The sequence below is a fragment of the Pseudoalteromonas sp. SM9913 genome (assembly GCF_000184065.1).
Classification (GTDB): Bacteria; Pseudomonadota; Gammaproteobacteria; order Enterobacterales; family Alteromonadaceae; genus Pseudoalteromonas; species Pseudoalteromonas tetraodonis.
Genome location: NC_014803.1, coordinates 3172029 through 3229699, shown reverse-complemented (window position 1 = coordinate 3229699; position 57671 = coordinate 3172029). Strand labels below are relative to the sequence as shown.

Here is a 57671-nt window from a genome sequence, read left to right as displayed (position 1 = left end):
CGCCACTTACCTTCTTTAGGGTTGGTAAATGAACAGCTTTCACTATTACCGAAGCTTATTGAGGCGCAATCTTTTCTGAAAAGAGTCGGGTTTCTTTTATGGCGTACAAATAAGTTTGCATCACCCCAGCCACCGTCAAGGCTAACCGTTAGCTCGTCATAACCTTGTGGGATTTCAAAGCTGTAGCTTTTCCACCAAAACCACCCGCCAATATTATTAATTTCGCCAATAATTACTTCAGGTTCTGGCTCAGGTGGCGCGATAATGGTCGAGCGAATATCGACAATAACAGGGTCATGATCTGACGCTCTGTAAGGACCTTGAGCATATAAGGTTGATTGTTGTGCGTCAGATTTAAACTCAACGTTATAATCAAGCGAGATAGGCTCATCGGCATTAATGTGCCAATCGGTTGCACTGACTACTTTATTTAATAAGCTTGGACTGACTAGGGCGTGATCTAAACTACCCGCTCGGCCAGAAAAGCTATAAGAGTAACCTAAAGTGTTGCCATCTAGCTCAGCAACCACATTTTTAAGGCCTTTATCAGCAAATGCACGGATAGGATCTTCCATTGCATAGGCGTTCATGTCGCCAACAAGAATGATATCTTCATCATCAACCCCTGTTGGTTTGCTATTTAACCAATCAGCAAATGCATTGGCGCCAGCAGTTCGAATTTCGTTCCAACATGCTTGGCCGTCATTTTGATCAGCGTTTCCACCAGTTGCACTTCCACAACCACCTTTAGATTTTAAGTGAGCAACGGCAACAGTAAAGACTTCTTCTGTCTCTAAAGACTTAAAGCTTTGCGCAATAGGTGCGCGATTGCTGTAGTCAAAAGGCGCGTCAGTTGTAATCGCTGCTGTTCCTACTTGCTGTACTTTATCAGCACGATAAATAAGCGCGGTAGTAATAGCGTCGGTGCCGATTTTATCAACGCCAAAGTCCACAAATGCATATTGATTTTGACTGTCGGCATCATTAAGTGCATTTACTAAGCTTGCAACTGCGCTAAATTCGCCAAAGCCGTCATTTTCAATTTCCATTAAGCCAATCACATCAGCTTGCATAGCACTGATAGCACTAACTAGTTTGGCCTGTTGACGAATTAATTCTACTTCTGAGTCAGCGCCTCGGCTAGTTGGGAAACCGCTGCCTTGGCCGTCGCCATTAAAGTAGTTAAGTACGTTAAAGCTGGCAACACGTAAATCAGCGTCAGGGTTTAACTCTGGTGCATCGGTACGCGGATTCGTTGCTATAAACTGAGGTGTGACCGTTGGGTGAATACGGTAAGTGCTAAAACTGTACGCTAGGGCGCCAGTAACGGTATTTACTGTATCGCCAGTACGCAGCGTATTCTCTGCTGATAATCCAGGTACAGGGTAAGCAATAGGGTCGCGATTTTGACGAGTTGAGCCATCATCTACGAGTATTTTTTTAGTTAGATTTTGCGCTTCAACCGCATTTGCTGCCGCACCAGGAAGTGCAACTTGTGTCCCTTGATATAAACGTTCGGTGGCAAGCTCTAATTCACCGTAACGACCTAAACCATAGTTATTCGTGACAACTAATGGCTGCTCTAGGGTCACCAACATACCTTCAAATGCTTCTAACTCACTTTGATCGATAACGGGTAAAGTGATTTTAGTCGGATAAGCTGAAAGGCCGGTATCACAAATAGCAACTTGGCTAACATTACCAATTTGGGTGGCATCAAAGTACTCTTCAACAGTACCTTGTACGCGAACATGGTCGCCAACATTAACATCAGTATTGGTAAAGTAAACAAATACACCTTCAGAAGTAAGGGGATTTGCATCTTCATCACTATTAAGTGAATTTACAAAAAAGCCTTTGAGCTGATCATCTGCTTGGAAATCAGCTGTCACAACGCCTTCAAATTCAACCACAGTGTTAACCAGTGGACTGCTTGCGCCTTCACCTTGAATACTGCTAATTAATGTTTTATCAGCGCCACATAGTAAAGGATTTTCAGGTTCTGGCTCAGGATCTGGATTAGGTGAAGAATTCCCTGCAAAGATACCTAGATCACTAAAATCATCTTGATCAAATTGCAGCCATAGCTCACTTGGATTAAAAGCGCCATCGGCATCAGTGCGTCCGTTTAATTGAGTTTCTTTACGACGCAGTGTTTTATTTTGTGTTTGTACGCCACCTTCAGACCAAAATGAACCTGGATCTACGCCGCGTTGACCAAAGCTATCAATAACGGTTGAGCCTTGCGTAAGTACCAGTGCGTCATCACCATTAAAGTTAGTGACGGCGCTGAGTTGATCCGCTTTTTCTTTTAATTCAACTGAAGCATTACCATTAACAATGACATAAGTGCTATTAGCAGCAAGTTCACCGGTTAAATCGAGCGTATTGTTTGCCTCTGTATTGCCATTTGAATAGAGACTTAGGGTGTAGCCATCCAATGACAGTGGGGTTGTCGAATTATTAAATAGTTCTACTGCTTTATTATAGCTACTGCCCTCTACGTATTCTGATATAACGAGGTTAGCGGTAGCGGGTGCACTGAGGCTTGCTAACACAAGCGCCAATGGCGTTATTTTTGTTTTCAACATTATTATTTTTTCCCGTGTTTTTGTTTCCCCAAATGGGACGCTTAGTGTAATGAAAAATGATTACAAATAGAATACAGAATGTTAACAATATTAGGTTTTGTTATTTTTTGAGGTAGAACGTACAGTTGTGTGTTTAGTTTTAGGTAAGACAGAGCCTGTGTAGTGTGATTACTATCTATAAAAATAGGGGGTAACGCTGCATAAATGCCAACTATGTGTTGTTCTTAAACATAAAAAAGGGCAATAAAGCCCTTTTATATCAATATGCTTTTATTACTTATTTAAATAGCGGGCTGCCTGCTTTGCAAAGTAAGTCAGAATGCCATCAGCACCTGCACGTTTAAATGCTAATAAAGATTCCATAATAGTGGCTTCCTCACTCAGCCAGCCGTTATCAATAGCGGCTTTATGCATCGCGTACTCACCACTTACCTGATAAGCAAATGTTGGTACACCAAATTCATCTTTAACGCGGCGTACAATGTCTAAATAAGGCATACCTGGCTTAACCATTACCATATCGGCGCCTTCTTGCAAATCAAGAGCCACTTCGCGAATAGCTTCATCAGAGTTGGCAGGATCCATTTGGTAAGTTTTTTTATCAGCGCCTTTTAAGTTTCCTGCTGAACCGACAGCATCTCTAAATGGGCCATAGTAGCTTGATGCATACTTTGCTGAATAGGCCATAATGCGAGTGTGAATAAAGCCATCGGCTTCAAGGGCTTCACGAATTGCACCAATACGCCCGTCCATCATGTCTGATGGGGCAACAACATCAGCACCTGCATGTGCGTGTGATAGCGCCTGCTTAACTAAAATTTCGGTAGTGACGTCATTAATTACATAACCTGCATCATCAATAATGCCGTCTTGACCATGCACAGTAAATGGGTCAAGTGCAACATCGGTGATCACGCCAAGCTCTGGAAAGGTTTCTTTTAATGCGCGTACAGTTCTTTGTGCTAAGCCATCATCGTTATACGCTTCTTCAGCGAGTAGAGACTTTTTATCTGCAGGGGTAACAGGGAAAATAGCAAGCGCAGGGACGCCTAAATCAACTAATTCTTTAGCTTCTTCTAGCAGTAAATCAATTGATAAACGTTCAATGCCGGGCATCGATTCAATGCTTTCACGACGGTTTTTACCTTCAAGCACAAAAACAGGATAAATAAGATCATTAACACTCAGCTGGTTTTCAGCCATAAGGCGACGAGAGAAATCATTACGGCGCATTCTACGCATGCGAGTATATGGGAAAAGGTCTAGTCCAGATTGGGCCATAAGTTATACGCTCCTACTGTGAGATTGGAAAATTAACCACTTGATTGCGGCCATGTTGTTTTGCTAGATAGAGTGCCTTATCGGCACACTCAGTAAATGTTTCAGGGTTATGAACATCATCGGCAATATGAGTATAAACACCGGCACTAATGGTGTATTTAATCGTAGTACCTGCAACACTGACAGTGTTTTTTTCTATTGCGCAGCGTATTTGCTCGGCAATAGCTAACGCACCTTGATTATTAGTATTGGGTAGCAGGACGACAAATTCTTCACCACCATAACGCGCCACTTCATCAAGAGGACGTTTTAATTGTTGTTTAATAACATCACAGACTGCTCGAATTACCTGATCGCCGGTTAAGTGGCCATACGTATCGTTGATTGCTTTAAACTTATCTATATCAAGCATAATGATGCTCAAGGGTGTTTGCTCACGGCGTGAACGGCGAATTTCCATGATTATTTTTTTATCAAAAAAGCGTCTATTTTTTACCCCTGTTAGAGCATCTTCCATATTGAGTTGTTCAAGCTCACGGTTTTTATCTTCAAGTTCCCTAAGTGTGACTTGTAACTCAAAGGTGCGCTCATCAACTTGGTTTTCAAGTTCATGACGAGTGCGCTCTTGTAATTCAATCCGCTCATTTAAGAGCGCGTCTTGCGCTGCACTTTTTGCAATCAATGCCTGTTGTGTTGTGACTTGCTCATCGCGTTGTAATATAAATAATTTTATGACGGTGTAGCTTAAACAAAATGAGCAGCTTAATGAGGCTGCGAAGGTGAGTATTAAGCTGGATCTAGTGACGGTATACAGGCCTGTTAACGCAACGGAAAAATGAATGACTACAATTAAAAAGAACCCGAGTGCCATTAATAGAGATTTATTGGGGCTCGTGGGGTTTTTTCGTAGATAAAATAATGTTGTGACAACATGATAACTTAAAATGACAGGAATGCTTAAAATAGAAAACAAAGCCACGCTTGGAGTAGGCAGCAACCCTATAAGTACAATAACCAATGCATATAAGGTGGTAATTATTGTTTGCCCTTTAACTAAGTTGGATTTAATGGGTATGCAAACATGGCGCTGTAAAGGAAGAAACAATACCGTGATCAGCATTAGCAAAATAGGCAGCATTAACTGCTGTAAGGCTGCTATGCTTGGAGGGGCATAACGAAACCCAAATCCGCCTAAATATGCTAAAAATAGGCTAAGCATCAGTGTAATCACACCGGCATAGGCAAAATAATGTTTACGTGAAAAAGCAAATAAAACCAAGCTACTGATAGCCAAAGAAAAAATAAATCCAATCAGTAATCCATAGTGCAAGTTAAGCATACTTTTATGGGCTAATAATTCATCTTGTTGCCATAAGGTGAGGGGGACGCGAAGCCCGATTCCCGCATTATTATTAACGTTAAGATAAACGGTGGTTTCGCTGTTAGCGGGAAGTGTTAATTTAACCAGCAAAGACTCACTTTTAATCGCTCTATTAGATAAAGGAAGAGCATCACCAAGATGTTCCGATTTTAGTTGCTTCTCACCCATAAAGTGGTACAGGTATACATTGTTTAGAAGTGGGTTATCTAACGATAAAATTGGCTCTGTTGGCTTATTAAGATAATTATTTAGTTGAAATTGAATCCACACAGGGCGAGTTTCAAGACCTAAATTAAGCGGTTTGTTATTAAGTAACTGCCATTGTTGTAAGTTGCTTTGTTGTGCATCTTCTAATGAATTTGGGGTAAATGAATAATGAATAGACTCTATTTTTTTTGAACTAAATTCGCTATTTATATCGATTGCACTTGCAGGGAAACAGGATGTAAAAAACACCATGATGAATGCCAGCAAGGTGCTAAAGATGCGCATTATTTTTTCTCTAATCCAAATAAGCGATTAAAGTTTTCACGAGTATGCTTTGCCACTTCAGATGCCGGAATGCCATAAAGCTGAGCAAGCGTGTCACACACATAATGCAGCAGTGCTGGCTCGTTTCGTCTTGATTTTGGCTTTGGTTTAACTGTACGAGGAATTAAAAAAGGCGAATCGGTTTCTATTAATAAACGTTCAATAGGAATACTCGGTATAAGTTGTTGTAACTCCTCGCCACGTCTTTCGTCACATACCCAGCCGGTAATACCAATATAAAGTCCTAAGTTTAAGTAACCTGAGAGTGCTTGTGCATTACCTGTAAAGCAGTGCAGTACACCGCGAACAGTAAATTCTTTTAAAATAGTGAGCATATCCTCACTGGCATCACGTTCATGCAAATAAACAGGCAAGTTGAGTTTTTCAGCTAATGCGAGCTGACGACGCAAAACAGCACGTTGTATATCTCTAGGGGAAAAGTCGCGATTGTAATCTAGTCCGCATTCACCTATGGCAATAACCTGCTCATTTTGAGCGAGCTGAGTAAGTTGTTGCTCAAGCTCAGGGGTTGCTGTTTTAGCGTCATGAGGGTGAATACCAGCGGTAGCATATTGATTATAGTGCGCAGCAAGTGCTAATGATTCTTCACTGGAGCTGATATCACAGCCAATAATCAGCATTTGGTTTACGCCCGCATCTTTTGCTCTGGCGAGCACCTCTTGATGCTGACCATCAAATTGATGATTAGTTAAATTTACGCCAGCATCAATTAACGTGTATTGCATTACTGAGTACGTTTTACACGAATTGAACGGTTTTGATCTGCTTTTTTGAGTAAAAAAGAGTTGAATACGCCACGGCTAATAATAACAGTATCGCCTTCGTCTAATCTTAAGCTATCTGAACCAATTTGACGCCATTGCTGGTTATTTTCTAAGGTAATGATTAGCTCACCATAAGGTGCTTTTTTAACAGATGAAATCATTGACGTAATAGACTCTTCACCATTTTCCGCAATTTCTTTATGCTCTAAACCAAACTCTTTTGCTTTAATGGCCACAGGCGCTGTTGCAGCGGGAGTTTCAGCTTTTACATTTGTTTGTGCCGATTTGCTTAGCTGGCTTTGTGCTGGTTGTGTTAATGACTTTCCGGCAATGGTGTTGTCGTAGCAGAGTAAACGATTAAAGTCGTTTTCAATAAAACTACAGGCTTGCAAAGCTTGCTCATTAATAGGAGTAGCGGCTACAACCGGTACGCTGACTAAAGCGAGTAAAGAAAGTAAATACTTGTTCATATTATTCCTTAGATTCTTGTTGTGGTTTTGCGGTATAAAATTTAGCTAAAATTAAACCAAGCTCAAATAAAAGCAGCATAGGTAGTGCCAATAGGGTTTGTGAAAGCACATCAGGAGGCGTTAAAAACATTGCCACTACAAATACGCCAACCACTATATAGGGACGCTTTTCTTTTAGACTTTGTGTGGTTGTTGCACCGCTCCAGCAGAGCAACATAATTGCAACTGGGATTTCAAATGCGATCCCAAAAGCAAAAAACAGCTTGAGCACAAAGCCTAAATAACTACTTATATCGGGCGCAAGCGTCATCATTTGCGGCCCTACACTGGTGAAAAACCCTAAAATTATAGGTAGCACCACAAAGTAACAAAAAGCAATGCCACTATAAAATAAGATAATACTGGAAGCCAATATGGGCATCAGCATTTTCTTTTCATGTTGATATAAACCCGGGGCTATAAACCCCCAAATTTGATGCAAAATCCAAGGAATGGCAGCAAATAAAGCAACAAACAACGTCAGCTTAAAAGGGGCAAAAAACGGTGCAGTAACATCCGTTGCAATCATAGTGGCTGTACTAGGTAAATGAGCAACTAACGGAGCAGCTACAAAGGTATAAATATCGTTTGCAAAGTAAATTAAGCCAATAAAAATCACTAAAATACTTAATAACGATTTAATTAGCCGGTCACGTAATTCAATTAAATGAGCGACAAACCCTGATTTTACTTCCTCAGTCATTGTGTTTTATACCGTGTATTAAGTGCATGAAAAAAAGAGAGTGCTATGTTCACTTTGAGTCATCTGTTTGTTGGCTATTTGATGCTGGCGTTTGACTTTTTTTATAGCTATGGGTGACTGATTGCGCCGCTTGTTGTAGCTCAGAAACAGAGTTTTGTAGGTCAGGACTTAAATCTTTAAGACCTTGTTGCTCTGCTTTTTTTAGATTTTCGTGTAGTTCATGCACACGAAGCTCCTCGCTCACCTCCGCTTTTACGGAATTGGCCATTGCTTTTGCTGTTTTAACCCAACGGCTCACAGTTCTAATAGCGACAGGTAAGCGCTCAGGACCAAGCACCACCAAACCGACAATAAATACAACAACAAGCTCCCACATTCCCATGCTGGTTAAACCTTGTCGTTGTCTTTAGTTTTGCTAGTTGTACTTGAATCGATAGGTGTTGATTCTGCTGATTTTTCAATGTGTTCTGTTTTATTTTCGCTGGCTTGTTTTTCAGCGCTTTGTTCATCCGACATCGCTTTTTTAAAACCTTTAACTGCGCCGCCTAAATCACCACCGATACCGCGTAGCTTTTTGGTACCAAATAAAAGTACAATGATTGCAAGTACAATTAATAGCTGCCAAATACTAATACCACCAAACCCCATGGTTTTCTCCTGCTTTTAAAGCCGTTAATATTAAGATTAAATGCTGATTATACGCCCACAGCGGTAAATAGCACTTAGTTTATGCGCGGCGCCAAGCCGCTATAAAGCCAACTACAGCACAGCCTAAGACAACGCCAGCGGCCATTAAGTTATGTTGTAAATAAAATAATGCTGAAACAATCATCGCTGCACTACTAAAAAGTCCTAAAACCAAGGGTTTATGTGAAACCGTTGATGTTGGAGGTTGTGCGTGCGGTGCTCGTTTTAAATTTTGATAAATTAAATCAGGCAACTCAGGCATTTTTTCTGCCCAAAACGGTAAGTTTGCATACATTTGCTTTAGTACAGAAAGCGGGCCAACCTGTTGTTTTACCCAGTCTTCTAAAAACGGTTTTGCGGTTTTCCACAAATCTAGTTGTGGATAAAGCTGGCGACCTAAGCCTTCAACATACAACAAGGTTTTTTGTAATAATACGAGTTGTGGTTGAACCTGCATATTAAAACGACGTGCAGTATTAAATAAATTAACCAGTACATGGCCAAATGATATTTCAGCAAGTGGTTTATTAAAAATGGGCTCGCAAACGGTACGAATGGCAAATTCAAACTCTTCAATGCTGGTATCGGGCGGCACCCATCCTGAATCAACATGTAGCTGAGCTACTTGGCGGTAGTCACGATTAAAAAAGGCAATAAAGTTTTCAGCTAAATAACGTTTATCTTCTTTGTTAAGTGTTCCCACAATGCCGCAATCTATGCCAATATATTTAGGATTGTGCGGGTTTTCGCGCGACACAAAAATATTGCCAGGGTGCATATCTGCATGAAAAAAACTATCGCGGAATACTTGGGTAAAAAACACTTCCACTCCGCGCTCAGCTAGTAATTTCATATTGGTATTTTGTGCCATCAGTGCTTCAGTATCTGACACCGGAATTCCGTAAATTCGCTCCATAACCAGCACATTATTGCGGCTGTAGTCACTGTATACTGTTGGAATATATAGCGATTCTGAGTCTTCAAAATTACGCTTTAATTGAATGCCGTTAGCACCCTCACGCATTAAGTCTAGTTCATCGAGTAATGTTTTTTTATACTCTTTAACCACTTCTACAGGGCGTAAGCGTTTCGCTTCATTAATTAACTTACCAACAACTTTAGCTAATTTTTCCATTAAGGCTAAATCGGCATTAATTTGCTGCTCAATGTTAGGGCGAATAACTTTAATAACAACATCTTGCGATTCGCCCTGCGCGTCAACGAGGGTGGCAGTATGCACTTGAGCAATTGAGGCCGATGCCAAGGGGGTTTGTGAAAACTCGCTAAATAGCTGGCTAATATCATCTATTTCTAATGCTTTTTCGATGATCTTTTGCGCTAATTCACCTTCAAAAGGTTCTACCTGATCTTGTAAAAATGCTAACTCTAGCGCGATATCGTGGGGTAACAAGTCACGACGGGTTGAGAGCATTTGGCCAAATTTTATCCACACCGGGCCAAGTTGTTGCAGCGCTAAACGAAGTCTTAAGCCCGGGGGTTTATTTTTGTGTTGGTTGCGCAACCAAAACAAACTTCCTCGTGCAAGTTTAGCAAACCAAGGTACTTTGTGTTTTGGAATAAGCTCATCGAGTCCGTAGCTAAGCAGGGTTTTAGTTATGTAATACAGTCGGGCAGTTGACACAAAAAATCCTTAGCGCGTTAAAGTGCTTTAATTAGGGCGTTAATGCGTTGCTCAATGGCAGCAACTTGGCTTTTTAGTGCTCTATTTTGTTGTTTAAATTGCGCAAGCTCTAATGGGTGAATTGTAATTGCCAATTCATCTTGGAACAGGCTGATCAAGGTGCTATCGAGCTGTGATTTTGCTTTTTTACCTTGCTGCTTAAACGACTGAAAGTGCAAATAAAGTTGTTGTGCAGGTGCATCCCCAACATACTTTGCTAGTTGCTCTGGCCAATCAATGTCTAAACTTGAAAAGGCGGAACTATAATTTTGAGCTATGTTTAAATCCCCTTGCAAATCAAGTTTGTCTTGACGTATAAGCTGGGTAAGCATGGCTGGATTTTTAAGAGCTAACAAGGTGTTTATATTGGCACTGATCATACAGTCAGCGTCAGCATGTGCTAATGCAGTGTAAAGATGTAGCTGCTGATTGGCATAAGTAATGGCTATTTTTTGCTGCCAATCTCTAACTTCAACTAATAAACGCTGATGTTCTACCGCTTTTAGCTTATCGACTAAGCTCGGGTCGAGTTTAAGCGCTTGATTTAATACTTGTTCAATAAGCGAAAGCACAAAGCTCGGTAGCATAAAAAAACTGCTTTCAGCCGATTGTTCTTTATTGTTTTCTTCAAGCGCCATAAATTACTAACCTTAGTATTTAAACCCACGGTGAAGTGCAACAATGCCGCCTGTAAGGTTTTGATAAGTTGCTTGTTCAAATCCTGCTTCGACCATCATCGCTTTTAGCGTTTCTTGATCTGGATGCATACGAATTGACTCAGCTAAATATTGGTATGATTCACTGTCGTTAGCAACCAACTTACCCATAGTAGGTAAAATGTTGAAAGAGTAAAAATCATATGCTTTGCTCAACAATTCTTGCTCTGGTTTTGAAAACTCAAGAATGAGTAAACGACCACCTGGCTTTAAAATACGATACATAGAGCGCAGCGCTTTATTTTGATCCGTCACATTACGTAAACCAAAAGCAATCGTAATTAAATCAAAGCTATTATCAGGGAAAGGCAAGGCTTCGGCATTCATTTGTACGTAATCAATGTTGCCTACAAGGCCTAAGTTATGCAGCTTTTCGCGGCCTACTTTTAACATTGAAGAGTTTATATCACCTAAAACAACCTGACCGGTTTCGCCAACAAGCTGGCTAAACTTTGCAGTTAAATCGCCAGTACCACCGGCTAAATCTAATACATGATGACCTTTACGAATACCTGAGCTGGCAATTGTTTGACGTTTCCATAAACGATGAATACCAAAAGACATGAGATCATTCATAACATCGTACTTTGTCGCAACAGAATGAAATACATCAGCAACCATAGAAGCTTTTTCGGTTTCGGCAACAGTTTTATAGCCAAAATGCGTGGTCTTTTCAGGGTTCTCGTTCATGATTAATCTCTATCGTGGTAATAAAGACTAGTGTACTTGATTGTGCACCAAGGGTGCAATTTGAATATGATTTATCAGTTAATTTTATTGTTTGAACAGTGTACTGGGTTATTGAGAAGAGCGTGACTTAAAAGCGGCGTTTGAGGCACTTTTAACTAGCTGGTTAAAGTCGCCTTGTTGTTGCTCAGTGATCCCTAGTGAGAGAGAAATGGGGGGTAGTTTTAGATCGCTTTTTGAACTAATAAAACGTAGCTTTTCAACTCCGCTTATCACTTTTTGTGCAATAAGGTTAGCGGTTTCGGGCTCTATGTTAGCAAGTAAAACGATGAATTGATCTTTTGCAGAGCGCCCAGCTAAGCCACTTTGCGAAACATATTTTTGCACTTGCTTAGCCACTTTATTTAAAATCACTTCGCCAATGGCATCGCCAAAATTATTAATAAAATGCTCTAAATTATCAATTTGAATTGCAATAGCTGAGATTGATTTGTCTTGTTTTAACCATAACTGTGTTTGTTTGGTTAAATAATGGCGTTTATATAAGCCAGTTTGTGGGTCAATCACATGTTGTTTGCGTAAGGTATTAAGTTGTTTTTTAGTTGCTTCGTGTAGTTTTTTGGCCTGACTTAGTTGGTGTTTAAATTGTGCTTGTTGCGTTAATAAAAGCTGAGTTTGTTCATTAAGCCTTTCTAAAGCAATACGGCTGTTGGCAATATTATTTTCATCTAGAGAGTGCATACAGTCATTAACATGACCTGCAAAGTCATTTAGCTTTTTTTCGGTCTGTTGAGCATTTTGCGATAGTGAATTGATCACGCCATTGACGTTTTCAATTATTGCTACTTCGGTTTTATGCCCTTGATTTAAATATTCAAAATAGAGTTGTTCAATAAACAGCTCATCAATATTTTGATGGGCATCTATGGCATCATCAATGGCATTATTAAGCGCAAAATGGATTTTACTAATGTATGTATACACAACTTGAAAATTTAAGGGGGTAGGAGGCAAAACATGATGCTCTAAAAACATACATACTTTTGTCATTTTTTCTTGTGCTAAAGCCATGGAATCATGGAACATCATTTGCAATTACCAACCAAATACGCATAAATGCTGATTTATAAAACTCGTCCAATGAGGCAATTTGCTTCCAAGCAACGATACAATAATCATTATATCCGTTATTTAAAAGTAAAATGAGTCGGAGTTGGCTAAAATAGCACTATAATTTCAATAACCGTTGTTTTTCTGAGCAATTACTCTAAGTTATTTATAGTTTTGTATTAACTTAAGTTAATACAATGTCTCACGGGCGTATATTTTGCGCAGTTGGTCGTATATCTATTTGCTATTTATCTAGGCTACGATAGGTTTATCACATCTGTAATATTACTAAGATCACTCACTATGAATTTATCTCTTTCAAAACAAATGCGTCTTTCCTTATTAAGTGTCACTTTAGTGTGCTCACTAAGCGCGTGTCAGCTCACCGCAATTAATGCGGATCAACAATTTACGCAAGCGGCTGAAAATATCGTACAGCATCGCCAAAATGTTAGCCCGTATAGTAACCCCGAAGGAGTTGATGGCTACTTATTACCTAATTTGTCAGCTGAATTTTTAGCGCAGCAATATCAAAAAAACACCCAGTTATTAGCAGATTTAGATGCCATAGATGTAAGTAAGCTCAGTGATGAAAACCAAATTAACTACAGTATTATTCGAGCGCAAGTGCAAAATAGTGTTGATGAATATGTATTTAATACGCACTACATGCCTTTAACGTCAGAATATGGATTCCATTCAAGCCTATCGTTTATTGTTAATAGCTCTGATTATAAAACCGCACAAGATTATCAACACTATTTAAAGCGATTACAGCAAGTTCCGCGCTTTTTTGAGCAAAATATGGCATGGATGCGCAAAGGATTAGAGGTTGGTTTAACTCAACCCAAAGCGGTGTTAATTGGTTATCAAGACTCGATTACTGCTTACATTGTTGATGACGTCACACAATCTGAATTTTATAAGCCATTTTTAAACAATACCGCGGGTTTAAGTGATAGTGAATTTGCAGATTTGCAACAACAAGCTAAAGCAATTATCAGTAGCCAAGTTATTAATGCCTACAAAGACTACTTAACTTTTTTTAATAACGAATACTTACCAGGCGCACGTAGTGATATTGGTATTTCGTCAACACCAAATGGTGAGGCCTTTTATGCAAATCGTGCTAAATATTACACCACCACACAAATGACCCCAAAAGAAATACATGAGCTGGGTTTAGCGGAGGTTGCGCGCATTCGTAGTGAAATGGAAGCGGTTATTAAAGAAGTAGGTTTTAAAGGCACGTTTGCAGAATTTATCCACTTTTTACGAACAGATCCGCAGTTTTACGCCACAACGCCTGAGCAATTATTAAAAGAGGCCGCGTATATTGCCAAAAAAATGGATGCGCAGTTGCCTAAATTATTTCATACCTTACCGCGCAAACCTTATGGCGTAGCGCCGGTGCCTGCCAATATTGCTCCTAAGTACACTACTGGGCGCTATTCGGGTTCGAGCCGTGATGATCAAGCCGGCTTTTATTGGGTGAATACCTACGCTTTAGATAAACGACCACTCTACGCTTTAGAAGCATTAACTTTGCACGAAGCTGTTCCGGGTCATCATTTACAAATATCACTCAATGCAGAACTTGAAAGCTTACCTAGCTATCGCCGTGATGCGTATTTATCAGCGTTTGGTGAGGGCTGGGGACTGTATTCAGAGTACTTAGGTGTTGAAGCGGGTTTTTATCAAGACCCGTACAGCAACTTTGGTCGTTTAACCTACGAAATGTGGCGTGCTGCACGTTTAGTGGTTGATACGGGTATGCACATGTACGGCTGGAGTCGTGAGCGTGCAATGAATTTTATGGCCGATAATACGGCGCTTTCATTACACAATGTAAAAACAGAAACCGATCGTTATATTTCATGGCCTGCACAAGCGTTGTCATACAAAATTGGTGAGTTAACAATTAAACGTCTGCGTGCAGAGGCCGAGCAAGCATTAGGTCAGCAGTTTGATATTCGTGAGTTTCATCATCAAATATTACGCCATGGTTCAGTGCCTTTGTCGGTGCTTGAGCAGCAAATACGTTTGTATATACAAGCAGAATTAGCAAAAACAGATAGCTAAAAGCGCATTATTTTGAAACTATAAAAGTGTGGTGTTATTTAATGACATCACGCTTTTTTAGCATTTAAGGATAAGTAATGAGTCAATTTATAATGTTCAGTATCGATGTGTTTGCCAGCTTATTTATTGTTGTATTTGGATTGCTGGTTATATTAATTGCTATTTTTTATGTTCGAGATGTTACCCAAACAAAGCATGCTATTAGGCGTAATTATCCAGTAATTGGACGTTTTCGCTACTTTTTTGAACGCCAAGGTGAGTTTTTTCGTCAGTATTTTTTTGCTCTCGACCGTGAAGAAATGCCCTTTAATCGCGCCGAACGCAGTTGGGTATATCGGGCTGCTAAAGATGTTGATCATACGGCTGCTTTTGGTTCAACCCAAAGCTTAGAAACGACAGGCACCGTAATGTTTATGAACTGCGCATTTCCTACCTTAGATGAAGAAGCCCTAGCGCCTAGCAATGTAACGCTTGGGCCTTATTGTAAATTTCCTTACACCACAAATTCGTTATTTAATATATCGGGCATGAGCTTTGGCGCGTTATCCAGTCCTGCTGTACGTGCGCTCTCGAAGGGGGCAAAATTAGCCGGTTGTTGGATGAACACGGGGGAAGGCGGACTTAGTCCGTATCACTTAGAAGGTGGTGCCGATATCGTGTTTCAAATTGGTACGGCTAAATATGGTGTACGCGACGAGCAGGGAAATTTAAGCACAGAAAAACTAAAAGCCGTTGCTGCACACCCAGCAGTTAAAATGTTTGAGCTGAAAATGAGCCAAGGTGCCAAGCCAGGTAAAGGCGGTATGTTACCTGGGCGAAAAGTGAATGCTGAAATTGCTAAAATAAGAGGCATACCTGAGGGGCAGGATTCAATTAGCCCAAATGGGCACCCAGAAATAAAAAATCCAAACGATATTTTAGACATGCTCACCACGGTAAGAAGTACAACCGGTAAACCGACAGGCTTTAAAGCGGTAATTGGTGAACATGCTTGGTTAGAAAGTTTATTTGCCGAGATAAATCATCGTGGTATTGAGTCTGCACCCGACTTCATTACCATAGATAGTGCTGATGGTGGTACCGGCGCTGCGCCTCAGTCTTTACTCGATTCGGTGGGGTTACCGCTAAAAGAAAGTCTTCCTTTAGTTATTCAGTTACTAAAAAAGCATGGCCTTAGAGAGCGAGTTAAAATTATTGTCTCTGGCAAATTAATTGTGCCCTCAAAAGTTGTGTGGGCATTAGCACTAGGTGCCGACTTTGTTGTGTCTGCACGTGGACATATGTTTGCACTAGGCTGCATTCAGGCTATGCAATGTAATAAAGATACCTGCCCCACAGGAATTACTACGCATAATGAACGTTTACAGCGTGGTTTAAATGTTGAGGATAAAGCGCAGCGGGTCGCAAATTATAATAAATACATTCATTACGGTGCGGGGCTTATTGCACATTCTTGTGGCGTTACCAGTGCTCGCGAATTAAAACGCAAACATGTGCGTATAGTGCAAGAGAGCGGTCTTTCTGAGCCACTAGATAAAATGTACGAGCACTATCATTAAATATAGCTTAAAAGGCGCTTAAAGCGCCTTTTTTAATAAAATAAAGACTTAGTTTAGGGTCAAACAGACCCTAATTTAAATGGCTTATTAGCAAGCTGAAAAACGCGTCTTTAGTATCGCAAGTGTGGGCATTTAAAATCAATTGCTCACCCAGTGCTAATGTTTGTTTTTGTACGTTTAACCGTGCGGCCTCATCGGTAATGCCTTCTATATCAATTACATTAGCAAGGCCTATAGTGCGTCTAATTAGCTCTATGCCACAGTAGCCAATAGCATCTTGTAAAACATGTTTCATAAAATACTCTGCGTAGCCTGAAGCTTTAAGTGTCTCATCAGTTGTTTGCTTATTTATGAGCTCAAACCACTGTTGTTCAAATGTGGCGTAGCATTCAACCAATGTACTTAATAAATGGGTTTGATAATTACGACGTGCTACAAAGTCGTCAATGCGACCGTGCTGAGCACAGTAATTTAGTAGTAAGTTACCGATAAAAGATCCAATATCAAAGCCAATAGGGCCAAAAAAGCCAAACTCAGGGTCGATCATTTTAGTGGTAGTTTGATTAACAAAAATACTTCCGCTGTGCATATCGCCATGCAACAAGGTTTGTGGGTTCGATAAAAAGTTAGCTTTTAGCTTTGCTACTTCAAGTTTTAATGCCCCGTTTTTACGAATAGCCTCAACTTCAGTTTGTAATTGTGCCGGATAGTTGTTGCGTTCATGCTCTGTGTACGGATCGCTAAAAAATAAATCTTCAGTAATTTGGCACAGTTCAGGGTTGGTAAATTGGCTAATACGTGCTTTTTTATCTTGCGCTAATAAATAAAAATCAGAGTTATAAAAGCCCGTTTGGCTTAAATATACAGCTACGTGGTGAGCAAGGTTTGGAAATTGTTCAGCATTATTTTGCGCTGTACGCAAAATTTGCATATCACCTAAATCTTCTAAAATGGTCAGGGCTAAGTCTTTATTGTAATGTAAAACAGTAACCGTATGCGCAGGGCAAATAGCCCCATGATTAAGTAAAACTTCTGCCTCTATGCGTGCTCTATCAAGTGTTAATGGCCACGACTCACCTACACAACGCGCATACGGTAAAGCTTGCTTTAATATAATACTGTTGTTTTGCTCATCCGTAATTCTAAATACTAAGTTGAGATTACCGTCACCAAACTCATAAGCGGCAAGCGCTTGCCCCGGCTTAAAAAAGTCGTATTGATTAGATTCAATTAACGAATTGATGTAATTAATAGCGTGCTGTGCATTAAAAGCAACATAGTTAGTCATGGTTTTATTCTCAATAAAGATGCATTTAAGCATTCTATACCTTTAAATGTTTAGATGTCTACAAGTCTAACTTGAGAGTTCTTCAAAGTGGTGTAAAATAACCCTACGCACTTCTAATCTTTTGAGCCTTATGCAAAATTTAATCGCAAGCAGTTTAAAATATGAAAATAGTACGCTGAGCGTACTTGATCAATATTTGCTTCCTCATCAACAAGTGTGGCATGAATGCCACACTGTAGAGACCATGAAAGAGCTGATCATCAGCTTAAAAGTGCGTGGTGCGCCACTTATAGGCTTAGGGGCCAGTTTATTAATTGCTTATTTAGCTGAGCAAGGTATGACTAGAGACGCGCTTGCAACCGCCATAAATGAGCTAGAAGCCACTCGCCCAACAGCGGTTAACTTAATGCATTGTATGGCGGCGTTGCGCCAAGCGCTTAAACAAACTGATTATGTTGCCAGTATTGTTGCAACGGCTGAGCAGTTATTTATTGAAGACATTGAGCTATGTGAGCGTATGGCAACACGTGGTGCCGAGCTAATAAATAGCGGCGACAATATATTAACTCACTGTAATACCGGCGCTTTAGCCACTGCAGGCATAGGTACTGCATTGGGTGTTATTTATAAAGCACAACAAGTCCATGGCAATGTCCATGTGTGGGTGGATGAAACGCGCCCCTTACTACAAGGTGGGCGTTTAACTGCGTTTGAATTGGAGCGTTGGCAAATCCCTTACACGCTAATTTGCGATAACATGGCGGCCAGTTTAATGGCTGCAGGTAAGGTAGATAAAATTGTTGTAGGGGCTGATCGTATTGCTGCTAATGGCGACTTTGCCAATAAAGTCGGTACTTATAATTTAGCGGTGCTTGCGCATTTTCATAATATTCCATTTTATGTGGTGGCACCGGTTACTACGCTTGACGTAAATACTGCCCAAGGTAGCGATATAGAAATAGAGCAACGTAATCCACAAGAAGTGCGTGGTGTTAGTGGTAGTTTTGGCGAGGCATTGTGGGCTCCCACTAATGCTAATGTATATAACCCCGCATTTGACGTAACACCCGCAAAGTTGGTTACTGGGTGGGTGTTAGATACCGGTGTTTATAACCAAAGTCAGGTAGAAAGTGGCGTGCTTTTAAAGCTGAAGTAATTTTGTGATGCGTTTGGTCCACATTATGTTTATTAGTGTGGACCAGGGTTTTGAATGATTAACTTACGGTAATAATGGAAATTGCTCTGCAATCGGTGATTCCGTGCTTTGTGCTACCCAACCTTGTGTATTGTTAAATAGACGAATAGCGGTAAATTCTGGGTCGCTGCCCATATCAAACCAATGAGGGGTCAGCTTAGGTACTGAGATCAAATCGCCTTGTTGGCAAAGTACTTGGTACACTTTACTGCCAATGTGTAAGCAAAATAACCCTTGGCCTTTGACAAAAAAGCGCACTTCGTCTTCGCTGTGAGTGTGTTCAAATAAAAACTTTTTGCGCAATTCTGAAGCATCAGGGTCGCCTTTAGCTAGTGATATAACGTCAACAGTTTGATAGCCGCCTTGCTGTTTTAAGCGTTCAATATCGCCGCTGTAGGCAGTTAAAATATCATTATTGCTGGTGCTTTCAGTGATCTCGGTATTTGCCTGCCATTGCTCAAAACGCACATTAACCTTAGCAAGTTCAGCGGCAATATTTTGAACGTCGCTACTGGTCAGCAGTGCATTATTGGCGTCAGAATCTGCAAAAATAGTGAGTTGGCTCATGCTAAATGCTCCGCTTTAAATTGGCTAAAATCGTTAATGTAGCTGTGCTTTGATGAGCTTTCTTGCCCATCGCGAATTAAATGTAAAGTTTTAAGCCCAGCGGTTTTTGCAGCATCAAGCTCTGCAACTACATCACTTAAAAACAATACTTCGTCTGGGTTAAAAGGCAATTGCGTTATTATATTTTCATAGGCGCTTGGCGCTTGTTTAGCGCCTACTTTGGTGTCAAAGTAATCACTAAATAGTGGGCGAATATCGCCAAAGTCAGAATACTGAAAAATTAAATGCTGTGCTTTCACAGAGCCCGACGAATAAACGTATAACTGTTGGCCAGCTTGCTTTTGTTGTTGTAAAAATTGATAAGCATCTGGGTATAAGTGACCAGTAAAATCACCGTTTTCATAGCCTGTTTGCCAAATTAAACCTTGTAATTGCTTAAGTGGCGTTATTTTTTTATCTGCTTCAATCCAAGTAAGTAAAGTGCTAATAACGGTGTCGATATCGGCATTAGGCTCGTTAATTTCAGCTTTTACAGCGCTAATTTGTTCTGCTACTTCAGGCTGTTCTGTGTGACTGCGCACAAATGCAGGCAGTTGTTGTGCGGCATAAGGAAATAGCACATCTTTTACAAACGAAATACGCGTAATAGTGCCTTCAATATCAGTTAGCAATGCTTTGATCATAGTGCGGTTCCTGTTATTTTTAAGCGTTCTAGCTCGCAACTAAATAAAAACTCTAATGCCTCTAAATGGCGGCGAACTTCATCAATGTTACGGCCAACAGCATATAAACCATGACCTCTGATCAATACGGCATGCTTAATTGGTGAGTGTAAGTGATGGTCGCTCACAAGTAGGCTTAAACGGTCTATATCTTGATCGTTATCGAAAATAGGGATGGCCAGTGATTCTAAGTGCGATGTAATACCGCTGAGCGCTTTTTGCATCTCGTAGCCGGTTAGTTCAAGCTGATGGCGTTGAATAATATTTGAAAGTACAGTTGCCGCTACCGAGTGAGTATGTAAAACATATTGCGCGTCAGGAATAAGTTGATACAAGCTCAAATGCAGTTGTGTTTCGGCTGAGGGTTTTATTGCCCCTGCAACACGCTCACCTAAATGATTTAATTGTAGAAAATGCTCAGGCATTAACGCGCCTTTGTCGTGGCCACTGGCTGTGACTACAAAGCCCGTGCTGGTGCGGGCTGAAAAGTTTCCACCTGTTGCGGGTACCCAACCTTTTTGACTGACCCATTTTCCGGCTTCAATAAGTTCTGAAATAGCGGTATTGTTTTGCATACATTCCTCACTAATGAGCATAAAGCTATTTGTTTTAGACGGCTATACTTCTTTTTTAAGCAATGATAGCATCGCTTTGGGCGTAAAACCATCATTAAGGGTAACCAGTGTTTGAAAGTAAATTGCCAAATTTAGGCACCAGTATTTTTAGTCAAATGACTGCTTTAGCAAATCAATTCGAAGCGATTAATTTATCGCAGGGTTTTCCTGAGTTTGATGCGCCTGAGCTACTTAAAAAACAGCTTAATCATTATGTGCTTGAAGGAGTTAATCAATATTCACCTTCATCTGGTGTACCGCGACTGCAGCAACAAATTGCCCAGTTAGCAAAACGAAAATATGCGGTTGAAATAGATGCCGCGCAGCAAGTAACGGTAACCTCAGGGGCAACCGAGGCGCTGTTTGTTGCCATTCAAGCGCTAGTGCGCGAAGGTGATGAAGTCATTGTATTTGACCCTGCTTATGACTCTTACCAGCCAGCGATTGAATTGGCCGGTGGTAAGTCAGTTAATATTGCTCTGCATGCTCCGAGTTATGTAATTGACTGGCAAACGGTGGCTGCGGCCATTAATAGCAAAACGCGGGCTATTATTATCAACACTCCACATAACCCAAGTGGTAAAACGTTAAAACAGCACGATATTAATGCCCTAAAAGCCTTAGTCATCGAGCATGATTTATACCTGATAAGTGATGAAGTATACGAGCATATTACTTTTGATAAGCAACCACATTTAAGTGTGTTACGAGATGAGGAATTGTTTGCTCGCAGCTTTGTGATCTCAAGCTTTGGCAAGACTTTTCATAGCACTGGTTGGAAAATGGGTTACTGCATCGCACCCGCTACACTTGCGGTCGAGTTTCGTAAAATTCACCAATATGTGACTTTTTCAAGCTTCACGCCTGCGCAACATGCACTCGCCGATATGTTAGAACAGCAAGGTGAGCATGTGGATGCGCTAAGTGAGTTTTATCAACAAAAACGCGATGTGCTCAGTAATGCTCTACAAGATAGCCGATTTAGCATTTTACCAAGTGAAGGCACCTACTTTTTACTGCTTGATTACAGTGATGTATCGGATTTAAATGACGTAGAATTTTGCCAATGGTTAGCAGAACAAGCAGGCGTTGCAGCCATTCCACTGAGCGTGTTTTATCAGCAACCAAGCAATGATAAAGTTATTCGTTTATGTTTTGCTAAAAATGATCAAACCTTAATAGAGGCGGCACATATTTTATGTCAACTTTAACCTTAGCATTATTACAAAGCTCGCTGCATTGGCTCGATAAAAAAGCCAATTTAGCTATGTTTGAAAAACAGCTTGCTAACATCACCAATCAACCTGATTTAATTGTACTTCCTGAAACCTTTGCCACTGGATTTGCGGTTAACCTTGACTGTGGCGAAGCTGAAAATGGCTCAGTACTGAGTTGGCTCAAGGCACAGGCGAAGCACTATAATGCGGTAATTGCAGGCTCGGTATTGGTAACCCAAGGAAGTAAAAAAGCGAATCGGTTTTACTGGGTACAACCAAATGGAGAAGTGAGCTATTACGATAAACGGCACTTATTTTGTTTAGGTAACGAAGGCGAGTTTGTGGTGGCAGGGCAAACGCGTGAAGTGTTTGAACTTAATGGGTTTAAAATATTGCCACAAGTATGCTACGACTTGCGGTTTCCGGTGTTTCAGCGCAATAATAATGACTACGATGTGATGATAAATATTGCCAATTGGCCAGCGGCAAGGCGCAATGTGTGGGATACCTTGCTAATGGCACGAGCAATGGAAAACCTATGCTACGTGGTTGGCGTAAACCGGGTTGGTGAAGATGGCAATGGTATTGCCCACAGTGGTGGAACTGCAGTGTATGACTTTAAAGGTGAGCCACTGATTAAAGCGAATGACGACCAGCAAGCACTACTAACAATCACGTTAAATAAAGCGCCGCTTGATGAGTTCAGAGCTAAATTTCCGGCACATTTAGATGCCGATGCTTTTACATTGGTATAAATTAGCGCCCAGCCGATAAAGTGCTAAAATAGCCGCTGATATTTTTATTGGCGGCTTTATGAATACAACCCTTATTACACCGGTAATTTTAGCTGGCGGTATTGGCACACGGCTTTGGCCGCTGTCGCGCCAAGCAATGCCAAAGCAGTTTTTATCCTTGCTTGATAATGAAAACCAGCAGTCGTTATTGCAAAGTACGTTAGTGCGTGTTGCAACTGAGGGCTATAATCCCGCTATTTTGGTCTGTAATGAGCAGCATCGATTTATTGCCGCGCAGCAGGCAGCATTTGCAAAGCCCCATGCCATAGTACTTGAGCCAGAAGGCAAAAATACCGCACCAGCCATTGCCCTTGCCGCGCACTATGCATTAAAAAATAATATTACAGGTCCTTTGTTGGTGATGCCTGCCGATCATTATATTGAAGATTTTACGCCATTAACTGCTCAGTTATCTGATGCGGTGACACTGGCTGAGCAAGGTAAATTAGTTACATTTTCAATTACGCCAACAGAGCCGCATACCGGTTATGGCTATATCAAACAGGGCACAGCAATTATAGGTACTGCTTGCTTTGAGGTAGACCAGTTTAAAGAAAAACCTGATTTAGCAACTGCATCAACCTATTTAACTGAGGGCGGTTATAGTTGGAACAGTGGAATGTTTTTATTTACTCCCGCTGCATATCTAAAAGAGCTGGAACGCTTTGCGCCAAAAATAGCTAAAAGTGTTGCTAGTGCCACTGATTTTAAACAAGACTTAGCGTTTACAAGAGCAAATACTCATGCACTTGAATCTTGCCCAAGTGACTCGATTGATTATGCTATTTTAGAGCGTAGTAATAATGTGGTGGTAATGCCCGTTGCATTAAATTGGAGCGATGTGGGTAGTTTTTCTGCACTCGCAGCGTTGAGTAAAAAAGATCCACAGGGTAATAGCCCACACCAAGAACATATCGCCCAAAACAGTAGTAACAACTTAGTTATTAGCGAAGATGGACACACAATAGCGACGTTAGGGGTAAGCGATTTAGCGGTTATTCATACCCACGACGCCACTTTAATTGCTGATCAAAATGCGCTTGATGCCCTCCCGTTATTACTCAAGCAATTGACAACAACACATAATAACAAACTGACACACCATCAAGTGGTTTACCGCCCTTGGGGAAATTATCGTACGCTGGTAGAAAGTATCGGTTTTAAAGTAAAAAAAATAACCGTTAATAGTGGGGCTAGGCTCTCAACGCAGCGTCATCAGCATCGCGCTGAGCATTGGGTTGTGGTGTCGGGCACTGCAGATATATGTATTGACCAGCAAAGCTTAACGCTGACCCATGACCAGTCTTGTTATATTGCTGCAAAACAGCTGCACAGTTTAGCGAATAATCAACCCGAGCCCTTAGTTGTTATTGAAGTGCAAACGGGTGCCATTTTAGATGAAAGCGATATAGAGCGATTTGACGATATATACGGCAGAAAATAACAGTATAAATAGTGAAAATGCTTGATTATTTGTCACTGCAGTAAAACTTGGTAGCCCGTAGCCCGTAGCCCGTAGCCCGTAGCCCGTAGCCCGTAGCCCGTAGCCCGTAGCCCGTAGCCCGTAGCCCGTAGCCCGTTTTTACCCTAGTCCTTGCCGTACATACTTTAAATACGCCTCTAAACTGTGTTGCCACAGTGTGCTGGCTTCATTTAACGAGTTATTTAATGGTTTTTTATCTAGTAAGCGTCGCTCAATTTTTTTTAGAGCTAGTCCATAGCTATTAAAACCAAGTTGCATAGCGGTGCTAGCTTGGCGATGTAATAACTTAATGCATTGCTCGGTGTCTTGCTCTAATAAAGCTTGGCAACGGCTCAGCTTATTACGAGCAGAAAGAATAAATTCATTATAGATAGAAGATACTTCATCAATACTAAAAGAGCTTGTCAGGGTGTCTGTTGCGGTTTCATCGTATAACGTATCAATCAGCTCGACAGCAATATTAGCTGTTTGTGTTGACTGTGAATCACTCAATGCTTGGCGTAGTTTCTCTTGCTTTAATGGCTTGCCAACAATGTCTTTAATACCCAGTGCTAAGTATTCTTTTATTTCATCAGGGCTCAAACTGGCAGTAAAGGCCAGCACCGGCGTTCGCTGATTTTTATGCTCCACCCGTTTGAGAGTTTTTAGTACCTGTTGCCCTGTTAAATCGGGTAAGTTCATATCAAGTAGCACCACATCAAAGTGGTATTTTTTCATCAACTCAATCGCACTTTTGCCATCTTTAGCGAGCTTAATTTTATGCTCGTCGTCAGCCATAAATTCAACGGCAATTTTTTGGTTCAGATCTAAATCTTCAACAAGTAATACATCGAGTCCGGTTAAATAGTCCTTACTTTGATGGCGTTGCTCTACGAGACTAAGCTCACCAATAGCTAACGTCATGTTAAAGCTAAATACACTGCCTACTCCCAGCTCACTGGTAATTTCTAGCTGGCTATTAATTTTATCGAGAAGGCGACTGGTTATAGCTAGTCCTAGACCTGTTCCGCCTTTTTCTTTACCGGCACTGCTTTGAATGTAGGGCTCAGTTAAATAATCAATTTCATCTTTTTCAATACCAGGGCCTGAATCGAGTACGCTTACTTTAAGGGTATGATCTAGCTGGGTTTCATTAATTAAGTCTATTTGTACTTTTACCATCCCCGTATCGGTAAATTTAATCGCATTACCGACAAGGTTAATAATAATTTGTCTGAGTTTTTGTTGGTCGCAGTAGTAACAGGCTTTGTCGGGGATATTACAGGCGAGCTCAAATTTAAGTTGTTTTTGTTCGGCCAGAGGGCTTAACAGCAAACATAAGTTTTGCAGCCACGTTTTAAACTCTATGTCTTCTTCGTACAGGGCTTCGTCGTGCTGATCTAAGCTTGCATATTCCAGCACTTTATCTACCAGTAAGTTGAGTGACTCAGCTGAGTTGATAATGGCCTCACAATAGGCTTTGTTACGGCTGTCGCTGGTTTGATTTAATACCAGTTGTGCACTGCCTAATATGCCGTTTAGTGGTGTGCGTATTTCATGGCTGATGGTGGATAAAAACAGTCCGCGAATTTCTAAATCTTTATGAGCTTTTTCGGTGAGTTTATTAAGTCGTAATTCCCTGCGCTCATTACATAACAACGCCATACCTGCAGCATAGAACATGGGGGCAATAACACTATTTAAAAATAACAGTGAGTTAAACCATGAATTTAAAATGGCATCCTGTTGTGCAATGTCATCCATAAATAGGCTTCGGGTAATAAAACTTGCTGCAACTAAAGTTAAAATAATTATGTAAACAATACTGGCGTTAGGGTAGGGTTTTCGCGCATATTTTATAAATATAAATAATAAAAAAGTGGCCTCTACAATATGCTGCAAATCAGAAATATATACCCGTGAGCGCATTGAGGGCTGTAAAAATGTGAAATAAACAAGCAGCAAAGCGCTGAGCGCTGTAAATAGGCAAACAAACTTAAGGCCACGACCATGATAATTTAAAAATTGACTCAGTGACAAACAATGCACAATAGAGGCTAAAAACATCATGTTATTAGCAAGGGTAATGGCAATCTGATCAGGAATTTTGCCTATTAGCGCAAAACTAACAATGGCAGCTAATAGCAGTAAAGGATAGAAAATATAAAGTAACGTGCCGGGAACATGCTTATTGGTACGCCAGGTTAAAAAGTTCAGTAGCGTCATCACTGTCATAACGGCGATACTGGCAAAATAAAGCGTAAATGAGTCGAGCATTAAGACCCCAACAGCGTTTTTTAAAGAAGATATAAAAACAGGCACTTAAAGTGCCTGTATGGTATTTATTCAAACAAACGTTAACGAATTTCGTCAGGAATGTTTTGTTGTGCCCAAGAAAGTAATTCAATACGGTTACGACATTTAGTTTTTCTAAATGCACTGTATAAATGAGTTTTAACCGTATGCGGGCTAATACTTAACTCTTCAGCAATTTCTTTATTTTTAGAACCATTACTCATTAACGAGATAATTGCTTTTTCACGCTTCGTTAGCTTTATTGGTTCAATATCACCATCAGTTAGCTTATGCAGGGCATCTTTATTAAATTGCAGCATGCGGTTAAGCGCATTACACATAATGTCACGACGATACCAAAGCTGATCTTCGAGTAATAAACGAATCCCTTTCATGAGTACATCGGCATTATCTGTGGTGTAAAATACACCACGAATACCGCTAAGTAATGCGCGATTAGCAAGCTCTGGGTTTTCATCTAAATTGAACAACACAATATCGCACTTGATGCGTAAATTAACGAGTTGCTCTTTTAGCTTTGTCCATGCGTCTTTACTTGATGTTTCAATGAACAATAAGCGAGTACCTACCGGAACATCTAAAATATTTGTACCCGTAGTTACGTCAAGGCCTTGCGTTTTTAACAATGGCTCTAAAACGTTAATACCAATAGTGTTAATTGGTTCTTCATCTAACAACAAAAAGGCTGAACTGCTCATGTTTTTTTACTCTTTTATAAAGCTGGCTAATTAATTTTACCACAATCCCTACACACCTTTTGTATTAGAAAATCATTATTTCACTGGAGAAAAGGTGCGATTTCCGATTATTTAAACATAAAATGTTGCAAATAAGTAATTGTTTTTTTTCGTGTAGTAAGAAAAACGCCGTATTTTTGATTTTTTTAAACTAATCTAAGATTTAACTAAGCACTATAGCGCCGTTTTTTTAGTTTCTTGGTATGGAGGCCAGCCCATTTCTTTACCTGCGAGCATATGTAAATGTATGTGATACACAGTTTGGCCACCATGTTCATTACAGTTCATCACAACGCGGTAGCCGTCATCGCTAAAGTTGTGTTGCTTGGCCAGTTTTGCGGCGACCGTGTATAAATTACCAACTAAATGTGAGTTTTCATTATTTATATCATTTATAGTGGCAATTGGTTGCTTGGGAATAATTAATACATGAAATGGCGCTTGAGGATTAATGTCTTTAAACGCTAGCGTGTCATCGTCTTCGTAAATAATATCTGCTGGAATTTCGCGATTAATAATTTTAGTAAAAATAGTCTCTTGGCTCATAATGATGACTCTAATTTATTTGATTAATATATGTGTCACTAATGACAAATTTTGCTAGCAGTGTCAAACTGAAATCAACTAAAGGAGTAATTATGCGTAAATCAATATTATTAGGCAGTGTAGCGGCGCTCTTAGTGAGTGCATCGAGTTTGGCAGAAAATATTCACTTTCCTGAGGAATTTGTTCCTTTGCAAGTGGGTGAACGAATAATTGAAAGTTCGCTTTTTAGTCGTGTTGATGATGTTGAATTAGCACCGGGTACTTATCAGCTAAAACTTAAATACACAGATTTATATGACTTAGGTTATGACGATCATGAAGTGATTGAGTCAGAACCTTTTTGGGTGAATGTAACCATTGAAGCGGGTAAAGATTACACCTTAGTATTTAATCGTGCTGAAAATGCGGTAGCGGCAAAAGTATTTGCTGAGGCACCGCAAGTGAGTTTAAAAGCAAAAGGCAGCACCTTAGCTAAGCCATTAAATATTATTGCCGAACGACAAGTTCAAAGCGCACAGTTTAACCAGCAAACAACAGCAACCCCAGCGGGCCCGCAAAAACCGAGTCGTCCCATTAAACCGATTACGCCAATTAATGGAAAAGGCATGCCAAGTGCGGCAAATATGCTCGACTTTTGGTGGCAACAAGCAACGCTCGCTGAAAGGCAGGCTTTTTTAGATAAAGTAACAAAATAATTAAGCATTAAAAAAGGGCCAAATTGGCCCTTTTTAGTTTATTGGTAACGCTATTATTTATTCAAATAACGCGTCAATGGTACCTTGTGCAAGTGGGTGATAACCCGGACGTGCTTTTAAGTACACGCTTTGTGCCCAGCCTTTTTTACCATGTGTAATAAGTGCTTTGTAAAGTGGCACTATTAGCTTACGACGACCAATACCCGATAAGTGTTTATCAAGCGCAGGGTAAATCGGTTGGTAACCGTTACCCACTGCTAGCATGTACCATGCAAATGCGCGTTCTGCGTTAGTTGATTGGGTTAAGTTAAACTCGCCGTCTAATTCAGTCATTTTTTCAATGCTTAAATCGCGCGGTAGGTTATTTAAAAAGTGCAGCCACTCATGCACTGTCCAATTTGCAGTAGGTAATTGTGCGGCAGTTGTATCCCCCTTTAACCATGCTTGTGTTGCAGCATCTACTTTATCGAACGCATCAGAGGTAGGGTTAGGTGCATCACTTGGTAAACCTGGCTCAAAAATCCACTCGTTCACTTTATCCATGCTCACTACACCAGGGTACTTTTCAATTAAGTTAGCTTTGATGTAAGTCACAAATTGCGCAGTGGTTAGCGATTTAAACGCAAATTCATTAAAGTAAGTTTTAACAAAGTCATCAAACTTATCACGGCCATATTTTTCTTCTAGGTAGATTAAAAATAGCTGACCCTTTGTGTAAGGCACTGAGCTAAACGCATCATCCGGATCGCGGCCATTAAGTTTTAAATTAAGGCGAGTGTCTGGTGCATCAATGGTTTTAAGTTGCGCACGCAGACCAGCAGCATCAAGCGCTTGCTCCATTACTGCACGGTCGCGACCAAATACTTCTTCCATAATGCGGTTTTCAACGTAAGAGGTAAATCCTTCGTTTAACCATAAGTCTTCCCATGTGGCATTGGTTACTAAGTTACCAGACCAAGAGTGAGCAAGCTCATGTGCAATCAGGTTAACTAGGCTTTTATCGCCAGCAACAACGGTTGGGGTAATAAATGATAGACGCGGGTTTTCCATGCCACCAAATGGGAAGCTAGGCGGTAGCATAAGTAAGTCATAGCGACCCCAAGCATATTCACCATACATCGCATTGGTTTTGTCGATCATCGCTTGGGTGTCATTAAATTCAGCAACTGAGGCATCCAAAATAGTCGGTTCAGCAAAAATACCGGTTTGTTTAGACATCGCTTTAAATTCTAAGTTACCAGCACCAATCGCAATTAAGTAAGGCGAAATTGCTTGTGGCATATTGAAGTGGTAATCACCGTCTTTATAAAGGGCATCTTTATTATCGGCACTCATTACCGCACGCACATCTTCAGGGGTATGAATACGTGCAGAATAAGTCACACGCATTGCCGGTGTATCTTGCACAGGGATCCAACTACGTGCATGTATCGCTTGCGATTGACTATACATAAATGGGTGCGTTTTACTGGCTGTTTGCTCTGGCGTTAACCACTGTAAGCCCGACGCTTCTGGGCGACTGTTGTAGTAAATACGGACTTTTTCAGCTTGGCTTTTAAATGTAATGGTTAGTTTTGAGCCTTTAACATCGTCGCGATTAGCAAGGTTAAAACTGGCTTTATGCCAATTGCCATTGGCTGTTTGATACATCACTTTATCAATATCAAGATCGCGGGTATCAAGTACTAGCTTTGTGCTTTTCGCGTTTTGCCATTGTAGCGTATGCTCAACAAAACCTTCTAATTGCTTGTCGGCAAAGTCGATGTCTAAATCAAGGTTTAAATGCGTGGTGATAACATCATCAAGGTTGGCGTAGGAATTTTGATCAATAGCGCTAGCCATTGCTTGCGAGCACATACCGGCCATAGCGAGGCTTAAAAAAAGAGGTTTGATTTTCATAATTACCTTGAGTACAAATAAAAAAGTACCCGTTTTATAACATGATTGCCACAGTGGGTTGAACAATTTTTACAAGCTGATGCGCAATTTGCGACGATGAGTTAAACTAGAGCGATTAATTACTGGTACCTTTAGGACCCTTGTGGCGCACTCATTACAACCCCTACATACATTTGCATTAAGTAGCCAATGCCAAAATTTTATTGAGATCACCGACTCAGCGCAGCTTCAAACTCAGAGCTTTAACGCGCCTTTTTGTCTGTTAGGGGAGGGCAGTAATACCATTTTTTTAAATGATTATGCTGGCACGGTTATTAAAATGGCGACCCAAGGAATTAATATTACTGAACGGGAAAATGACTTTTTAGTCAGTGCGGCTGCCGGTGAAAATTGGCATCAATTAGTGACTTACTTGCTTGAGCAAAGCATAGCAGGGTTTGAAAATTTAGCACTCATACCAGGCACAGTCGGTGCCGCGCCAGTGCAAAATATTGGTGCCTACGGTGTAGAAATAGCACAATTTATAGAAGCTGTTGACTATTTTGATATTAATAGCAACTGCTTCAAATCTTTAACTAATCAGCAATGCCACTTTGCTTATCGTGAATCGGTTTTTAAACACGCGTTAAAAAATAAAGCGGTGATCACCCAAGTGCACTTTAAACTGCCAAAAATATGGCAACCAGTACTCAGTTATGGGCCGCTTCAACAACTAAAAAATCCGACGCCACAGCAAGTATGTGAGCAGGTGATACAAACACGCAATAGCAAACTCCCAGACCCTTATAAACTAGCTAATGCTGGGAGTTTTTTTAAAAACCCAATTATTACGAATGCTGCGTTAGTGCCGTTACTTGCGCAGTTTCCTGAGTTACCTCATTACCCACACGGAGCCGGTCATCATAAAGTTGCAGCGGGGTGGTTAATAGAACAAGCGGGGTTAAAGGGATATAAGATTGCCGGTATTGAAGTGCATCAGCAGCAAGCTTTGGTGCTCGTTAACCATGGTCACAGTACAGGGGATGATTTGATCAGCATGATCACCCATATTCAAAACACTGTTTTAGCGCGCTATAACATAAGCTTAGAACACGAAGTGCGGTTAATTGATCAACACAATGAATGCCATATCTCTTTGGAGCAATCAGCATGAAAGCACCTGATGGAAACAAGCTGGCTATTTTAAATGCGCTTAATAAAGGCGGGTTTGTCTCTGGGCAAGCTTTAGGAGAGGAATTAGGAATTAGTCGTGCCGCTGTTAGTAAACACATTCAAAGCCTACAAGCTATGGGCTTAGATGTATTTAAAGTTACAGGTAAAGGCTATTGCTTAAATAACCAAGTAGGGTTACTTAATCAGGAAAAAATACAACAGCTTTATGCTGAGTTAGGGCAAAATACCGCTAATATTGAAGTGCAGCCGCTCATTGATTCAACCAACAGCGAACTAATGCGCCGCATTCAGGCTAAAACACCACTTCAGTCGGGCAAGGTAATCGTTGCCGAAATGCAGCAAGCAGGGCGCGGGCGTCGAGGGCGTGTATGGCAATCGCCATTTGGTGCCAACTTATACTACAGCTATTTTTGGCGATTAGATGATGGTTTACAAGCCGCTATGGGTGTATCGATTGCGGTTGGTTTAGCGGTGTATGATGCGATAAAAGCACTTTATGGTATTGATGTAGAGTTAAAGTGGCCAAACGACATTTACATAAACAAACAAAAGCTCGCTGGCGTATTAGTTGAATTAGACGGGCAACCACAAGGGCCCTGTCAGTTGGTGATAGGAATTGGTATTAATTTAAATATGCCAAAAAGTGCCAGTCAGCACATTGACCAAGCATGGACAGATTTAAGTCAGCACACCCAGCAGCTAGATAAAAATCAATTAGTAGCTTCATTAACTTATTGGTTAGAGCAGCGCTTAGCGCAATATCGCGAGAACGGCTTACAAACTATGTATCAACAATGGAATGCATTAAATGCGTTTGCAGGCGAGCAGGTAGAGCTTAATACTGGGCATCGTAGTTGGCGTGGCATTTGTGAAGGTATAGATGCGCACGGTGGTGTACGTATTCGCCAAGACGGCGAAGTAAAAAGTTATTATGGCGGCGAGATTTCATTAAGAAAGGCGCAAGCATGAGATTGTTAATTGATGTAGGTAATACTTCACTCAAAGCTGTATTGTGGGAAAACGGGCAAATACAGCCATGTGATATTAATAATATTTCATGGCAGCAAATTACGGTTGTTATTTACGCTTGTGTTGGTCGTAGCGAGTTACTTAAACAATTATTAGCGCAAGCCAAAACGCATAATATTGATTGTTTTGAGGCTACGGTTAGTAGTGAGCTCGGTGGGTTACGCTGCGCGTATCAGCAAGTAGGTAATTTGGGTATAGATAGATGGTTGGCGCTTATTAGCGGTTATACGCTTTACCCTAATATGGCTGCTATTGTTGTTGATGCTGGCACGGCTACCACCATAGACGTTCTCAATAATGATGGGCAGCATCTAGGAGGCTGGATATTACCTGGGCTTGATTTAATGACCTCATCACTCACTCAAAATACTCAGCGGGTATTTGATGATGCAAACACGCCATTTGCTAATGAGCTTGGAAAAAACACCCCTAATGGGTTAAAAAACGGAGCCTTAGTGGCAACTATGGGTGCCATTGAGCAAGCAAGATTGCATTTAAAGACAAAAAATAGCCTCTTAATTTTTGCGGGTGGTTATGGTCAGCTGTTACAAGGGCATTTTTCACAGAGTATTTTCGACCCAATGCTAGTAATGAAAGGCTTAAATTACTGGTATGAGTTAGCTAAAAAGAGTTAAAAACAACAAAAAAACAGCTTTTTGCGCGAATAGTGAGCATTTGAAGCATTAAATCACATTTTTTTTAATTTTTTGGTTGCATCCCAATAAACCTTACTCTAGAATCTCGCCCCGTACTAAAGCAGTGCCGACTTAGCTCAGCTGGTAGAGCAACTGACTTGTAATCAGTAGGTCAACCGTTCGACTCGGTTAGTCGGCACCACTTTCCTTTTACCGGAAGTGCTTAGTAAAGAATTATCGTGGAGGGGTTCCCGAGCGGCCAAAGGGATCAGACTGTAAATCTGACGGCTCAGCCTTCGCTGGTTCGAATCCAGCTCCCTCCACCACTTTATTCTAGACGGTTAGAGGTAGTTTAAGAACAGGTTCCTTAAAGCGGGCATCGTATAATGGCTATTACCTCAGCCTTCCAAGCTGATGATGCGGGTTCGATTCCCGCTGCCCGCTCCAATTTGATGATGCTGATATAGCTCAGTTGGTAGAGCGCACCCTTGGTAAGGGTGAGGTCGGCAGTTCAAATCTGCCTATCAGCACCAGTCAATCGAATCGCCTTAAACACTTCCTTTATCTGTCAGAAAAAACTATTTGAAATTTGAAAAAATTAACTTAATCTACCTATGGTGGATTATTTTCATATGTAATCTAGATACACAAAACTGATAGGTTCCGTCATGGCAAAAGAAAAGTTTGAACGCGTAAAACCGCACGTAAACGTTGGTACAATCGGCCACGTTGACCACGGTAAAACTACACTAACTGCAGCAATCACTAACGTACTTGCAAAAGTATACGGCGGTGTTGCTAAAGATTTCGCATCAATCGATAACGCTCCAGAAGAGCGCGAGCGTGGTATCACAATCTCAACTTCACACGTTGAGTACGATACGCCTACTCGTCACTACGCACACGTAGATTGTCCTGGTCACGCCGATTATGTTAAAAACATGATCACTGGTGCTGCTCAAATGGACGGCGCTATCTTAGTAGTTGCTGCGACTGACGGTCCTATGCCACAAACTCGTGAGCACATCCTACTTTCTCGCCAAGTTGGCGTTCCTTACATCGTTGTATTCATGAACAAATGTGACATGGTTGATGATGAAGAGCTACTTGAGCTAGTAGAAATGGAAGTTCGTGAACTTCTTTCTGAATACGACTTCCCAGGTGATGACTTACCACTAATTCAAGGTTCTGCACTTAAAGCACTTGAAGGCGAAGAGCAATGGGAAGCTAAAATCGTAGAGCTTGCAGAAGCACTAGATACTTACATTCCAGAGCCAGAGCGTGACATCGATAAGCCATTCATCATGCCTATCGAAGACGTTTTCTCAATCCAAGGTCGTGGTACTGTTGTAACTGGCCGTGTTGAAGCTGGTATCATCAACGTGAACGACGAAGTTGAAATCGTTGGTATCAAAGAGACGACTAAGTCTACTTGTACTGGTGTTGAGATGTTCCGTAAGCTTCTTGACGAAGGTCGTGCTGGTGAGAACATTGGTGCACTTTTACGTGGTACTAAGCGTGAAGACGTTGAACGTGGTCAAGTACTAGCTAAGCCTGGTTCAATCAAGCCACACACTACATTCACTTCAGAAGTATACGTACTTTCGAAAGATGAAGGTGGTCGTCATACTCCATTCTTCAAAGGTTACCGTCCACAGTTCTACTTCCGTACAACTGACGTAACAGGTGACGTACAGTTACCAGAAGGCGTAGAAATGGTAATGCCTGGTGATAACGTTAAGATGACTGTAACGCTAATCGCGCCAATCGCGATGGACGAAGGTCTTCGTTTCGCTATCCGTGAAGGTGGCCGTACTGTAGGTGCTGGTGTTGTAGCAACTATCGTAGAGTAATAATTAACGTTTAAGTTAATTGTTAGAAAAAGGTCACTTAGGTGGCCTTTTTTAATGGCTGCGATTTACATCATGTGAAGGTGGCGCAGTTACCTTAGGCGTAGGTGCTTTGTAGCAACGTTCAACGAGTAATAATTAGCCTAGCTAATTAATACTAAAAAAACCCGAGCTTAGCCTCGGGTTTTTTAATGTCTGCAATTTACTTCATGTGAAGGTGGCGCTCTTACCTTAGGGGTAGGTGCTTTGTAGCAACGTTCAACGAGTAATAATTAGCCTAGCTAATTAATACGAAAAAAAACGAGCTTAGCGTCGGGCTTTTTAATGTCTCAAGAAAAATACAGGTTTCAGGTATTAGGTGCGAGGCTTCAGGCAGAGCAAAGCGGTATTAATTTGATCATCGTAGTATGGGTTGAGTTTTATCGAACTCAGAGGATAAAGCATGAAGGTGGCGCACTTACTTAGGCATCGGTGCTTTGTAGCAACTATCGTAGAGTAATCATTAGTTGTAATGCATTAAGCATTAATAAAACCCGAGCTCAGTCTCGGTTTTTTTATGCCTGAGGTAAAATGTAATTATTAATGTTATCGCTGTAACAAAGTAGGAGTATGGACTTAATTAGTTAGTAACCAGCATTCTTACGTAATTCATCAAGCATATCTTGGTTACCCATCATTTCGTCAAGCGTTGCCCTGACTGCATTGTCAGAGGTATTGTCATAAACTGAAAGTAGATGTTGCGCCATTTGCTTCGTATAACCACCTTGTTTATTTTGAGCTTGGTAGTATTGCGCCATCAACCCTTGTGCAGCTAAGCGACGGATATAATCATTCGAGTCTTGCTCTAACAAGTTTGTAAACTGCTCTGCAAGGCGGTAATCAAGTACCGGTGTTTGAGTTGATAACTCAACAGCTTGAATTTTAAATTTTTCGTCACTACTGTTGTTCGCTAAATTTAAAATGTTACCCACTACTTCATAGTCATACTCAGGCATAGTAGATTTATTTAGAATATACATATTCATTTGCAGTTGGCTCAGTGCAGCTAACCTATTTAAATCAGAGATGCTTGGATCTAAAGTTTGCTCTCTTAATTGAGAGTTTATTTGTTTAGCATAATCAGGTTCTGATTTGATCCTTAAATCATAGTCTTCTGGTAAATCTGCATAAAAGCTATAAAGAGGATTTTGCTCACGTCGTTTTTCATCTTCTTGCTGCTGTTTTTCCTCTAGTACGTCAAGAACAAGCTCCTTAAATTCGTCGGTATCTTGTTCTTGATAAGAGTCATTAGCGTGCAGTTTTAAGTTTGCTATTTTGCGTTGTAGCGAACTTACTTTCTTGCTTAGTTCGTCAATTAGGGCTTCATTTGATTGCTGGTATTCTGCAGGAGTACTAATAGAAACTGTGGAGCTTAGCTGTTGCTGGTTGGGTTTATTAAGCGAACTGGCCTGATCTTTAAAAAATGTTCCGTAGCATGAAATTACCAAGGCAAGTGTTGCTATAGCAATAGTTCCTTTGTTTATAGTCATAAAATAATCAGCCTCTAAAATGGGTAATTTATCTGTTTTCGAAATATAAGTCTGTTAAAAAGTGTGTTAAATGAGGGTTAAATATACGGGTTAATTAAGAATGCGGGGCGTGAGTGGCGAAATACGGTGTTTAAAGTGGCTATAAGCGCTAGACCTAAGCCTAGCGCGTAAAGCTTAATGAGATTTTGCGTATTGCTCAGCTTGCTTCCACACTCTTAGCGTATTGCCGCTTAAAATCTTTTTAATATCGCTATCGCTGTAGCCTCTATCCATTAAGCCTTGTACAAGGTTTGGGTAGCTAGACACATCTTTTAAACCGATAGGCAGTGAGTCACCTACGCCGTCGTAATCAGAGCCAATACCAACATGCTCTATACCAATTAACTTCACAACGTGATCAATATGATCAAGCACTTGCTCTAAGCTTGCAAATGGGTAAGGGTTTTTAGCGCGGTACATCGCATCAAAATCTTTACTTAACTTAGTACCATCTTTTTTTACCGCTTCTTTTTTACTTTTTAACTGTTTGCCCCACGTACCTGCTTTAGCAGTAACAAAGCTTGAACCAAAGTTAATTTGAATCACACCACCGTTCTTTTTAAGAGCTAATAACATGTCGTCATTCATATTACGCTCAAAACCTGGTGTGTATTTACGTAGTGATGAGTGTGATGCAATCACAGGGGTGTTAGACAGTTCCATCACTTGATAAAACGCATCGTCCGAGATATGAGACACATCAATCAGCATGCCGATATTATTCATCTCTTTTACTAGCTCTTTACCAAATGGGCTTAGGCCTTTCCACTTGCGACGAATATCGTATGATGAGTCAGAAATATGGTTGCTTTGCGAGTGAGCAAGGGTGATATAGCGCACACCACGGTCAAAAAAATGCTGTAGGTTGTTTAAATCGCCTTCAATGGGTGAGCCGTTTTCCATGCCCATAGCAATCGACATTTTACCTTGCTTAAATTGTGCTTCGATATCGCTTGTTGAGCTGGCAATGGCAAACTTGTCAGGTGCACGTTGTGCAATTGCTTCCATACCATCAATCAATTGATTCGCTAATTGAAAGCTTTTGCCTTTGCCTTCAAACTCTAAATGAGCAGGAATATAAATCGACATAAATGGCGCGTTTAAACCGCCTTTTACTGCACGAGGGTAATCAAAATCGCCGCCATCAGTAGCTTTAGTTACATCAGCCCATTTTGCGTGAATACGGTAAGGTACATCAATGTGGGTATCGATTAAAATGGTATCGTGTGCAAGCTTAATTGCTTTATCCGAGGGAGTAATTTCTGCGTGTACTGCACCTGTTAATGCAATCGACATTGCAATAACTATTGAGCTTAGTTTTATCATTTATAATGGCTCTTTAAGTTAAAAAAGCCATTGTCTATTTTTACGCCGTGTCTGACAAGTTTACTCGTCGAATTGCGCTTCACTTTGTAGTGCTTTGAATTCACTTTTAGAAATTATGGTGACCGACTCATGTAGCTCAGAGAAAAATACCATAGCTTCGCCGCTTTTTAATTGCTGATTTACTTGCGCTACTTTACTTTCAATACTGAACTCTTGTTCGCCATAGTCAGTGCCTTCGCGCAAAACGTAGCTTTCAATTAGGTTGTACAGTGTGTCTTTATCAAGTTGTTCAAAAGGAATAATCATAGCCACTCTTTATCGGTGTTATTAAATACACATTGCTTAAAATAATCAGGCACCACTTGCTCTAACCAAAACACGGGTTTAAATGGGTTGTTACCGCTAATAAAACCTACGTGGCCGCCCTTCTCTGAGATACGCAGCGTAACATGCTCACTCACATTCTGACTACTTGGAACTGCTTTAATCGACAGCATAGGGTCGTCTTTGGCATGAATAATTAGTGTGGGTGTCGCAATATCTTTTAAATACGGCATGGCACTGGCTTTTTTGTAGTAGTCGTGCGCATTTTCAAAGCCATGTAGCGGTGCTGTAAGCTGGTTATCGAACTCTAATAAATCGTCAATTTCCATTAACTGATCGGTGGTGATCGGTATTTGCTGTTTAATTTGTGGTAGTTTGCGTTGCATCGACTTTTTCATCCGATCGAGCAAATATTTTTGGTAAATTTTACCTAAGCTTTTACGAATAACATCACTAGATGATGACAAATCATAGGGCGCAGATATCACGGCGGCTGCACTAAGCGGGCAGTGAATGTGTTCTTCCCCTAAGTATTTAGCCAGCACATTACCACCCAATGAAAAGCCAACCGCCACAATCGGGCGCTTTGGAAATTGCTGTTTTAAATGGTTTATAAAAAAAGCTAAATCGGCAGTGTCGCCACTATGGTAGGCTCTTGGCAGGCGATTGACTTCGGTTGAGCAGTTTCTAAAGTGCATTAGCACCACTGCAAACCCTTGCTTTTTTAATGCTTTCATCATGCCTTTGGCATAAAAACTATTTATGTTGCCTTCAAGTCCATGAAGTACCACTGCGAGCGGCGCCGTTTCGTTATGCGGGAGTGACCAAGCAAGCTCAATAAAGTCACCATCGGGTGTATCAAGTTGCGCAAGTTCGTAGCGAGTATGGTGAAAAGGGCGAAAAAAACGCGGCATTATGGTTTGAACGTGTCGGTTGGTCATCCACCATGCGGGTTTGAACTTAGGGATCATGTCTGTACTACGCACTTTGCAATAAACGAAGCGCTAGTGTAGCAAATTTTTTATATTTAAAAATAAAAAGCGCCTAATCAGTAAACTAATAAGGCGCTTTGTGCGTCGTGCTTAATGCTGTTCTTTAATATCTGCATCGTGTACTTTTTTCATGAAAAAATACACAAAGAAGAGGCATAAACTAATAACGACGCCTAAAAATCCAAATGATAAAAATAGTACTGGGTCGCTAAAAAAATCTCTAAAGAATACGTCCATAATGGCCTCCTGATGTCTATGGGTTAATCATAGGCTGGCTTGGCAGGGCTTGATATGATCCAGATCAAGCTATTTAAAAGATTATAAAATGGGCAATGCAGATGTTGATTTTGATCAATAAAGTTAAGTCGATTTTGCACTTTTTAGTAAATTATCTGCGATTTTTTAATCACTTTTATAATAAAGATGGTCAGCAAAGTTCAGCTTTGAATAACCGTTGCTTTGTTTTAGGTTAAATAAAATGGCTCTATTAGCGTTAAGTATTGAATAATTCCTTTTGTGGGGGAAAACGTGGAAATTACTGATTATTCCCACGCTATTTTGGAAAGTATTTTAAATATTATTCACATTGAAGTTTTGCTTGTTCAGCACACCTAGCTTTTGCTTCTTCTTCAGAACTTCCGCCCATACAAAAATCTAAGCGTATTACCTTTTCTTCAGCTTGGTTTGGCTGGCCTGAAACATTTTCCCAGCGCCACGTTTTTATGACCTTTTTAGCAGGTTTGAAAATAACTTTCTTAGGAATAGACGAAACTAATTCTATATCTTGTGATTTACCGTCTTCATCTACGGTCAGCTTAAAGACTCCACAACCAGCTATACCTTTCATAGCTAGATCCATAGGGTATCTAGGAGTGACTTGTTTAGTTCTAACCCATGTAGCAGCAGACTTTTCTGGATCTAGGTGAGTAAGCTTAACGTCAGCATAGTTATTAGCTTGAGCTACAGCAGAAAACTGCAACCCTAATATTGAACTTAATATTGCGATTCTCTTTTTCATTTTTTCCTTCCTTAGTATTTTTATTATCAATATGTAAGTACATATTAATGTAACAAAATCGCCTTCATAATCAAATAAATATAAATCTAGGCAGCGAGGCCATAAGCAAGATTTTCGTCAACTAAGTATGCAAGCCTTACCTCTTTGTACTTATCTTTCTTGCTATCCATCATTCTCATCCAACCTAAGTAATTTGGGAGATATTCTGTGCCAACACCATTAAACCTTCGCATCCAGCCCCGTAAACGGCTCATATAGCCATTTACGTTCTGGATATGGAATTGACCACCTATCACTCGCTCACCTTTACTGACTATCGTGCGATAATGCTGGATATTTTCTTCCTTGGCGAAAGAACGATAGGCGTGTGCGCCATCGCTACAGAGAATACTGTCGTGATTTACTATTGGTCTCATTGCATTGTGAATTTCATCGCTTGAATGTTCTTCAAGTACGAAGTCTGTTAAACCTCCGCTTCTATCTACTACGATCAATACAGGGATTTTATCATCAACAGTACGTCTATCGCCCATGCCACCTCGTTTTCTAGGCTTACGATCATATATTGTTTGGTTGCCTTTAAAGCTCTCCATGAAAAACATTTCATCAGCTTCGATGATTCCCGCTACTTCTGATGGTTTGCGCTGTGCTGGAGCTTTAAGGAATCTGTGTCGCCATCGAAACGCTGTAGTCTCTGCAACTTCTAAGAGTTCCGCAACTCGTCTAATTGGCAAGCCATCTAACATGTACTCTAGGTTCTTTGCCCAGAGTTCACGCTTTCTCAATCGAGCTAGAGGTGTTTTAGTTAGAGCATTAAAAGTTTTTCCACATGAAGAGTTTTTACATTTGAAGCGTTGTAAGCCAGCAGCCATGCCCCATTTGCCAATTTCCTCATTACCACAGTGAGGGCAGATAACATCATCGCCTTTACATTCATTGATCAAGTTATCAGTATCACCACGTTTGAGGTCTTCTACAACGTGATGGTGTAGCAATCGTTTTTGGTTATGTGTTAGCTTAGATAACGATTCAATTATTAGTGTGAATTGATTTTTCTTCAATGTCCCGACCTCTCTCGCTTTGGGACAATTAATTATAGTACAAATTCAGAGATCAACAACTAACGCTAATAGAGCCAAAATATTTTACTTGGGGTTAGCTTTATATGACTCGTTCAGAGCACTTTAAAGAATTTTTACAAAGCATAAGTTTTAGAGAACTGACGCTGAGTATCGATTTACTAGTAAGCGTGTACATATCTTACTTTTATGTAAACAGCCTAATGAATGCGAGTACGCAGCAGCTTAGTTCTGTTTCTTGGTTATCTGGTTTATTGCTACAGGTGTTAATTTATTCTGTGATACTTATAGTATTGAGCTATTTATTACTTTCATTTATCAGTGATAATGAATTAAATCAGCCACCTGATGTGAGAGAAAAGCAAATAAATTTAGTGGGTTATAAATATAAGGCCATAATATTACAGACGGGAATTTGTGTTGCTATTGTTCAGTATCAAATTGAAGCTAATAACTGGGGCCCAGCCATTGAATATAATATTCCATACTTACCAATGCACGTCATGGTAGGTGCTTTTTTGATTGCCGAAATAGTCAACTATATAGCGCAGCTTTATAAAGGTAGAACGGGTAATATTTATGAGTGAGTATGTAATAACTAACTCTATTCGAACATTACGCTTTTTACGCGATGAAATGACGCAAAAGCAATTAGCAGATGCTATTGGTGTAACTCGGCAAACGGTAATGGCAATTGAGGCAAATAAATATTCACCCTCTCTAGAAGTGGCTTTTAAAATTTCTATAGTTTTTAACTTGCCATTAGAAGAGGTGTTTCAATACAAAGCCAAAGATATGCAGCTTGGTTTATAAAACAAACCAAAGTAACCACGTATATTACGAGCTAATATTCATAATATAAGTGATATGATGAAAATAATGGTGAAAAATCATGCCAAATATTTATCGCTGTTATTGGGCGTTGAACAGGCTGTTAAATCCATACTATTAACTACATCAATCAATATTATTTGTTGCTGCTTTTCTAACTTCAACTCGGCGCCGAGAAGTGCTTTTCGAATTGCGGCGTAATCGGTAATCTCGGTTTGAATTGTTTTTAAATAGGCGCGGGTAGTACGTAGAGGCTTTAATACCTGCTGCTCAAATTCACTAATAGATTGTTCAAGCTTGCTCAGCTGTGTTTGGTTAATAGCTAGATTGAGAGAATCTAAGTAATACAGCAACAAGCATAGGTTGACGTTTTTACCTTGCAGGTTTTGGTAATCTAACAGGCGCGCTTGCATGCCATCTTCGCTATAAAGCTGACATGCAAACTGCCAAAAATCGTTGCTGTTAAGCAAGTTCATCGGCGAATGCCTGTTCTTTTTGTTCCATCTCTTCAAGGGCCATTAATAACTCTTCTTCAACATTATTAAGCTTAGGCGTAAGTGTGGCTTGCTTGGTAATTAGCTCTTTGAGCTTAGCTTTATTTTCATCGTTATAAAGTGTGTTATCGCCGAGCGCCTCTTCAACGTCAGCTAATTCTGCAGCAAATTTATCCAATTGTTTTTCAAGCTTTTCAATTTGCTTTTTAAGCGGTTGAATCGCTTTTCTAAACTCGGCCTCTAAGCGCTTTTGCTCTTTTCGGTTTACTTGTGAGTGGGCTTTTGGCTCGTCATCGGTGTCGCTTTTAGCGGCTTCTTTATTAGCATTAAGCAGCCACTGATAATACGCGTCTAGGTCGTAACCAAACTGAGTAACTTCGCCGTTATCAACTAAGTAAAATTCATCAGCGGTGTTTTTAAGCATGTGGCGATCATGCGATACCGTGACCATAGCGCCTTCAAAGCCTTGTAATGCCATAACCAATGCGTGGCGCATTTCTAAATCAAGGTGGTTGGTTGGCTCATCGAGTAACAGTAAGTTTGGCTTTTGATAGACTAACATAGCTAGCACTAAGCGCGCTTTTTCGCCGCCTGAAAAAGGGGCAACAGGGTCGAGTGCTTTATCGCCTACAAAGGCAAAGCCGCCTAAAAAGTCACGCAGTGATTGTTCGCTGGCTTTAGGGTTTAAACGTTGCAGATGAGTGACGGCACTGGCTTTTAAATCAAGTGATTCCAATTGATGCTGCGCAAAGTAGCCAATGTTTAACCCCTGATGCTGAAACACTTCACCTGCTTGAGGTTGTAAGTCACCAGAGAGCAGCTTAATAAGTGTTGATTTACCTGCGCCATTTCTACCAAGCAGCGCGATACGGCTACCTGGCACTAAGTTCAGCTTAATACTGTTTAAAATGGTCACATCACCATAACCGGCTTTAGCTTTGTCGAGTGTCATTAGCGGGTTAGGCAGAGCGGTTGGCTCGGCAAATTCAAAATCAAATGGCGAGTCAGCATGTGCAGGGGCAAGTTTTTCCATGCGTTCTAGCGCTTTAACGCGGCTTTGTGCCTGTTTGGCTTTACTGGCTTTAGCTTTAAAACGAGTAATAAATTGCTCTAAGTGGGCAATTTGATCTTGTTGTTTTTCAAACATGGCTTGTTGCTGTAATAAACGCTCAGCTTTTTGGCGTTCAAACTGCGAGTAATTGCCTTTATATACATTGATAAGTTGTTTATCTATATGCCAAATTTGATCAACCACCGCATCTAAAAACTCTCGGTCATGAGATATCAGTACCAATGTACCAGTGTAGGCACGTAAAAAACGCTCAAGCCAATACACAGCATCTAAATCAAGGTGGTTTGTAGGCTCATCCAGTAACAGCAAGTCGGCATCGCGAATAAGCGCTTGGGCTAAGTTTAAACGCATACGCCAACCACCCGAAAATGCACTTACTGGGTTTTCTATTTGGTTATTAGCAAACCCTAAGCCATGTAATAGCTCTCCTGCCTTGGCTTCTATGCTATAGCCTTTAATATTTTCAAGCTGAATATGCACTTTAGCTTGAGTGTCGCCATCATTGGTTTGCTCAGCTTCACGCAAAGCAATTCGTAGCGCATAATATTCAGGGTGGCCTTGCAGTACGTAATCTATAGCGCTTATTTCAAGGGCGGGGGTTTCTTGTTTTACTGAGGCCAGTGACCAATCTTTAGGAATACTGCAATTACCGCCATCCAACGAAAGCTCAGACTTTAATAAACTAAATAGCGTTGACTTACCACAGCCATTAGCACCAACAAGGCCTACTTTGTGCTCTGGAAATAATGTAGCCGATGCATTTTTTAATAAAGCTTTGCCACCGCGAAGCAGTTCTATTTCTGAGATTTGGATCATAAATACGTTACTTTACTGTGCCTTGATTGAATTGCGGCCATTATAACACGGATCTTATTAGCTATATCAATCGTATCAAGTAGGCAAATATTGCGATAAAATAACGTCAGTCAAAATGGTAGGAAAAACGAAGTGAAACATAAAAAACGATTTATTGCTGGAGCAACGTGTCCTGAGTGTAAAACCATGGATATGTTAATGCTCTACAAAGAGCATGACGTAGAAAAAGTTGAATGTATGCAGTGTGGTCACAAAATGGCTCAACCAGAGCAGGCTGTGCAGGCATCAACACGCCAATTTGAACAGATCATTGGCGTGTTTAATCCAGGCGACTAAACCTAAACAGTTTAGTAATGCGGTGGCGGAGGCTCCGGCATATTCGACATCATAGGTTGCGATGCTTGCGACTCTTTAAGTTTTTCAGCCAGCAATTCGGTTTGGCGCTTTATTTTTGCCAACTGTTGCTGGTGAACTTTTATTTCATCATTCAAAATTTCAATTGTTTCGTCTTGAAAAGCCACTTTAGCCTCAAGTTCCATTAGCCGATGTTCAATTGTGTTCATTTGGTTCTCGTATAATAAAGCGCTCAGCGATTCCGCTCGAGCTTTCAGTTAACAATGATTTACCGTTATCTGTAAATGCCACATCAAGTACCACTGCCGATTTGGGCTTACTGCCTTCTCGCGGAGTGACTTGCCATGTTTGAATTTTTTCACCGCTGGTTAGCTGCCATAAATCAACCCGTTTATTGGGTGAACCGGTTGCTAATAAAGTGCCTTGATCGTTAAAGCGCACTGCGGTAAAAATTTTCTGACGCGCAATATACTTTAGTTTACTAACAAGGTCACCTGTAGTCAGCTTCCATACATTTGCTTGTGCCATACTGTCGGCGGTAAAAGCATAGCGCCCTTGAGGATCTAAAGCGACCTGCGTTACTCGGGTTGGGTGATTAAAGCGATGAACTACTTGCCCACTTTGAGTATCCCATAAGTAGGCAACATAATCGTTAGAGCCGCTTAGTGCATAGCGCCCGTTGGGTGATAGGTCAACGGTATTTACTTTTTCTTGATGGCCTAAAAATTCAATGCGCCTACCTGTGTTAAGGTTTATAAATACCACAACGCCATCGCTGCGCCCGTAAACAACACTTTGGCCTTGGTTGCTAATGGCAATATCGCGAATGCTGGCTTTTTGTATTTTATAAAAGCCTTTATTTTTGCCGGTGGCAATATCCCAGACCGCAAAGGTGGTTTTTTCGGCGGTAACAGCCACGCTATTATCAAAAGCAATGGCTACGGCATAAACTAAGCTATCTTCAGCCTGCTGTTGAAACCATTGGTATTTAAGCGCTTGCTGTTGATTATCCCAAAGGGCGACCCCATGATGGATAGAAGACACTAAGCTGTATTGACCATCGTGCGATAACGCAGATGAAAAGGCGCCCTGTGCAGTGTGCTCAAAACTGGCCACTGCTTGTTGTTTTTCATCACTACATGCAATTGTTAATAAACAGCAAGTGGCGACTAAAAAAGTACGAAATAACGACATATTACAGGTATTTCCTCTTAACTCTTAGTGACTGAGAGGTTAGACTAGGTCTCGTTAAACGCCTAGGTTGTTTGTCTAATCACTGGATATGTTTTTAGTTTAGCTATTAAACAAGCAGCCTACCATGTAGGCCGTTAATCTTTAACTAGTAATATTACAATAAATGGCAACTGCAAAGTGTGTCGGAGATTTAAAATGAGAAAGACGATTAAATTGTCATTGATTGCAGCGTCAGTTTTAGCGCTTACAGCTTGTAATCAAGAAGCAAAAAAAGAGCAAGCAGACGTTAAGCTAGATACTGTAGCACAGCAACAAGCGTACGGTATTGGTGCATCTGTGGGTAACTTTTTAAATAAAGACCTAGCGGATAAAAAAGAAATTGGTATTGAATTAGACCAAGCTTTATTAATGCGAGGCTTTGAAGATGCACTTGCGGGTAATGCAAAAATTGACGAAGAGAAAATTCGTGAAGTACTAACAGCATTAGACGAATCAGTGCGTACTAAACAAGAAGAAAAAGCAAAAGTAGAGTCTGAAAAAAGCAAAGCTGAAGGTGAAAAATACCTAGCTGATAACGCTAAAAAAGAAGGCGTGATGGTTACTGAGTCTGGTTTACAGTACGAAGTAATGAGCGAAGGCGAAGGCGCAAAACCAGTAGCAACTGATGTGGTTAAAGTACATTATAAAGGCACATTGTTAGACGGTACTGAGTTCGATAGCTCTTACTCACGTAACGAGCCGACAACGTTCCCACTAAACCGTGTAATTCCTGGTTGGACTGAAGGTTTACAACTTATGCCTGTAGGGTCTAAGTACAAATTTACTATTCCTTCAGACCTTGCTTACGGCGATCGTGACTTAGGTAAAATTCCTGCTAATTCAACACTCATTTTTGAAGTTGAATTATTAGAAATTCAAAATGATGCAGCAGCTGCCGCTGCAGAATAAGCGTTATAGATAATAAAAAAGGGACCTTAGGTCCCTTTTTTATTACGTTGAATAACTAATTAGTCAGTGTGATTAGAAAATAAGTTATCAATCAGCTCATCTTCAAGTGCAAAGCGCGCTTCGAGTGCTTCACCCATTACTGAAAGATCGTTATCAAAGCCTTCTAGTAAATCTTCAGCGTCTACCTCAGCGTACTTATCGTTGAAATCCAGAGCGATGTCAGTGGTATCTGAAATACGTGGGTATATCGTATTAGCGAGTTGCTGGCTTTCTAGGCCTTTCTTTTCGCAGGCTTTAGCAATATCGTCGTACACTTCAAAGTGGCCGGCAGATAAATAATCCATTAAAATTTGGCAAAATGCCTGAATTTGTGATGGTTCAGGCAAAGACTGATCTTTTTTCTCATAAGGTGAAAAGCCTGCAATTTTACAGTAAAGCACAATCAACTCTTGGCGTTCGTTTAACCAATTATCGATGACCGTATGGCTACCCCCCCACTTTTGTTGAGCTTTTTCTACACGCTTCAGCATAATTCTTCTCCTAAGCTGGGTTGGATTTTTTAAATTAAAAATAAAACTTATGTTATCCAAGATATATTTAATTGGCGTGTATATCAACAAGTAAAATAGATGTAATACCAGAGGGAATTTTGTTTAAGGGTATAAGTTGTAAGTAATTTATTCCAGGCAAGAAAAAACCACCTATTACGGTGGTTTAATTTCTTTATTAGACTTGTTTAAACAAGCATTCTTATTTTTATTAGAGATTTTTATTATTTTTATATTAACAATTTTTGTTATTGTTTTGTTAACGCGGGAGATACAATATCAAGCTTTTTTAGATGTTGCAAATAGTTTAATGAAAAGTTTTTATTGTTAACGTTTGTTTGGTTGTTTTATGTACAAAGTAACATGAAAATTAAAAATTACTTGATCTAGCGCTACTCTGTAGCGATTTAATCGCTTAGCGATAGAGGGGGCGTGAATATGGTGGTACAATCTTGCACAATTTCTAAAAGCCCTAGGACTCTATACGCTATGAGCGAATTAAAAAACGACCGTTATTTACGTGCCCTTGCCAAGCAACCTGTTGATGTCACGCCGGTATGGATGATGCGTCAAGCAGGACGTTATTTACCTGAATACCGTGCTACACGTGCACAAGCGGGCGATTTTATGAGCCTGTGTAGAAATGCTGAGTTAGCCTGTGAAGTAACATTACAGCCTTTGCGCCGTTACCCATTAGATGCAGCTATTTTGTTTAGTGATATTTTAACTATTCCCGATGCAATGGGATTAGGCTTGTACTTCGAAACAGGCGAAGGCCCTAAGTTTGAACGCCCAATTTCGTCACTAGCTGATGTTAAAAAAATTCCTAAACTTGATCCTACCGATGAGCTTGGCTATGTAATGAACGCAGTGAGCACTATTCGTCGTGAACTTAAAGGCGAAGTGCCATTAATTGGTTTTTCTGGTTCGCCTTGGACACTTGCAACTTACATGGTTGAAGGTGGTAGCAGTAAAGTATTTGGTAAAATCAAAAAAATGGCGTTTGCTGAGCCGCAAACACTGCATTTATTACTCGATAAACTAGCTGATTCGGTGATAGATTACTTAAACGCGCAAGTTAAAGCGGGTGCGCAATCGCTAATGGTATTTGACTCATGGGGCGGTGTACTAAGCCCGCGTGATTACAATGAGTTTTCATTGCAATACATGCATAAAATTGTTGATGGCTTAATTCGTGAATACGATGGCCGTAAAGTACCGGTTACTTTATTTACCAAAAATGGTGGTCAGTGGATTGAAGCGATTGCCGCAACGGGCTGTGACGCAGTAGGTTTAGATTGGACTATTAACATTGGTGATGCTAAACGTCGTGTTGGCGATAAAGTTGCACTGCAAGGTAATATGGACCCATCAATGCTTCATGGTACGCCTGATCGTATTCGCCAAGAGGTTGGTACTATTTTAGAAGACTTTGGTACTGGCAATGGCCATGTATTTAATTTAGGCCACGGTATTACACCAGATGTTGACCCAGAAAATGCCGGTGTATTCATTAACGCCGTGCATGAATTAAGTGCGCAATATCATAAATAGTTTCTAAATAACGATGAGTTATTAAAAAAGCCCGCTTGATTCAAGCGGGCTTTTTGTTACCTAGTGCTTAATATTACTTAAACAAGCGATTTAAACCATTTAACGCCGCAACTCGGTAGGCTTCTGCCATCGTTGGGTAGTTAAACGTGGTATTTACAAAGTAGTCGATGGTGTTGCCACCATTTTTTTGTTCCATAATAGCTTGGCCAATATGCACAATTTCAGAGGCACGCTCACCAAAGCAGTGCACGCCGAGTACTTCTTTGGTTTCTGTATGAAATAATATTTTTAAACTGCCCACATCGGTGCCTGCAATTTGCGCGCGGGCTAAATGTTTAAATTGCGCACGTCCCACTTCATACGGTACTTTTGCAGCAGTTAATTGCTGCTCTGTTTTACCGACAGAACTCATTTCAGGAATAGTATAAATACCGGCTGGAATATCAATAATCAGCTTTTCATCACAATTACCACACGCGATGGCATCTGCGGCAATTCGACCTTGATCAAAGGCAGCACTCGCAAGGCTTGGATAGCCAATAACATCACCTACCGCGTATACATTGTCTACTTCTGTTTGGTAGGTTTCGTTTACTTTTATCTGTCCGCGGCTATCTGCTTTTAAGCCAATGGCTTCTAAATTAAGGGTATCAGTGTTACCTGTTCGGCCATTGGCAAATAAAATACAGTCAGCTTTAACACGTTTGCCCGATTTTAAATGCATAACAACGCAGTCATCACGGGTTTCAATGCGATCAAACTCTTCGTTATGACGAATTACAATACCGCTATTCCAAAAGTGATAGCTTAATGCATCAGATATTTCAGCATCCATGAACGCCAATAAGCGATCGCGAGTATTCACTAAGTCGACTTTGGCACCTAGCCCTTTAAAGATAGACGCATATTCACAACCAATTACACCCGCGCCGTATATAAGTACGCGATGCGGGTCGTGTTCAAGGCCTAAAATAGTGTCACTTTCGTAAATTCGTGAGTGGGTGAAATCCACCCCTGGTGGGCGATAAGGTCGTGAGCCGGTAGCAATAACAATCGTTTGTGCAGTAAGGCGCTCAGTAGAACCGTCATTACGTCTAATTTCAATAGTGTGCTTATCAACAAAGCTAGCGTCGCCTTGAAACATATGAATGCGGTTACGATCGTAAAAACTGCTGCGTAAGTTTGACTGCTTTGAAATTACCGAACTGGCATGGCGTAAAATATCAGGAAAGGTAAGTCTTACCGGACGCTCGCCTACGTTAAATAAAGGATTTGCTTTGTATTCAATGTAGCGACTAACAGAATGACGAAGTGCCTTTGAAGGAATGGTACCCCAATGTACACAGCCACCACCCACGGCTGTTTGGCGTTCAATAACCGCTACTTTTTTGTTACTTTTAGAGAGGTTCATAGCGGTCCCTTCACCGCCAGGACCCGTGCCAATAATGATTGCATCATATTGGTATGTCACGGGTACTTTTTTCTTTTCTGGTTGTTTGGCCACAGCCACTCCTATTTTAACTAAAAGAGGCTTTTAATAACCTCGCATTAAGTGCTAGCCATGCCTGTTTTTGTGTTTCCCAGGCGGCCTCAAGCTCGTGATATTGTGCCATTAATGCCGACTTTTCACACTGCTTTGCCATATTATTTTTTTTAGCTTCCAACACTTGTTTTTGTAATGAGCAATAATTTTGCAGTTTTTTAAGCAACAAATCGTACTCTTGTTGTAATAATGTAAGCTTATCTTGCGCTAAAGGCAATTTTGCGAGGCGACCTTGTGTTTTGCTCATCAAGGTTTCTGCTTTAGCTTTTTCTATGCGCTCAACCGGTGTGCGCTTTAATTTACTCGCTAAACCAAGTGCAGCTAACGAGCGGATCATCCATTTAGTTGGGTCGTAATGAAACCACTTAATGCCGTTGCGGTAATCGCTAGCAAAAATATGATGAAAGTTATGATAACCCTCGCCATAAGTAAATAAGGCTAAAAAGCCGTTATCGCGTGCGGTATTTTTTTCTGTGTAAGGGCGAGAACCCCAAATGTGCGCAACAGAGTTAATAAAAAAGGTAAAATGCTGGCTCAGTACTAAACGAAGTAGTCCCGTTAGTAATAACATGCCCCACACATCACCTAACATTAAACCTAATACCAGTGGTAAACCAACATTCATGGCAACTACCAGCTTTAAGTAATGTTTATGTTGCCACATCACTATTTTATTGCGTTGTAGGTCGCGGCAATTGCTGTAATCACCGTAGCTATCGCCTTGGTAGTCGCGCAGCATCCAGCCTATGTGACTATACCAAAAGCCGTTGGTAGCGGCATAAGGGTCTTTTACAGGGTCATCAACTTGACCGTGGTGAATACGATGATCGCTGCTCCAATGCAGCGCACTGTTTTGCAAAGCAAACGCGCCGCCTAAGGCAAAAATAAATTCAACGACCGGGTGTGCGTTGTAGGTTTTGTGCGCCCATAAACGATGGTAACCCGCAGTGATCGATAATCCAGCAAAAAACATGCAAGCTACAAAAGCAGCCCATTGTGTGCCTGTAAAGCCATAGTTAAACCCATACCAAGGTACAAGTGTAACAGCAGCCAAAAACGTCAGGCTAAAGAACAGGACGTTGGTCCATATAAGTGGTGGTTTTTTCATCTTTCTCATTTCTCAGCGTACAACTGTACGCTAAAATAATATTTCAATCTGCTGCCGTCAAGTATTAGACTGTACTATTAGCTATTTTTTTAATTAAAAATTTATTACAAATTCATTCAGGGAGCTGTTGATGTCGGGCGTTAGAGCACAACAGAAACAAAAAACACGACAAGCATTAATTGAAGCTGCTTTTAATCAGCTTAGTGCTGATCATAGCTTTTCAAATTTGAGCTTGCGTGAAGTAGCGCGCGAAGCGGGTATTGCGCCCACCTCTTTTTACCGTCACTTTAAAGATATGAACGAGCTAGGTTTAACCATGGTTGATGAAGCGGGTTTAACGCTGCGTCAGCTGATGCGTCAAGCTCGTAGGCGAATAGCCAGTGGCGGCAGTGTAATAAATACGTCTGTGGTTACTTTTATGGAGTTTATTGATAACTCTAGTAATCAATTTAGGTTATTGCTGCGTGAGCGCTCGGGTACCTCAAAAGCATTTAGAGCGGCTGTAGCACGTGAAGTGAAACACTTTATTTTAGAGCTTGCTCATTATTTAGAAAGTGAAACGCCCTGTGATGCGATTCATGCGTATATTCAGGCAGAGGCTATGGTTACGTTGGTATTTAATGCTGGCGCCGAAGCGCTAGATATTGAAGGTCAGCAACGCGATGAATTAATTGAGCGAGTTATTTGGCAGTTACGCTATATTACTCGTGGTGCGTCAAATTACGTACGCGCAGAAAAGAAAGAGTAAATATTAAAAAAAGTTAAAATAAGCACTGTACTTTACGGTGCTTGTTAATTTAAACGCCACGCCCTCTGAGGTTGGATTTTTTATCTCTTTTTTATCTATTTGTTGAATTTTAAATCCCTTAAAAGTCTTGTGCAATTATTTTTATGGCATTTTTATGCTTGCACCTATTGCGCTGCAATGATAAAAATAAGCCTCATTGGACACACACACAAGAAAACAAATGCAAACTAATCGTTTAATTACACTAAAACTAAACCTCTTACTGCTGTGGCAAGTGAGCGGGGATTAGTGTGTTTGCATTGAGCTAAACAACAAAACCCCGCAATTGCGGGGTTTTTTTTATCTCGCTGCAGGGATAAATCGAAATTTGGGTAACACAGGAATGAGGGGCAGTTATGCAAGAGCAAGATAAAGTATGGATTTTTGATACCACCTTACGCGATGGCGAACAGGCACTTAAAGCAAGCCTGACTGAAGATGATAAAATTCAACTAGCGCATACCATTAGCCGCTTAAATGTGGATGTCATGGAAGTGGGCTTTCCGGTTTCGAGCCCCGCTGACTTTCGCTCAGTGCAGCGAATTGCCACTGAAGTAAAAGGCCCTATTATTTGTGGCTTAGCACGCTCGGTTGCCAAAGATATTGAAGCCTGTGGCGAGGCACTTCGCAGTGCACAGCAAAGCCGTATTCACACTTTTATTGCAACCAGCCCTTTACACCTTGAGCATAAACTACGTATGAGCTTAGATGATGCAACCGCGATGGCGGTTAAATCAATCAAGCTTGCCCGTAATTACACTGATGATGTGGAATTTTCATGTGAAGACGCAGGACGTACACCACATTGGGATTTATGCAAAATTGTTGAGCAAGCTATTAATGCCGGTGCATCCACGATTAACTTGCCAGATACCGTCGGTTTTGTAACGCCAGATGAATACGCAGCAATGATCCGTCATTTAATGAACAACGTGCCAAATATTGATAAAGCCCGTTTAAGTGTGCATTGCCATAACGACTTAGGCTTAGCCGTTGCTAACTCTGTTGCTGCCGTTCAAGCCGGTGCGCGCCAAATCGAATGCACCATTAATGGTATAGGGGAGCGCGCGGGTAATTGTTCACTTGAAGAAGTGGCGATGATCATGAAAATGCGCAAAGACCATTTAAACGTATATACCGATATAAAAAGCGAAGAAATTTACCGCGCCTCTCGCCAAGTAGCCAAAATTTGTAATATGCCGGTACAGCCAAATAAAGCGATTGTTGGCGAAAATGCGTTTGCCCACAGTTCAGGTATTCACCAAGATGGTGTATTAAAAGCGCAAAATACCTATGAAATTATGTCACCTGAAAGTGTGGGTGTGCCAAGTAATCAATTAAATATGACCTCGCGTTCAGGGCGTCATGTTATAGAGCATCGCTTAGAAGAATTAGGTTATCAAAAATCTGATTACGACATGGATAGCTTATACCAAAGTTTCGTTGCGTTAGCTGACCAAAAAGGCACAGTATATGACTACGACCTAGAAGCAATGATTTACTTTAATCAAATCAGCGACAAAGATGAAAAATATCAATTAGAGTTTGTTCACTCTACGTCGAACTCTCAATCGGTAGCCAGCTCAACGATAGGTTTGTTGATTGATGGCGAAGCAAAACAAGAAGCGGCCACAGGTAACGGCCCGGTAGAAGCCTCATTTGCAGCCATTGAGCGCTTAACTGGTATGAGCGTTGAAATGATTGAATACAATTTAGAGGCCACCGGCCAAGGTGCAAGCTCATTAGGACAAGTGAATATTATTGCTAAATATGATGGCCGTCCTTATCACGGTGCCGGTATTGCGGCCGATGTGGTCGAAGCCTCAGTACGCGCTATGGTTCGGGTTTATAACTTAATTTATCGAGCACAAAAAGTGTCTGATTTAAAACAACAAAGGAAAGCAGGATGAGTAAAACACATTACAGCGTTGCCGTATTAGCGGGCGACGGTATTGGCCCAGAAGTTATGGCAGCTGCAGAGCAAGTGCTTGATGCAGTCAGTGATAAGTTTGGCTTTACTCTGAACCGTGAACACCATGCTATTGGTGGTGCTGCCATTGATGAATTTGGCAAAGCACTTCCTGATACGACCTTAAAAGCGTGTGAAAACGCCGATGCTATTTTATTTGGTTCCGTGGGTGGCCCTAAGTGGGAACATTTACCACCTAATGACCAACCGGAGCGCGCGTCACTGTTACCACTGCGCAAGCACTTTGGTTTGTTTTGTAACTTACGCCCTGCTCAGTTGTTACCCGCATTAAGCGCTGCATCACCACTACGTGCTGATATTAGCGAAAAAGGCTTTGATATTTTATGTGTGCGCGAGCTAACGGGTGGTATTTATTTTGGTGAGAAAGGTCGCAGTGGCGAAGGGGCAGAAGAAACTGCATTTGATACGCAAACTTATTCACGTAAAGAGATAGAGCGTATTGCACGTTTTGCTTTTGAGGCCGCTAAGTTGCGCAGCAATCATGTGACCTCGGTTGATAAAGCCAATGTTTTAGCATCAAGCGTTTTATGGCGCGAAGTGGTAACCGAAGTGAGTAAAGACTTTCCAGAAGTGAGCTTAGATTACATTTATGTAGATAACGCAGCGATGCAGCTGGTTAAACAACCTAGCCAGTTTGATGTATTACTTTGCGATAATTTATTTGGTGATATTTTATCGGACGAGTGCGCGATGATCACCGGTTCAATGGGTCTATTACCGTCGGCAAGTTTGAACCAATCAGGCTTTGGCTTGTATGAACCCGCGGGTGGTTCAGCGCCTGATATCGCCGGAAAAGGGGTGGCAAACCCAATCGCACAAATTTTAAGTGCCGCCTTAATGCTACGTTACTCATTAGGCCAAGACGAAGCGGCTCGTACGATTGAAAAAGCAGTCGCAGAGGCGGTTGAAGCTGGTGTGGGAACGCCGGATATTTATCCGCAGGGCGGCTATACCACCACCGATGTAGCAGCGGCCATAGTTTCACGCATTTAATTATTAAAGCCACAACACCGTCAGGCTGTGGCTCAATCAGATCAGGGAGTTAGCAAGTGGCCCAAACCTTATACAATAAAATTTGGCAAGCACATACCGTTGCCAGCATTAATGAGCAAACCGATTTACTTTATATTGACCGTCATTTAGTACACGAAGTGACGTCACCACAAGCATTTGCAGGCTTACGTGAAAAAAATCGTAAAGTGCGTTGTCCAGAAAAAACCATTGCCACCATGGATCATAATGTTTCAACTAAAAGTCGTTCACTGGATGCAGCCAGCGAAGTCTCTAAAAATCAATTAATGGCACTGGATGCAAACTGTAAAGAATTTGGCATTTTGCTGTACGACTTAAATTCAGTAAACCAAGGCATAGTGCATGTTATTGGCCCTGAGCAGGGGATTACTTTACCAGGTACCACTATAGTCTGCGGCGATAGTCATACTTCAACGCATGGTGCGTTTGGTGCCTTGGCACATGGTATTGGTACCTCAGAGGTTGAGCATGTATTAGCTACGCAAACACTACAGCAAAAAAAGGCGAAGTCGTTAAAAATTCAAATTAACGGTGTATTACGCCCTACAGTAACAGCTAAAGATTTAATTATGGCGGTTATTGGTAAGCTAGGCACTGCTGGTGGCACTGGCTATGTGGCTGAATTTTGTGGTGAAGGCATAGAAGCTCTATCAATGGAAGCCCGTATGACATTGTGTAACATGAGCATTGAAATGGGTGCCAAGGCAGGTTTAATTGCCCCAGATAAAATCACTTACGAGTACTTAAAAGGGCGCCCGTTTGCACCCAAAGGTGCTGATTTTGATGCCGCTGTTGCCTACTGGGAAACTTTAAAAACGGATGATGGTGCTCATTTTGATTTAGAAGTAGAGTTAGATGCAGGCAGTATTCAACCGCAAGTTACTTGGGGGACTAATCCAGAGCAAGTGATTGGCGTTGATGAATGTATTCCAGATCCAGATAAAGAAACCGATTTAATTAAAGCCGATGCAATTCGCAGTGCGCTTAAATACATGGGCTTAAAAGCGGGCGATAAACTATCAAGCGCCAAAGTAGACACGGTATTTATTGGCTCATGCACCAACAGCCGCATTGAAGATTTACGCGCTGCAGCAAAAATTGTTGAAGGTAAACAGGTTTTAGCTGGTATTGAAGCGCTGATTGTTCCAGGCTCAGGCTTAGTTAAGCAGCAAGCTGAAGATGAAGGCTTAGCCGATATTTTTAAAGCTGCAGGGTTTGAGTGGCGCGAGCCGGGTTGTTCGATGTGTTTAGCTATGAACGATGACCGTTTAGGAGCTGGTAAACGCTGTGCTTCCACCTCGAATCGTAATTTTGAAGGTCGCCAAGGGCGCGGCGGACGTACACACTTAGTGAGCCCTGCAATGGCGGCAGCAGCTGCAATACATGGTCACTTTGTTGATATTAGAGGAGAAGCTTAATGAGCATCTATTTTAGCGGCTTAATGGCCCCACTTGATAAAAACAACGTCGATACCGACCAAATTATTCCTAAGCAGTTTTTAACCTCAACAAGCCGTGATGGTTTTGATGCAGCACTGTTTTACGATTGGCGTTATTTAGATAATGGCGAGCCAAATCCTGAATTTATTTTAAATCGTCCTTGTTACCAAGGTGCGCAAATATTATTAACCCGCGATAATTTTGGCTGTGGCTCATCACGCGAGCACGCACCATGGGCATTAAAGCAATATGGGTTTGAAGTGATTTTAGCTGAAAGCTTTGCTGATATTTTCTTTAATAACTGTGGTAACAATCAAATGCTTGCCATTGCATTGCCAGCGCAAACGCTGGAAGAGTTATTTGTGTTAAGTGAGCAGCACGACGATATTCACATTGATGTGGATCTTGAAAACCAAGTGCTTACCAGCAATAAGTTTGCGCCAATTCGCTTTGATATTCGCAAAGACGTAAAAGAGCGTTTATTAAGTGGCTTAGATTTTATTGGTGTAACCGAAACCCTCAATCCGCAAATTGATGCGTTTGAAAAGCAGTTAGCCGCAGAAAGACCGTGGCAGTAACCTTTTACATATGAAACTGGAGCGCAACTTAGGT

General features: G+C 40.9%; 55 protein-coding genes and 4 tRNA genes (1 of these 59 only partly in view). 26 read left to right on the top strand and 33 right to left on the bottom strand.

The annotated features are described in order from the left end of the window. From PSM_RS14895 to PSM_RS14840, 12 genes are all read right to left on the bottom strand, one after another. Nucleotides 1-2591: the 5' portion of an ExeM/NucH family extracellular endonuclease gene (locus tag PSM_RS14895; protein ID WP_013466206.1), read on the bottom strand. It extends 73 nt beyond the left edge of the window; only the first 2591 of its 2664 coding nucleotides appear in the window; it begins with the start codon at nt 2589-2591; its stop codon lies beyond the left edge, outside the window. A 273-nt stretch (nt 2592-2864) separates the two neighbouring features. Then, complete coding sequence (hemB, locus tag PSM_RS14890) at nt 2865-3872, bottom strand: porphobilinogen synthase (RefSeq protein WP_008108557.1); 1008 nt, start codon at nt 3870-3872, stop codon at nt 2865-2867. A gap of 13 nt (nt 3873-3885) precedes the next feature. Then, the gene (locus tag PSM_RS14885; protein WP_013466205.1) at nt 3886-5745 is read right to left on the bottom strand and encodes a sensor domain-containing diguanylate cyclase; all 1860 of its coding nucleotides are present in this window, start codon (nt 5743-5745) and stop codon (nt 3886-3888) included. Continuing rightward, the gene (locus PSM_RS14880) at nt 5745-6530 is read right to left on the bottom strand and encodes a TatD family hydrolase (protein ID WP_013466204.1); all 786 of its coding nucleotides are present in this window, start codon (nt 6528-6530) and stop codon (nt 5745-5747) included. Before PSM_RS14880 ends, PSM_RS14885 begins: the two co-directional genes overlap by 1 nt. After that, a complete protein-coding gene (locus PSM_RS14875) occupies nt 6530-7039 on the bottom strand; it encodes a hypothetical protein (protein WP_013466203.1) in 510 nt (169 codons plus the stop codon). Before PSM_RS14875 ends, PSM_RS14880 begins: the two co-directional genes overlap by 1 nt. A gap of 1 nt (nt 7040) precedes the next feature. Further along, nucleotides 7041-7781 carry a twin-arginine translocase subunit TatC gene (gene tatC, locus PSM_RS14870; RefSeq protein WP_013466202.1) on the bottom strand — a complete coding sequence of 247 codons (741 nt, stop codon included), beginning with the start codon at nt 7779-7781 and terminating at the stop codon, nt 7041-7043. Nucleotides 7782-7830: 49 nt separating this feature from the next. Beyond that, nucleotides 7831-8163, bottom strand: coding sequence for a Sec-independent protein translocase protein TatB (tatB, locus tag PSM_RS14865; protein WP_013466201.1), 333 nt, complete (start codon nt 8161-8163; stop codon nt 7831-7833). Nucleotides 8164-8168: 5 nt separating this feature from the next. Then, nucleotides 8169-8429 carry a Sec-independent protein translocase subunit TatA gene (gene tatA, locus PSM_RS14860; RefSeq protein ID WP_013466200.1) on the bottom strand — a complete coding sequence of 87 codons (261 nt, stop codon included), beginning with the start codon at nt 8427-8429 and terminating at the stop codon, nt 8169-8171. A gap of 79 nt (nt 8430-8508) precedes the next feature. Then, nucleotides 8509-10110: a ubiquinone biosynthesis regulatory protein kinase UbiB gene (gene ubiB / locus PSM_RS14855; protein ID WP_013466199.1), complete on the bottom strand. Its 1602-nt coding sequence runs from the start codon at nt 10108-10110 to the stop codon at nt 8509-8511. 17 nt (nt 10111-10127) lie between these two features. Beyond that, on the bottom strand, nt 10128-10787 hold the full coding sequence (locus PSM_RS14850) for a ubiquinone biosynthesis accessory factor UbiJ (protein WP_013466198.1): 660 nt from the start codon (nt 10785-10787) through the stop codon (nt 10128-10130). Nucleotides 10788-10799: 12 nt separating this feature from the next. Continuing rightward, entirely contained in the window at nt 10800-11555 is a 756-nt protein-coding gene (ubiE, locus tag PSM_RS14845; protein WP_008108541.1) for a bifunctional demethylmenaquinone methyltransferase/2-methoxy-6-polyprenyl-1,4-benzoquinol methylase UbiE, read from the bottom strand. A gap of 108 nt (nt 11556-11663) precedes the next feature. Continuing rightward, nucleotides 11664-12623, bottom strand: coding sequence for a GGDEF domain-containing protein (locus tag PSM_RS14840; RefSeq protein WP_013466197.1), 960 nt, complete (start codon nt 12621-12623; stop codon nt 11664-11666). A 342-nt stretch (nt 12624-12965) separates the two neighbouring features. Between PSM_RS14840 and PSM_RS14835 the strand changes: the two genes are divergently transcribed. Next, nucleotides 12966-14744 (top strand): DUF885 domain-containing protein, encoded by a 1779-nt coding sequence (locus tag PSM_RS14835; protein WP_013466196.1) that lies wholly within the window; start codon nt 12966-12968, stop codon nt 14742-14744. A gap of 77 nt (nt 14745-14821) precedes the next feature. Further along, a complete protein-coding gene (locus tag PSM_RS14830) occupies nt 14822-16303 on the top strand; it encodes an FMN-binding glutamate synthase family protein (protein ID WP_013466195.1) in 1482 nt (493 codons plus the stop codon). Between the two features lie 70 nt (nt 16304-16373). Here PSM_RS14830 and mtnK read toward each other — a convergent pair whose 3' ends face one another. Then, a complete protein-coding gene (gene mtnK, locus PSM_RS14825) occupies nt 16374-17591 on the bottom strand; it encodes an S-methyl-5-thioribose kinase (protein WP_041695893.1) in 1218 nt (405 codons plus the stop codon). A 130-nt stretch (nt 17592-17721) separates the two neighbouring features. Here mtnK and mtnA point away from each other — a divergent pair, with 130 nt between their 5' ends. Then, nucleotides 17722-18747, top strand: coding sequence for an S-methyl-5-thioribose-1-phosphate isomerase (gene mtnA / locus PSM_RS14820; RefSeq protein WP_013466193.1), 1026 nt, complete (start codon nt 17722-17724; stop codon nt 18745-18747). A gap of 63 nt (nt 18748-18810) precedes the next feature. Here the strand turns inward: mtnA and PSM_RS14815 are convergent, their stop codons facing one another. Genes PSM_RS14815 through PSM_RS14805 form a run of 3 tightly spaced genes read right to left on the bottom strand, consistent with a single transcriptional unit; the run spans nt 18811 to nt 20650 of the window. After that, nucleotides 18811-19353 carry a 1,2-dihydroxy-3-keto-5-methylthiopentene dioxygenase gene (locus PSM_RS14815; RefSeq protein WP_013466192.1) on the bottom strand — a complete coding sequence of 181 codons (543 nt, stop codon included), beginning with the start codon at nt 19351-19353 and terminating at the stop codon, nt 18811-18813. Beyond that, a complete protein-coding gene (mtnC, locus tag PSM_RS14810) occupies nt 19350-20036 on the bottom strand; it encodes an acireductone synthase (protein ID WP_013466191.1) in 687 nt (228 codons plus the stop codon). Before mtnC ends, PSM_RS14815 begins: the two co-directional genes overlap by 4 nt. Next, nucleotides 20033-20650 (bottom strand): methylthioribulose 1-phosphate dehydratase, encoded by a 618-nt coding sequence (locus PSM_RS14805; RefSeq protein WP_013466190.1) that lies wholly within the window; start codon nt 20648-20650, stop codon nt 20033-20035. The genes mtnC and PSM_RS14805 overlap by 4 nt, the downstream gene beginning before the upstream one ends. A 107-nt stretch (nt 20651-20757) precedes the next feature. Between PSM_RS14805 and PSM_RS14800 the strand changes: the two genes are divergently transcribed. Genes PSM_RS14800 through PSM_RS14790 form a run of 3 tightly spaced genes read left to right on the top strand, consistent with a single transcriptional unit; the run spans nt 20758 to nt 24144 of the window. Then, nucleotides 20758-21900 (top strand): methionine aminotransferase, encoded by a 1143-nt coding sequence (locus PSM_RS14800; protein WP_013466189.1) that lies wholly within the window; start codon nt 20758-20760, stop codon nt 21898-21900. Beyond that, entirely contained in the window at nt 21888-22661 is a 774-nt protein-coding gene (locus tag PSM_RS14795) for an amidohydrolase (RefSeq protein ID WP_013466188.1), read from the top strand. Before PSM_RS14800 ends, PSM_RS14795 begins: the two co-directional genes overlap by 13 nt. A 58-nt stretch (nt 22662-22719) precedes the next feature. Next, nucleotides 22720-24144, top strand: coding sequence for a mannose-1-phosphate guanylyltransferase/mannose-6-phosphate isomerase (locus PSM_RS14790; RefSeq protein ID WP_013466187.1), 1425 nt, complete (start codon nt 22720-22722; stop codon nt 24142-24144). 138 nt (nt 24145-24282) lie between these two features. Here PSM_RS14790 and PSM_RS14785 read toward each other — a convergent pair whose 3' ends face one another. From PSM_RS14785 to PSM_RS14775, 3 genes are all read right to left on the bottom strand, one after another. Further along, nucleotides 24283-26439: a response regulator gene (locus PSM_RS14785; RefSeq protein ID WP_013466186.1), complete on the bottom strand. Its 2157-nt coding sequence runs from the start codon at nt 26437-26439 to the stop codon at nt 24283-24285. 80 nt (nt 26440-26519) lie between these two features. Beyond that, complete coding sequence (locus tag PSM_RS14780) at nt 26520-27176, bottom strand: helix-turn-helix transcriptional regulator (protein WP_008108518.1); 657 nt, start codon at nt 27174-27176, stop codon at nt 26520-26522. Between the two features lie 213 nt (nt 27177-27389). Beyond that, a complete protein-coding gene (locus tag PSM_RS14775) occupies nt 27390-27761 on the bottom strand; it encodes a histidine triad nucleotide-binding protein (protein ID WP_013466185.1) in 372 nt (123 codons plus the stop codon). Nucleotides 27762-27853: 92 nt separating this feature from the next. Here PSM_RS14775 and PSM_RS14770 point away from each other — a divergent pair, with 92 nt between their 5' ends. Further along, nucleotides 27854-28456, top strand: a complete 603-nt coding sequence (locus tag PSM_RS14770) for a DUF2057 domain-containing protein (protein ID WP_013466184.1) — start codon at nt 27854-27856, stop codon at nt 28454-28456. A gap of 57 nt (nt 28457-28513) precedes the next feature. Here PSM_RS14770 and PSM_RS14765 read toward each other — a convergent pair whose 3' ends face one another. Further along, entirely contained in the window at nt 28514-30355 is a 1842-nt protein-coding gene (locus tag PSM_RS14765) for a M1 family metallopeptidase (protein ID WP_013466183.1), read from the bottom strand. A 142-nt stretch (nt 30356-30497) separates the two neighbouring features. Between PSM_RS14765 and murB the strand changes: the two genes are divergently transcribed. The 9 genes from murB to PSM_RS18645 all read left to right on the top strand — a co-directional run bounded on the left by murB (nt 30498) and on the right by PSM_RS18645 (nt 35507). After that, nucleotides 30498-31508: a UDP-N-acetylmuramate dehydrogenase gene (gene murB / locus PSM_RS14760; protein WP_013466182.1), complete on the top strand. Its 1011-nt coding sequence runs from the start codon at nt 30498-30500 to the stop codon at nt 31506-31508. Then, nucleotides 31505-32497 (top strand): bifunctional biotin--[acetyl-CoA-carboxylase] ligase/biotin operon repressor BirA, encoded by a 993-nt coding sequence (birA, locus tag PSM_RS14755; RefSeq protein ID WP_013466181.1) that lies wholly within the window; start codon nt 31505-31507, stop codon nt 32495-32497. Before murB ends, birA begins: the two co-directional genes overlap by 4 nt. Continuing rightward, nucleotides 32494-33192 carry a type III pantothenate kinase gene (locus PSM_RS14750; protein WP_013466180.1) on the top strand — a complete coding sequence of 233 codons (699 nt, stop codon included), beginning with the start codon at nt 32494-32496 and terminating at the stop codon, nt 33190-33192. Before birA ends, PSM_RS14750 begins: the two co-directional genes overlap by 4 nt. A 126-nt stretch (nt 33193-33318) precedes the next feature. Continuing rightward, nucleotides 33319-33394: transfer RNA gene (locus PSM_RS14745), tRNA-Thr, on the top strand. Between the two features lie 39 nt (nt 33395-33433). Beyond that, nucleotides 33434-33518 (top strand) — tRNA-Tyr (locus PSM_RS14740). A 46-nt stretch (nt 33519-33564) separates the two neighbouring features. Then, nucleotides 33565-33639 (top strand) — tRNA-Gly (locus PSM_RS14735). 10 nt (nt 33640-33649) lie between these two features. After that, nucleotides 33650-33725: transfer RNA gene (locus PSM_RS14730), tRNA-Thr, on the top strand. 135 nt (nt 33726-33860) lie between these two features. Next, entirely contained in the window at nt 33861-35045 is a 1185-nt protein-coding gene (gene tuf, locus PSM_RS14725; RefSeq protein ID WP_013463851.1) for an elongation factor Tu, read from the top strand. A gap of 321 nt (nt 35046-35366) precedes the next feature. Then, nucleotides 35367-35507: a hypothetical protein gene (locus PSM_RS18645; protein ID WP_013466179.1), complete on the top strand. Its 141-nt coding sequence runs from the start codon at nt 35367-35369 to the stop codon at nt 35505-35507. Between the two features lie 158 nt (nt 35508-35665). Here PSM_RS18645 and PSM_RS14720 read toward each other — a convergent pair whose 3' ends face one another. The 6 genes from PSM_RS14720 to PSM_RS14695 all read right to left on the bottom strand — a co-directional run bounded on the left by PSM_RS14720 (nt 35666) and on the right by PSM_RS14695 (nt 41331). Further along, nucleotides 35666-36571 carry a hypothetical protein gene (locus tag PSM_RS14720; protein ID WP_013466178.1) on the bottom strand — a complete coding sequence of 302 codons (906 nt, stop codon included), beginning with the start codon at nt 36569-36571 and terminating at the stop codon, nt 35666-35668. A 174-nt stretch (nt 36572-36745) separates the two neighbouring features. After that, the gene (locus PSM_RS14715) at nt 36746-37936 is read right to left on the bottom strand and encodes a dipeptidase (RefSeq protein ID WP_013466177.1); all 1191 of its coding nucleotides are present in this window, start codon (nt 37934-37936) and stop codon (nt 36746-36748) included. A gap of 60 nt (nt 37937-37996) precedes the next feature. Then, a complete protein-coding gene (locus PSM_RS14710; protein ID WP_008114225.1) occupies nt 37997-38242 on the bottom strand; it encodes a YheU family protein in 246 nt (81 codons plus the stop codon). Next, nucleotides 38239-39231 (bottom strand): hydrolase, encoded by a 993-nt coding sequence (locus PSM_RS14705; RefSeq protein ID WP_013466176.1) that lies wholly within the window; start codon nt 39229-39231, stop codon nt 38239-38241. The genes PSM_RS14710 and PSM_RS14705 overlap by 4 nt, the downstream gene beginning before the upstream one ends. A 598-nt stretch (nt 39232-39829) precedes the next feature. Continuing rightward, nucleotides 39830-40270: an energy transducer TonB gene (locus PSM_RS14700; protein ID WP_013466174.1), complete on the bottom strand. Its 441-nt coding sequence runs from the start codon at nt 40268-40270 to the stop codon at nt 39830-39832. Between the two features lie 86 nt (nt 40271-40356). Further along, nucleotides 40357-41331: an IS1595-like element ISPesp2 family transposase gene (locus PSM_RS14695; protein ID WP_013466173.1), complete on the bottom strand. Its 975-nt coding sequence runs from the start codon at nt 41329-41331 to the stop codon at nt 40357-40359. A 104-nt stretch (nt 41332-41435) separates the two neighbouring features. Here PSM_RS14695 and PSM_RS14690 point away from each other — a divergent pair, with 104 nt between their 5' ends. Beyond that, entirely contained in the window at nt 41436-41936 is a 501-nt protein-coding gene (locus PSM_RS14690) for a hypothetical protein (RefSeq protein WP_013466172.1), read from the top strand. Beyond that, a complete protein-coding gene (locus PSM_RS14685; protein ID WP_013466171.1) occupies nt 41929-42162 on the top strand; it encodes a helix-turn-helix transcriptional regulator in 234 nt (77 codons plus the stop codon). Before PSM_RS14690 ends, PSM_RS14685 begins: the two co-directional genes overlap by 8 nt. A gap of 77 nt (nt 42163-42239) precedes the next feature. Here the strand turns inward: PSM_RS14685 and PSM_RS14680 are convergent, their stop codons facing one another. Both PSM_RS14680 and PSM_RS14675 read right to left on the bottom strand, forming a co-directional pair. After that, nucleotides 42240-42656, bottom strand: coding sequence for a TIGR02444 family protein (locus tag PSM_RS14680; RefSeq protein WP_013466170.1), 417 nt, complete (start codon nt 42654-42656; stop codon nt 42240-42242). Next, entirely contained in the window at nt 42643-44562 is a 1920-nt protein-coding gene (locus PSM_RS14675) for an ATP-binding cassette domain-containing protein (RefSeq protein WP_013466169.1), read from the bottom strand. The genes PSM_RS14680 and PSM_RS14675 overlap by 14 nt, the downstream gene beginning before the upstream one ends. Before the next feature lie 132 nt (nt 44563-44694). Between PSM_RS14675 and PSM_RS14670 the strand changes: the two genes are divergently transcribed. Beyond that, nucleotides 44695-44898, top strand: a complete 204-nt coding sequence (locus PSM_RS14670) for a YheV family putative zinc ribbon protein (RefSeq protein WP_008114218.1) — start codon at nt 44695-44697, stop codon at nt 44896-44898. An 11-nt stretch (nt 44899-44909) separates the two neighbouring features. On the opposite strand, the gene PSM_RS14665 is transcribed toward PSM_RS14670, so the two are convergent. Both PSM_RS14665 and PSM_RS14660 read right to left on the bottom strand, forming a co-directional pair. Next, on the bottom strand, nt 44910-45125 hold the full coding sequence (locus tag PSM_RS14665; protein ID WP_013466167.1) for a SlyX family protein: 216 nt from the start codon (nt 45123-45125) through the stop codon (nt 44910-44912). Next, the gene (locus PSM_RS14660) at nt 45112-46110 is read right to left on the bottom strand and encodes a WD40 repeat domain-containing protein (RefSeq protein WP_013466166.1); all 999 of its coding nucleotides are present in this window, start codon (nt 46108-46110) and stop codon (nt 45112-45114) included. The genes PSM_RS14665 and PSM_RS14660 overlap by 14 nt, the downstream gene beginning before the upstream one ends. A gap of 195 nt (nt 46111-46305) precedes the next feature. Here PSM_RS14660 and fkpA point away from each other — a divergent pair, with 195 nt between their 5' ends. Next, nucleotides 46306-47058 carry an FKBP-type peptidyl-prolyl cis-trans isomerase gene (gene fkpA / locus PSM_RS14655; protein ID WP_013466165.1) on the top strand — a complete coding sequence of 251 codons (753 nt, stop codon included), beginning with the start codon at nt 46306-46308 and terminating at the stop codon, nt 47056-47058. Nucleotides 47059-47117: 59 nt separating this feature from the next. Here the strand turns inward: fkpA and PSM_RS14650 are convergent, their stop codons facing one another. Then, the gene (locus tag PSM_RS14650; protein WP_013466164.1) at nt 47118-47588 is read right to left on the bottom strand and encodes an Rsd/AlgQ family anti-sigma factor; all 471 of its coding nucleotides are present in this window, start codon (nt 47586-47588) and stop codon (nt 47118-47120) included. A 507-nt stretch (nt 47589-48095) separates the two neighbouring features. Here PSM_RS14650 and hemE point away from each other — a divergent pair. Next, nucleotides 48096-49160 carry a uroporphyrinogen decarboxylase gene (gene hemE, locus PSM_RS14645; RefSeq protein ID WP_013466162.1) on the top strand — a complete coding sequence of 355 codons (1065 nt, stop codon included), beginning with the start codon at nt 48096-48098 and terminating at the stop codon, nt 49158-49160. 73 nt (nt 49161-49233) lie between these two features. On the opposite strand, the gene sthA is transcribed toward hemE, so the two are convergent. Next, complete coding sequence (gene sthA / locus PSM_RS14640) at nt 49234-50664, bottom strand: Si-specific NAD(P)(+) transhydrogenase (protein WP_016900074.1); 1431 nt, start codon at nt 50662-50664, stop codon at nt 49234-49236. A 13-nt stretch (nt 50665-50677) separates the two neighbouring features. Next, complete coding sequence (locus PSM_RS14635) at nt 50678-51811, bottom strand: acyl-CoA desaturase (protein ID WP_013466160.1); 1134 nt, start codon at nt 51809-51811, stop codon at nt 50678-50680. 130 nt (nt 51812-51941) lie between these two features. On the opposite strand from PSM_RS14635, the gene fabR reads away from it, so the two are divergent. From fabR to leuD, 5 genes are all read left to right on the top strand, one after another. Then, nucleotides 51942-52559: an HTH-type transcriptional repressor FabR gene (fabR, locus tag PSM_RS14630; RefSeq protein ID WP_013466159.1), complete on the top strand. Its 618-nt coding sequence runs from the start codon at nt 51942-51944 to the stop codon at nt 52557-52559. Between the two features lie 395 nt (nt 52560-52954). Further along, nucleotides 52955-54508, top strand: a complete 1554-nt coding sequence (gene leuA, locus PSM_RS14625; protein WP_013466157.1) for a 2-isopropylmalate synthase — start codon at nt 52955-52957, stop codon at nt 54506-54508. Then, the gene (leuB, locus tag PSM_RS14620) at nt 54505-55581 is read left to right on the top strand and encodes a 3-isopropylmalate dehydrogenase (protein WP_013466156.1); all 1077 of its coding nucleotides are present in this window, start codon (nt 54505-54507) and stop codon (nt 55579-55581) included. Before leuA ends, leuB begins: the two co-directional genes overlap by 4 nt. A gap of 56 nt (nt 55582-55637) precedes the next feature. Beyond that, nucleotides 55638-57038, top strand: a complete 1401-nt coding sequence (gene leuC / locus PSM_RS14615; protein WP_008465616.1) for a 3-isopropylmalate dehydratase large subunit — start codon at nt 55638-55640, stop codon at nt 57036-57038. Continuing rightward, nucleotides 57038-57637 (top strand): 3-isopropylmalate dehydratase small subunit, encoded by a 600-nt coding sequence (leuD, locus tag PSM_RS14610; RefSeq protein WP_013466155.1) that lies wholly within the window; start codon nt 57038-57040, stop codon nt 57635-57637. The genes leuC and leuD overlap by 1 nt, the downstream gene beginning before the upstream one ends. The last annotated feature ends 34 nt before the right edge of the window (nt 57638-57671 follow it).

Coding starts and splice junctions, on each gene's coding strand:
- hemB (WP_008108557.1), bottom strand. CDS start 3,872: ATGGCCCAATCTGGACTAGACCTTTTCCCATATACTCGCATGCGTAGA.
- PSM_RS14885 (WP_013466205.1), bottom strand. CDS start 5,745: ATGCGCATCTTTAGCACCTTGCTGGCATTCATCATGGTGTTTTTTACA.
- PSM_RS14880 (WP_013466204.1), bottom strand. CDS start 6,530: ATGCAATACACGTTAATTGATGCTGGCGTAAATTTAACTAATCATCAA.
- PSM_RS14875 (WP_013466203.1), bottom strand. CDS start 7,039: ATGAACAAGTATTTACTTTCTTTACTCGCTTTAGTCAGCGTACCGGTT.
- tatC (WP_013466202.1), bottom strand. CDS start 7,781: ATGACTGAGGAAGTAAAATCAGGGTTTGTCGCTCATTTAATTGAATTA.
- tatB (WP_013466201.1), bottom strand. CDS start 8,163: ATGGGAATGTGGGAGCTTGTTGTTGTATTTATTGTCGGTTTGGTGGTG.
- tatA (WP_013466200.1), bottom strand. CDS start 8,429: ATGGGGTTTGGTGGTATTAGTATTTGGCAGCTATTAATTGTACTTGCA.
- PSM_RS14850 (WP_013466198.1), bottom strand. CDS start 10,787: ATGGCGCTTGAAGAAAACAATAAAGAACAATCGGCTGAAAGCAGTTTT.
- ubiE (WP_008108541.1), bottom strand. CDS start 11,555: ATGAACGAGAACCCTGAAAAGACCACGCATTTTGGCTATAAAACTGTT.
- PSM_RS14840 (WP_013466197.1), bottom strand. CDS start 12,623: ATGGCTTTAGCACAAGAAAAAATGACAAAAGTATGTATGTTTTTAGAG.
- PSM_RS14835 (WP_013466196.1), top strand. CDS start 12,966: ATGAATTTATCTCTTTCAAAACAAATGCGTCTTTCCTTATTAAGTGTC.
- PSM_RS14830 (WP_013466195.1), top strand. CDS start 14,822: ATGAGTCAATTTATAATGTTCAGTATCGATGTGTTTGCCAGCTTATTT.
- mtnK (WP_041695893.1), bottom strand. CDS start 17,591: ATGACTAACTATGTTGCTTTTAATGCACAGCACGCTATTAATTACATC.
- mtnA (WP_013466193.1), top strand. CDS start 17,722: ATGCAAAATTTAATCGCAAGCAGTTTAAAATATGAAAATAGTACGCTG.
- PSM_RS14815 (WP_013466192.1), bottom strand. CDS start 19,353: ATGAGCCAACTCACTATTTTTGCAGATTCTGACGCCAATAATGCACTG.
- mtnC (WP_013466191.1), bottom strand. CDS start 20,036: ATGATCAAAGCATTGCTAACTGATATTGAAGGCACTATTACGCGTATT.
- PSM_RS14805 (WP_013466190.1), bottom strand. CDS start 20,650: ATGCAAAACAATACCGCTATTTCAGAACTTATTGAAGCCGGAAAATGG.
- PSM_RS14795 (WP_013466188.1), top strand. CDS start 21,888: ATGTCAACTTTAACCTTAGCATTATTACAAAGCTCGCTGCATTGGCTC.
- PSM_RS14790 (WP_013466187.1), top strand. CDS start 22,720: ATGAATACAACCCTTATTACACCGGTAATTTTAGCTGGCGGTATTGGC.
- PSM_RS14785 (WP_013466186.1), bottom strand. CDS start 26,439: ATGCTCGACTCATTTACGCTTTATTTTGCCAGTATCGCCGTTATGACA.
- PSM_RS14780 (WP_008108518.1), bottom strand. CDS start 27,176: ATGAGCAGTTCAGCCTTTTTGTTGTTAGATGAAGAACCAATTAACACT.
- PSM_RS14775 (WP_013466185.1), bottom strand. CDS start 27,761: ATGAGCCAAGAGACTATTTTTACTAAAATTATTAATCGCGAAATTCCA.
- PSM_RS14770 (WP_013466184.1), top strand. CDS start 27,854: ATGCGTAAATCAATATTATTAGGCAGTGTAGCGGCGCTCTTAGTGAGT.
- PSM_RS14765 (WP_013466183.1), bottom strand. CDS start 30,355: ATGAAAATCAAACCTCTTTTTTTAAGCCTCGCTATGGCCGGTATGTGC.
- birA (WP_013466181.1), top strand. CDS start 31,505: ATGAAAGCACCTGATGGAAACAAGCTGGCTATTTTAAATGCGCTTAAT.
- PSM_RS14750 (WP_013466180.1), top strand. CDS start 32,494: ATGAGATTGTTAATTGATGTAGGTAATACTTCACTCAAAGCTGTATTG.
- tuf (WP_013463851.1), top strand. CDS start 33,861: ATGGCAAAAGAAAAGTTTGAACGCGTAAAACCGCACGTAAACGTTGGT.
- PSM_RS18645 (WP_013466179.1), top strand. CDS start 35,367: ATGTCTCAAGAAAAATACAGGTTTCAGGTATTAGGTGCGAGGCTTCAG.
- PSM_RS14720 (WP_013466178.1), bottom strand. CDS start 36,571: ATGACTATAAACAAAGGAACTATTGCTATAGCAACACTTGCCTTGGTA.
- PSM_RS14715 (WP_013466177.1), bottom strand. CDS start 37,936: ATGATAAAACTAAGCTCAATAGTTATTGCAATGTCGATTGCATTAACA.
- PSM_RS14710 (WP_008114225.1), bottom strand. CDS start 38,242: ATGATTATTCCTTTTGAACAACTTGATAAAGACACACTGTACAACCTA.
- PSM_RS14705 (WP_013466176.1), bottom strand. CDS start 39,231: ATGATCCCTAAGTTCAAACCCGCATGGTGGATGACCAACCGACACGTT.
- PSM_RS14700 (WP_013466174.1), bottom strand. CDS start 40,270: ATGAAAAAGAGAATCGCAATATTAAGTTCAATATTAGGGTTGCAGTTT.
- PSM_RS14690 (WP_013466172.1), top strand. CDS start 41,436: ATGACTCGTTCAGAGCACTTTAAAGAATTTTTACAAAGCATAAGTTTT.
- PSM_RS14685 (WP_013466171.1), top strand. CDS start 41,929: ATGAGTGAGTATGTAATAACTAACTCTATTCGAACATTACGCTTTTTA.
- PSM_RS14680 (WP_013466170.1), bottom strand. CDS start 42,656: ATGAACTTGCTTAACAGCAACGATTTTTGGCAGTTTGCATGTCAGCTT.
- PSM_RS14675 (WP_013466169.1), bottom strand. CDS start 44,562: ATGATCCAAATCTCAGAAATAGAACTGCTTCGCGGTGGCAAAGCTTTA.
- PSM_RS14665 (WP_013466167.1), bottom strand. CDS start 45,125: ATGAACACAATTGAACATCGGCTAATGGAACTTGAGGCTAAAGTGGCT.
- PSM_RS14660 (WP_013466166.1), bottom strand. CDS start 46,110: ATGTCGTTATTTCGTACTTTTTTAGTCGCCACTTGCTGTTTATTAACA.
- fkpA (WP_013466165.1), top strand. CDS start 46,306: ATGAGAAAGACGATTAAATTGTCATTGATTGCAGCGTCAGTTTTAGCG.
- PSM_RS14650 (WP_013466164.1), bottom strand. CDS start 47,588: ATGCTGAAGCGTGTAGAAAAAGCTCAACAAAAGTGGGGGGGTAGCCAT.
- hemE (WP_013466162.1), top strand. CDS start 48,096: ATGAGCGAATTAAAAAACGACCGTTATTTACGTGCCCTTGCCAAGCAA.
- PSM_RS14635 (WP_013466160.1), bottom strand. CDS start 51,811: ATGAAAAAACCACCACTTATATGGACCAACGTCCTGTTCTTTAGCCTG.
- fabR (WP_013466159.1), top strand. CDS start 51,942: ATGTCGGGCGTTAGAGCACAACAGAAACAAAAAACACGACAAGCATTA.
- leuA (WP_013466157.1), top strand. CDS start 52,955: ATGCAAGAGCAAGATAAAGTATGGATTTTTGATACCACCTTACGCGAT.
- leuB (WP_013466156.1), top strand. CDS start 54,505: ATGAGTAAAACACATTACAGCGTTGCCGTATTAGCGGGCGACGGTATT.
- leuD (WP_013466155.1), top strand. CDS start 57,038: ATGAGCATCTATTTTAGCGGCTTAATGGCCCCACTTGATAAAAACAAC.